The organism is gamma proteobacterium symbiont of Scutellera amethystina, assembly GCF_059730845.1.
Genome location: NZ_AP035936.1, coordinates 625,569 through 679,642, shown reverse-complemented (window position 1 = coordinate 679,642; position 54,074 = coordinate 625,569). Strand labels below are relative to the sequence as shown.

Sequence of the window (54,074 nt, the reverse complement as noted above, 5' to 3'; positions counted from 1 at the left end):
CGACAGTAAATATGGCGACGTGGTAAGTAAAGCCGCGGCGCTGGAGTATCTCGGGAAGTTCAGCGCCCGTTAAGGGCGCGTTTCACCTGCACGGAGTGCGCACAAACAGTCCGTTTCGGCTGCGGCTGAGACGCATAACAACATCTCCCCGACGACGGGGTTATTGCGCCCGGAGAACACCATGACTGACGTTTCAACCCGTCCTGCTGCGCTGGCAGCCGAAGACACCGCTTCGATTTATCGCAAAATCACCTGGAAGCTGATTCCGTTTCTCTGCCTGTGTTATCTCGCGGCCTATCTTGATCGCATCAATATCGGCCTGGCTAAACTACAGATGGCGAGCGATCTGGCGCTGAGCGAGACCGCGTTTGGTCTGGGTGCCGGGCTGTTTTTTGTCGGCTATATCCTGTTTGAAGTGCCGAGCAACCTGATCCTGCAGCGGGTCGGCGCAAAGATCTGGATCGCGCGCATTATGATTACCTGGGGCCTGCTCTCGACCGCCACGCTGCTGGTGCAAACGCCGACCCAGTTCTACATCATCCGCTTTTTCCTCGGCGCGGCCGAAGCCGGTTTTCTGCCTGGCGTGCTGTTCTATCTCACCAAATGGTTTCCCTCGTGGCGCCGCAGCCGCATCATTGCGCTGTTTATGATTGGCCTGCCGCTCTCCAGCCTGATTGGCGGACCGCTTTCCGGCTGGATCATGGGGCATTTTCATGAGGTTTACGGCATGCGCGGCTGGCAGTGGCTGTTTCTGCTGGAAGGTCTGCCCAGCGTGTTACTGGGTGTGCTGACGTTCTGGCTGCTGCCGAACAGCGTCGAGAGCGCCAGCTGGCTCAGCAGCAGTGAGAAGCAGGCGGTGCTGCGCGAACTGGCGCGCGACGAAGGTGACGCCAAAGGGCTGAAACACAGCCTGCGCGATGGTCTGCTGAATATTCGCGTGGTGATGCTCGGCGGCATCGACTTCTCGATTCTGCTCAGCGCTTACGCCATGGGTTTCTGGATGCCGACCTTTATTAAGAATGCCGGCACCACCGATATCACCACCATTGGCTATCTGACGGCGATCCCCAGTCTGGCGGCGTTGATTGGCATGCTGGCGATCGGTGCCAGCTCAGACCGCCTGCGTGAACGCCGCTGGCACATCATTGTTCCGTTTATTATTGGCGCGGCAGCGATGGGCACCAGCACCTTCTTTGCTCACAACGTGGCGATGACCGTGCTGCTGTTCTCGATTGCGCAGGCAATGATTATCGGGGCGGTGCCGGTGTTTTTCAGTCTGCCCGCTACGTTCCTGAAAGGCACGGCGGCCGCGGCGGGTTTTGCGCTGGCCTGTTCGATCGCCAATATCGCCGGACTGGTGAGTAATTCCGTGATGGGCGTGGCGCTGGACCTCACCGGCAGCAGCAACGGCGCGCTGTGGTTCTTCACCGTGTGTCTGCTGCTCAGTTCGCTGTTGGTGGTCGCGCTGCCAGCGAAGCTGGTGAATCGGTAGCGAATACCTTACCTATTTGAACGATCGCTGATGGATTGCCATTGATGGCGTAATGCCGAATAGTTCAGAAACTGCAATACGCACAAATTCGTAGCGGCGCGATTCATCGCGCAATAAATTGCGCCGCTACGATAAGTGCAATCATTTATGTACAAATTCAAAGATAACTGACAAGGATTACGCCATTCATGGCGACCGTCTCACAGCCGCAGGATGCAGCTCCACACCCCGCCAGACCGTCACGCCCACCCGCACCCAATCCTCCTCGCTTATCGGTTATCCATAAGGTAAAAATCTTGTGGGATAGCTCAAACTATCAGCTAAAGGTATTATAAAGGTGTCTATTCTGGTGCTAGATTGGTTCTACCAACACCGGGGAGTCTATTTCGATGAAAACTACAATTCCAAAGCTGTCGTTCATGATGTTCTTAGAGTGGTTTATCTGGGGGGCATGGTTCGTGCCGCTGTGGGCATTTCTCAGCAAAAACGGCTTTTCGCCGGTTGAGATCGCCTGGTGCTACGCCTGTACCTCCATCGCTGCCATCCTGTCACCGATTCTGGTCGGCTCGCTGGCTGACCGTTTCTTCCAGGCACAGAAAGTGTTATCGCTGCTGACAATCGCCGGCGCGATTCTGATGTTCTTTGCCGCACAGCAGACGCACTTCAGCAGCTTCTTTCCGCTGCTGCTGCTGTATGCGCTCACCTATATGCCGACCATTGCGCTGACCAACAGTATTGCGTTTTCCCACGTCGGTGACGTGGAGCGCGACTATCCGCGCATCCGCGTGATGGGCACTATCGGCTGGATCGCCTCCGGCATCGCCTGCGGTTTTCTGCCGCCGCTGCTCGGCTTTGGCGATATCTCCGCCAGCAACGTACCGTTGCTGATCACCGCGGCCAGTTCGCTGCTGCTTGGCCTGTTCGCCCTGACCCTGCCGGCCACCGAACCCAAAAGCACCGGCAAGTTCAGCCTGCGCGTGGCGCTCGGCCTCGACGCACTGCATCTGCTGAAAGATCGCAGCTTCCTCGTATTTTTTGTCTGTTCATTCCTGTTCAGTATGCCGCTGGCGTTCTACTACATCTTCGCTGAGGGATATCTGACCGAAGTCGGTCTGCCACACGCCACCGGCTGGATGACGCTCGGCCAGGTATCAGAAATTTTCTTCCTGCTGGCGCTGCCGTTCTTCATTAAACGCTTTGGCATCGGCAAAGTGCTGCTGCTCGGCCTGGTCACTGCCGCGCTGCGCTACGTGTTCTTTGTGTTCGGCGGCGATCAAAACCTGCTGACCTTCGGCCTGCTGTTTATGGGCATTCTGCTGCACGGCGTCAGCTACGACTTCTACTTCATCACCGCCTACATTTATGTGGATAAGAAAGCGCCGGTGGCGATGCGTAACGCTGCGCAGGGCCTGATCACCCTGGCCTGTCAGGGCATCGGCAGCCTGCTGGGTTACCGCCTCGGCGGCTATCTGATGCAGGAGATGTTCGCGTATGACCAGCCGCGCAACGGCCAGACCTTCAACTGGGCGGGGATGTGGATGTTTGGCAGCGTGATGATAGTCATCATCACCATCGCCTTTATCGTTCTGTTCCGCGACGGCAAAAAACGCAGTGATGAATTAACCGCTTTTGAACACTCAGCAACCGCTGACAGCCATAAATAAGAGATGTAACCATGACGATGACACACCAGGAAAAACGGATTTTGGGCGCATTTTACGGCCAGGCATTGGGCGATGCGATGGGCATGCCATCGGAACTGTGGCCGCGCAGCCGCGTGAAACAGCACTTCGGCTGGATCGATCGCTTCCTGCCCGGCCCGGCAGAAAACAATGCCGCCTGTTACTTTGGCCGGGCGGCTTTCACTGACGACACCTCAATGGCGCTGGCGCTGGCCGATGCCATTATCAGTCACGACGGCGAAATTAATGCGGAAACCATCGGCGCCAATATTCTGCGCTGGGCGGAAGCGTTTGATGCCTTTAACAAAAATGTGCTTGGGCCGACCTCCAAAATCGCGCTTAACGCGCTGAAAAACGGTACGCCGGTGGCGCAGCTGGAAAATAACGGCCTGACCAACGGCGCGGCGATGCGTGTCTCGCCGCTGGGCTGTCTGCTGCCGGCGCGTGACCTGCCGGCTTTTATTGATGCTGTCGCGCTGGCCTCCAGTCCGACACACAAATCCGACGTGGCGATTGCCGGTGCCACCGCGATCGCCTGGGCAATCTCCCGCGCGATTGACGGTAGCGACTGGGCAACAATTCGTGACGAACTGCCGGCGATTGCCCGCGCGGCGCAGGAGCGGCGCGTCACCACTTTCAGTGCGGCGATGGCGGCCCGCATCGAACTGGCGTTGCAGGTGGTGGCGCAGGGCAGGGGCACCGAGTCGACCATGCAGCAGATCTACGATCTGGTCGGTACCGGCACCAGCACCATTGAATCGGTACCGGCAGCGATCGCTATGGTCGAACTGGCAGCCACCGATCCCAACCGCTGCGCCATTCTGTGCGCCAATCTGGGCGGCGATACGGATACCATCGGCGCGATGGCGGTTGCCATTTGCGGCGCGCTGCACGGTATCGACGCGATCGATGCACAGCTAAAAGCGGAGCTGGATGCCGCTAACGCGCTGGATTTCACCCATTACAGCCGTGCGTTTGTCCGTTTCCGCCAGCAGCGCGAGGCCGCCTATGCTGACGCCTGACGATCTGTCACGGCTGGCGGGCCGGTTGCCAGTGTGCGTGGTGGGGGCGGCGGTAGTGGATGTGATTGCCGATGCCTGGACGTTACCGTATCGCGGCAGCGACATCGAACTGCATCAGCAGGGCGTGAACGTTGGCGGCTGCGCGCTTAACGTCGCCATTGCGCTGCATCGTCTCGGCATTCCATCCATCAACGCGCTGCCGCTGGGGAACGGTATCTGGGCCAGTATCGTGCGACAGAAGCTGGCGGAATACGGTGTGCAGAGCGTACTGGAAAATGCGCACGGTGATAATGGCTGGTGTCTGGCGCTGGTCGAGCCGGATGGCGAACGCACCTTTCTTTCCGTCAGTGGCGTGGAAAACCAGTGGGACGCCGCGCTGTTGCGCACATTGCCGCAGCCGGCGCAGCGCTGGATCTATCTCTCCGGTTATCAGCTCACCAGCAAAAGCGGCGAGGTGCTGATCGACTGGCTGGAGCAGCAGGCACAGCCGTATCAGCTGCTGGTGGATTTTGGCCCGCGGCTGGCGGACATCGGCGAGGCGCAGTTTGCGCGCATCATGGCGCTGCAGCCACTGATTACAGTGAACAGGCAGGAAGCGGAGCTGCTGTGGCATGAGCGTCTGCGCGCATCCGAACCTTTCGACGCTCATCAGCTGATGGCGCGCTGGCAGCAGCAGTTTGGCGGCGCGATGGTGTTAAGGCTGGACAGCGAAGGTGCCGGATACATCGACGCTGAGGTGCAGGGCTGGGTGCCCGCGCTGGCGACAACGGTGGTCGATACTATCGGCGCGGGCGACAGCCATGCTGGCGGGTTACTGGCGGGATTAGCGTCCGGCTGGTCACTGGCGGAGAGCGTTGCGCTGGGCAACGCAGTGGCGTCATATGTGGTTTCCCGGCGCGGCGGCGACTGTGCGCCCGATCGCGCCACCCTGCGCGCTTACTGGCAGCAACGCCTTACTCAGCAATAAACACGTACATATCGCTGCGGCAGTAGCTGATGCTGTACTCCAGTGGATTGCCCTGTGCGTCGAGAGCCAGCTGCTTAATTACCAGCACCGGCACATTGGCGGGCAGGGCAATTTGCTGCTGCAGGGCTTCGTCCGGCATACGCGCACTGACCCGGCTCTGGGATTTCACCGGCAGGATCTGCTGGCGATGAAAATAGTCATACAGCGAAATACCAATCTCATCGGCATCGGCAATGTAGCGCGCCGGCACCCATGACTCTTCAACCGAGACCGCCTGGCGGTCAACATAGCGAATACGTTTCAGCAGGTAGACATCGCTGCCCGTGCTCAGCCCCAGCTTTTCGGCGATCTCTGCGCTGCAGGCAATTTTGCTTTTATTGATCCATACGGTGTCCGGCGTTTTACCGCGCAACACCGCCTGCTGTGACAATCCTTTTGGTTCTTTGAGTGAATATTCAAACTGGCTGCAAATCTGCGTGCCGTAGCCGCGGGAACGGAACACGACGCCCTCTTTTTCCAGTTCGTCCATGGCTTTACGCACGGTGATGCGCGAAATGTTCAGCGACTGGCTGAACTCGCGCTCGCCCGGCAGGATCTCTTCGTGCACCAGCGTGCCATCGCGCACCGCCTCTTTAATCGCACTGGCAAAGCGTTTGTACAGCGGCGTGCGGCTCTCTGCCGCCAGTGTGGTGGTCAACCGCGCCAACAGCGCATTGTGGTCAGTCATAGCGGGCAGGGCACTCACTCGGGTCAGCGGCAGGAACCGCTATAATACTGAATTTTAATGCGGCGCGCAGCCAGCGTCGCGTGACGGTGCGGGTGCTATGCTGCCAGACGGCCCTGTTGGTTCGCTTGTTTATTTCCGGAGACATTATGTTAATCGCTCAGATTTCAGACATCCATGCCGCACCGGACAATGATCACCTGCTGCGCCTGGCGCGGTCGCTGGCGTGGCTCACCCATGTGCAACCGGATGCGCTAGTGTTAACGGGCGATCTTGTTGATGGCGAGTGGCGGCAGGGTTACTGGCAGATAGCTGAGCAACTGCGCCAGCAGCATTACCCTACATTTATATTGCCGGGCAACGCCGATGATCGACGACTCATGCAAACGACATGGCATGAAAATCACTGGGCGAAAAACACCCCGGCAGACGCGCAGCATTTTGTTCAGGATATGGGCGGTTTGCGTATGCTGGGGCTGGACTCCACGGTGAATAAACAGAATTTTGGCAGCGTCGGGGAGCATCTGGAATGGCTGGAAAGACAACTCAGCGATACGCCTGCATTGCCAGCGCTGCTTTTTCTGCATCATCCGGTTATCGCATCGGGCATACCGACGCTGGATGAATCAATGTGTCGCGGGCTTGATAAGCTTGAGTCGATCCTCAGACGCAACCGGGCCAGAATACTGGCTATTGCAGCCGGGCATGTGCACCGGCCCGCAGCAGGCATGTTTGCAGGGGTTCCGGCTTATATTTGTGGCTCAATTTGCCCGGCGAATCCGCTGTGGTTCGGCAGCCAGCGGGTTCCGCCGGTGAATGATCCACCGGCACTGATGGTGCACCGTTTCGCCAGCGGCGTTTTGACCAGTCATCATGTTTCTTTATCCTGCTCATAATGAGGCACATCGTCGCGTTCTGTTAGCCACGGCACGGTGTGCGAGCACCAGATATAGGAAACCGGCGTCTGAGCGGGATCGTCGTCCAGCGTGGCCACACGCAGAATCACGTGGCTCTGATGAGGTCTTTCAGCCATCAGATGAGATCCGCAGACTGAACAGAAATAACGCAACTTATCCGGGGAAGAATTAAATGCCGTCAGAAATTCTTCTCCCTGGGTCCACCTGAAATCCTCACGCCGCACGCGCGCTGTGGAGGTATAAGCGGCGGCGTGCGCTTTCCTGCAGGTATGACAGCAGCAATGCGTAATGCTGCCCGCCAGGCGATCGCATTCGTAGCGCACACGTTTACAGAGACAACTTCCGTTCATTTTTTCTCCTGATTCCTCTGCCGGATTATTGCATCAGCTTCAGATGGAGGAGGGGAAACGGTTTTCCCTCACCATCAACGGAAGACCGTCCCGTCACCTGAAAGCCCAGATGCTGATAAAACCCGAGCGCAGCGGTATTTTGTTCGTTAACATCCACTTTCTTCGCTGAAAGATGACGAATAGCGTAACGGACTAACCGTGCACCGATCCCTTTTTTGTGATGAGCGGGCGAGACGAAAAGCATCTCGATATTCTCATCCTGCACGCCGATGAATCCGACAATGTCATGGTTTTCATCGGTCATCTTTCTCAGAACAACGGCATCAAAATAATTTTCCAGAATAAGCTGTCTGAGCCGCAGGATATCCTGTTCATTCAGGAAATGATGCGTTGCCCGGACGGCAGCCTCCCAGACCTGAATCAGTAAGTGATACTCTTCCTTGCTTACTTCGCTAATTGTCACAACGCCTCCTTAACATGCCTACGCGATGGCTTAACGCAATGCCTGCGCTAATCGCTGGCCAGCCGCGCATAAAGATATTCATCGCCCCACATCCCTTTGAAAAAAATATTCTGCCGGTAGTGCGCTTCACGGCGAAAATTCAGCTTTTCCAGCAGGTTTATGGCGCGAATATTACGTGTGTCTACTACGGCTGTGAGCCGGTGTTTTGCAAACTGCGTGAAAAGCAGAGTAACGATGGCACTCATTGCTTCAAGCGCAAAACCCTGTTTCTGATATCCGGCATCAAATGTCATGCCGAGTTCAGCTTGTCTTCCTTCATCAAAAAAATGAATTCCGATGTCCCCTATCAGCCGGTTGTCTTCCTGGTGTGCTACGGCAAGCTGAAACCAGGTGTTATCGCTGTTGAACGGCAGCGCATCCTGCTGCGCATATAATTTCTCAGCGTCCTGCCGGGTAAATTCTTCCCAGCTTTGATAACGAGCAACGTCTGGCAGATTGCGATAGCGCGACAGATGCGGCAAATCAGCTACTGTCAGCTTGCGCAACACCAGGCGTTGAGTATAAATCGGCAACGTCAGCGCCATATGTTCTCCGCTGCCTGCGTGCAGGCGAGTTAAAGTAAACCGGGAGCGGTGCGTATCGCTTCAAGCCCGACGCGCTGCCCGAAAGACAGCTCCAGCGTATTGCCATCGGGATCGGCAAAAAATACGTAATATCCCACCGGTTCGCCAGCCTCTTCAGGGACTTTACGTAACACGCCTTCGGCGACGGCCATCGCTGTTTTACGATCGATCTCTTCGCGTGACGCACAGGCAATGCCTAAGTGTCCAAATTTACCCAGTGGCGTATCTGACACGTCATCCGCCTGCACCAGAACCAGTGCGAAAGGGCGGGTATGATCGCTCAGCCATGCCACCTTGCGGGCAGCCGGGACGTCAGGTTCACGGGTGTGTATCACCTTCATTCCTGCATAGCGGCGGTAGAAATCCATGCTCTTCTCCAGATCCCTCACCATAAACGCAACGTGGGTAAATCCAACATCGATATCCTTCATCTGCATCCTGTCTCCATTTATTGCCTCCCTGACACGACAAAAACTCAAGCCTGGTAAAGGTTAATCGCCATAAAGGGCCTGGTCGCTGCTCATTTTTCCATGTGGAGGCGTGGTGCGTGAAACGGTACTCTCTCTTAAAATTTCAATATAAATCAATAGTTTTAAGATAAAAACGACACGGCAACGCGTGCTATATGCCTATTAATAACGTTGACGGAGAGGAAATAAAAACGATTTAATTTCCGCCTGTTTTTTAGGAAAACTAAACAATGCGAAACAGCCTGCCTTCTCTTAACGCCCTGAAGGCGTTCGAATCCGTTGCCCGGCACCTCAGCATGACCCTTGCAGGCCAGGAGTTGCACGTCACGCCCGGCGCGATCAGCCTGCACATCAGGGAACTGGAACGGCAACTGGGCCTGCCACTGTTTCAGCGAAATGGACGCAAGCTGGCGCTGACGGCATCCGGTCAGGGCTATTACTACTCGATTGCTTCAGCTTTCAGCCTGATACGTGAAGCCACTGAAACGCTGGTGCAGGAGACACAAAAAAATACCATCACGCTGGCCTGCACCACCGGATTTGCGACCCACTGGTTACTGCCGCGACTGGCTGATTTTGAACGTGCCTGTCCGGATATCGACCTGCGCATCAGTGCCACTTCCCGCATTCAGTCTTTCGCCACGGATGGTATCGACCTGGCCGTACGGCATGGCAACGGTTTCTGTGAGGGTTGCGTGAGTGAGAAGTTGATCGACGACGACTACCTTGCAGTCTGCATTCCTGCTGTGGCGCAGCAGCTGGGGGAACCGCCGGCACTTGCCGCACTCGGTCGCGTCACGTTACTGCATGATATGCACCGGGAAGACTGGCAGCGCTGGCTCGCTGAAGCCGGTGTCGGGCATATTGATTCCGGTAAAGGGCCCTTGTATAGCGATGGCAGCGGGGCGTGGCTGGCGATGCTTGCCGGCATGGGCGTAGCGCTGATGCGCAGGCGATTTGTTCAGGCGAACCTTGCATCTGGTGAAGTGGTGGCACCGTTTCCAAATACGCTGAATACCGGACACGCGTACTGGCTTATTACGCCTCACGAAGCGCTGCTGCGTTCTGCCGTGGTAAAAGTAAGAGCCTGGCTCATGCAGCAGTCCACGGAATAGAACAGCGTCCGGCATTTCTTCATATCAACAAGACATAGTAAATTCCTGAGCAAGCCGATATAACAGGTTCAGGACATTTCACCTGCAGAGGATCTCATGGCGCTTTCACACGAATTAATGCTGATTTACACCACTTATTTTGTGGCAACGGCCAGCCCTGGTCCGAGTAATATGGCGATTATGGGAACGGCGATGAATAAAGGGCGCGGTGCCGCCTTAGCGCTTGCGGGCGGGGTAATTGGCGGCTCAATGCTGTGGGCGCTGCTGGCGGCCTGCGGGGTATTAACCGTGCTGGCGACGTTTGCCCAATTGCTGCTGGTGTTGAAAATCGGCGGCGGGTTATATCTGTTGTGGCTGTCATACAAAGCCGGTAAATCTGCGTTAACCCGCACTGCTGCCGATAAAACCGTTATCAGCGATCACCGTGTTGCGTATGGCGCGTTATTTCGTCAGGGAATTTTGATGCACGTCGGTAATCCGAAAGCCATTTTAACCTGGGTCGCGATCATGTCCGTCGCGCTCAAACCGGACGCCGCAGCCTCGACCTTACCGCTGATTATTCTCGGCTGTGCGGCGATTTGCATTGCGGTTTTCTGCGGCTATGCGCTGATATTTTCCACTGCAGCAATGAACGCGTTTTACCGTCGTATCCGCCGGGGATTAGATGCGCTATTAGCCTGCTGTTTCGCCATTGCCGGACTGAAACTGGTGTTGAGTCGTCAATAAAGCAAATTTTAACCTCAGGTTCGCCCTCAATAGCGACAGGCCGCTCAGTTAAGTAAACCACCATGAGCAGCCTCGTCGCCGCGGCGCGACGCATCGCGCCCTGCTTCAGGCCGTCACTCTGGTGTGATAACCGCGCCTAGAGTCTTGATCTCAAATGTGTTTAGATACCTGAACGTCAAAGCCTGTGAATCGTTGCCATGAATCTAAAGGAAACTATCGTCCGCGAGTTCAGTGAATTATCGCCAGAACTACAGCGGGCTGCCGAATTCTCACTGCAGAATGCCAATCAACTGGTGGTGCAATCCATGCGCACCTTTGCGCAGCAGGCCGGGGTGAAACCGGCAACGCTGCTGCGCCTGGCGAAACGGCTGGGCTATAACGGCTGGAGTGAACTCAAAGACGCATTCATCGATGACATCGGCCTGCGCAATGATACCTACGTCTCGAAAGCGGAAAAGCTGGTGGCTGCCGGCACGCAGCCGCAGCTGTATGATGCGATGTTTCAGGCCCATCAGACCAACCTGGCCTTTACGCAGAACGAAAACCGCCAGGCAATGGAACAGGCCGTGACCTTACTCGATGCGGCTGACAATGTTTACATCTGCGGCTTCCGCGCCAGCTTTCCGATCGCCTGGTCATTATTTTATGTGTATCGGCTGTTCAATCGTCAGGTATCACTGGTGGATGGTCTGGCGAGCAATATCGAAGTTTTCACACGTGAACTGACCGCCGCGGATTGCCTGTTACTTACCAGCTTTGCCCCTTATTCACGCGAATCACTTGATGTACTGCGCGCAGCGCAGCAGGCGGGTGCAAAGATCATCGCCATCACCGACTCACCGGTCTCGCCGCTGGCGCAGGCCGCTGATTGCTCGCTCCGGTTTTCACTGGACAGCCCATCGTTCTTCCCGTCTGTCGTCTCTGGCATGGGCCTGGCAGAGTGCCTGCTGGCGATGCTGGTGGCCCGTCATGGACGTGATGCGGTCAGTAAAATTGAAAACGCCGAACGCTATTTAATCGATTCCGGCGCTTACGTGCATGCCGGCAAATCCTGACAGATGATTCATTTGTATCTTTCATAAGAATATTGAATGAGATTGAATCATTATTGCGTTGACGTGATTCAAATGGATCCTGCAAGATACGTTTCAACAACGAAGCGTATTCAGGAGCAGGACCAGCATGAGCCGTATCATTCACCGCAGTCTGCGTAGCGTGCCCGCCGTGGCCACGGGCGCACACGGGGCCTACATTTTTGATGCACAGGGAAAACAGTATCTTGATGCCTGCGGTGGCGCCGCCGTTTCCTGCCTGGGCCACGCCCATCCTGACGTCCTCGCAGCCATGCACCGTCAAATCGATCAACTGGCTTATGCGCATACCAGTTTCTTCACCAGCGATACCGTTGAACAGCTCGCCGAACAGTTAACGCGCACCGCACCGGGCGATCTTAACTATGCCTATTTCGTGTCGGGCGGTTCGGAGGCGGTGGAAACCGCGCTGAAACTGGCCCGGCAATACTTTGTTGAGATCGGACAGCCTGCGCGCACCCGTTTCATCGCCCGCAAACAGAGCTACCACGGCAATACGCTGGGCGCGCTGGCGGTGGGTGGCAACGAATGGCGCCGGCGTCAGTTCGCACCCCTGTTAATCGACGTGATTCGCGTTTCCGCCTGCAATGAGTATCGCGATCGCCATGCCGATGAAACCCAGCAGCAGTATACCCAGCGGCTATTGAGCGAGCTGGAGCAGGCGATTATCGATGCGGGCCCGGAAACGATTATTGGCTTCTGCGCGGAGACGGTAGTCGGTGCTACCAGCGGTGCCACGCCGCCGACGCCGGGCTATCTGCAGGGTGTACGTCGCCTGTGCGACAAATACGGCATTTTGTTTATCGCCGATGAGGTGATGTGCGGAATGGGGCGTACCGGCACACTGCACGCGTTCGAACAGGATGGCGTGGTACCTGATTTAGTTACCATCGCCAAAGGACTGGGTGGCGGTTATCAACCCATCGGCGCGGTGCTGGCCAGTGAGAAGATCGTGTCTGCGCTGCAGGCTGGCAGCGGTCTGTTCCAGCATGGACACACTTATATCTGTCACGCGACAGCCGCGGCGGCGGCGTTAGCAGTTCAGCAGGTGATTGAGCGCGACCATCTGCTGGAGGCGGTTCAGCAGCAGGGCGCTTATCTGCACAAGGCGCTACGCGACGTGCTGGGGGAGTTACCGCACGTCGGTGATACGCGCGGCCGCGGCCTGTTTGCCGGTGTGGAGCTGGTGCGTGATAAAGCCACAAAAACCCCGTTCGATCCGGCGATGAAACTTCACGCAGCCATCAAGGCCAACTGTATGGCGCGCGGTTTGCTGGTCTATCCGATGGGCGGCACGCTGGACGGGCACTATGGCGACCATATTTTAATTGCCCCACCGTTTATCGTCACCCCGCAACAACTGGATTTTGTCGTGGATACGCTGAACACCGTGATACGTGAAGAGACCGGCAAATTATGATTAACCGATTACCGCCGCTGGCGGAGCAGGACTGGGATGAGCAGCAACGTCCGCTCGCGGAAGAGATTATCAACGGGCCGCGCGGCGCGCTGCTGCCTCCGTTTGAGCCGCTGCTGCGCAGCCCCGAGTTAATGGCACATGCACAGCGTATGGGGGAATATCTGCGCTATCGCAGTGCGCTGGGCCAGCGGTTATCGGAACTGGCGATTTTAATTACGGCAAGGCACTGGTCACAGCCGGTAGAGTGGGCAATCCATGCGCCGATAGCGCGCGAAAAGGGGATTTCTGCTGCAGCGGTGCAGGCCATCAATGAAAAACGTCAGCCCGCGGATTTGCAGCCTGATGAGTGGGTGATTTATCAGTTTTGCCAGCAGTTACATCAGCAACAGAAAATCAGTGATGCCACCTGGCAGCAAGCCATCGAATTATGGGGCGAGAAGGGCGTGGTGGATTTGATAGGCATTAACGGCTATTACAGTTTTCTCTCGATGATCATGAACGGCGCGCAGACGCCGGTACCCTTTACGCAGGATCACTTGCTTCCTGCATAAGTTGTCGCATTACTCCGGGCGTACCTGATGCGCCCATTATATTAACCACCTTCTTTGACCATGTCCGCCGGGTTATTTCACTGGATGACGATCATTGCACGCTATCTTACTGACGCTGAGGGTTATTATGTCTGCATTTTTAAATAAATTAAAGGTTACACTGGCATTGGTTGCCTGTTCCGCCAGTTTTATCGCTGCGGCGCAGGATAAATTAACCGTCGGGGTTGATACGGCTTTTGTTCCTTTTGAATTTAAGCAAGGTGATAAATACGTCGGCTTTGACATTGATTTATGGGATGCCATCGCGAAGAAAATGCATGTCAGCTATGAATTACACCCAATGGACTTTGGTGGCCTGATTCCGGGGCTGCAATCACGGAATCTGGATGTCGCGATGGCAGGCATTACCATTACCGATGCGCGTAAGCAGGTGGTGGATTTCAGCAACGGTTATTATGACGCCGACTTATTAATGGCTGTCAAAAGCGATGATAACAGCATTAAGAAATTCAGCGATTTAACCGGCAAGAAAGTGGGTCTGAAACAGGGCACGGCCGCAGCCAGCTTTATGAAAAGTAAATACAAGGCAAATTATGTTGAGTTTCCTAATATCGACAACGCCTATCTGGATTTGCAGGCTGGCAACCTTGATGCGGTGGTCCACGACTCGCCCAATGTGCTGTACTACGTGAAAACGGCGGGCGATGGCAAAGTCAAAGCCAGCGGTGAAAACGACACGATTCTGCCGCAGCAGTATGGCTTTGCCATGCAGAAAAACAGCAGCCTGACGCCTAAGATCAACGCCGCGCTGCAGGCCCTGCGCGCGGATGGCACCTACAGCAAAATCTACGTGAAATGGTTTGCTAAGCAGCCGAAATAATCCTGCCAGGCCGGAGCCCTCCGGCCTTGTTTAGCGTTTACAGGTTAAATTATGAATTTTGACAGTAAATATATTTGGGAATCTCTGCCGCTACTGCTGCAGGGTCTGCAGCTGACCTTGATTATTTCGCTGTCAGGTCTGCTGGGCGGTTTTATTATTGGCTTACTGGCGGGAACCTGCCGTGCTCTGGGCGGAAAAATCGCCAAAACGCTGTCACTTATTTTTGTCGAGCTTATTCGCGGTACGCCCATCATGGTGCAGGTAATGTTCATCTATTTTGCACTGCCGATGGTGTTGCCGATAAGAATTGATCCCGTCACCGCCGCGATCGTGACCATTGTGATTAACTCCGGTGCCTACATTGCTGAAATTACCCGGGGCGCGATCCTCTCAATCAATAAAGGCTTTAAAGAAGCGAGTCTGGCGATGGGCTTATCGCAGCGCAGTACGCTGTGGTATGTCATTATGCCTTTAGCGTTACGGCGCATGATTCCGGCTTTAGGTAACCAGTGGATTATCAGTATTAAAGATACCTCACTGTTTATTGTGATTGGCGTGGCAGAACTGACGCGTCAGGGGCAGGAGATCATTGCGGGTAATTTCCGGGCGCTGGAAGTGTGGACGGCGGTGGCCATGATTTATCTGCTGGTGACGTTATGCCTGAGCTTTTTACTGAAGCAGCTGGAAAAAAGGATCCATATTTTATGAGCATGGTTGAATTTAACGCAGTGTCGAAAAATTTCGGTGCCACGCAGGTCCTGCACAATATCAATTTAAAAATTGAGTCCGGCGAGGTGGTGGTGATTATCGGCCCTTCAGGTTCAGGCAAATCAACGCTGCTACGCTGCATCAACAAACTGGAAGAGATCTCATCCGGGACGCTGCTGGTCGCCGGAATGCACATCACCGATCCGCATGCGAATGAATGTGATATCCGCCGCGAAGCCGGCATGGTGTTTCAGCAGTTCCACCTGTTCCCGCATCTGACAGCGCTGGAAAACGTGATGTTCGGCCCGATTCGCGTGCGTCATCAAACGAAAGCCGCGGCGCGCGAGCAGGCGCTGGCGCTGCTGGAGCGCGTTGGCTTGCGCGATCGCGCCAGCCACTATCCGTCTGAACTTTCCGGGGGCCAGCAGCAGCGCGTGGCGATTGCCCGGGCACTGGCCGTCAGGCCGAAAATGATGCTGTTCGATGAGCCAACCTCCGCGCTGGATCCGGAGTTACGTCATGAAGTGCTGAAAGTGATGCGCGCGCTGGCTGAAGAGGGCATGACCATGGTGATTGTGACGCATGAGATTGGCTTTGCCCGCGATGTGGCTTCGCGGCTGATCTTTATTGATGGCGGTACCATTGCCGAAGATGGGCCACCTGATATGCTGCTGACTGCCAGCCGTAATCCGCGTCTGAAAGAATTTCTGCAACATGTATCCTGAAATGAAGTGAAATAACGCTATGAAAAAACTCGACTTCCGTGGTTCGGCTTTTGTTATTGGTCAGCAACTCGGTGACTTTGGCCGTGATGCCTGGCATAACAAACTCAGGCATACCCGTCTCTGGCAAACGGTCACCGCCATGAAAGATACGCAGCAAATCCGCAGTATGCGCGCGCGGGTTCAGCGCCAGTTCCCGCTGATCTGGCAGGAGCTGGAAGGACTGGCTGAAGGATTACAGGCACCGATTGACGAGGTGTTTGCGTGGAACTGCCGGGGCGATCTGGTGCGTTCAACTTCGGATGGTTGCACCACGGTGGCGGGGAAAAGTGCCAGCGGGGAGTTGATCATTGCGCACAACGAAGATGGTTTTCCCCAGCTGCGTGACGACTGTGCGCTGGTCACCGTGACCCCCGATGACGGGCTCGCGTTCACCAGCTTCGCCTATCCGGCATCACTTTGCGGTCACACTTTTGCCGTTAATGAGAAGGGCATCGTTAACACCGTTAATAACATTCGCGCACAGCATCGTCCGGATGGCATGCCGCGCCAGATCATCGCCCGCGCGTCGCTGAATGCGACCACGCTGGATGAAGCGATCGCCATACTTAGCGCCACGCCGCGCGCCGGTGCGTTTCACCATACGCTGGGGCAGCAGGGCGATAGCCGCCTGATCAGTATTGAAGCGACAGGCTCAGGCTGTTCAGTGATCCCACTGACTGCGCCTTTCGGGCACGCTAACCATCTTATTCACCCGCAGCTTGCCGCCGTCGAACAGGTGGTTACCGCCAGTTCCGGCTCGCGCCAGCAGCGTCTGGAGACATGGCTGACGACGCAAACGGCGGTAGATGGCGCGGCGGCTAAGGCGGTTTTATCGGATCAACAGGATGCAGCGTTGCCGATTTACCGCCTGTCGCCGCGGGATCCGGATGAGGAAAATACCCTCGCCACGGCTATTTTTACCCTGAGTGATGACGCGGTGACGTGGCAGATCTTCACGCGCGACCGCCAACGCGCCGCTTTGCAATCTGCTGGTCGTCAATGAGGTATTCTTTTTAATCTCCACAGTTCATCTCTGAAGCCGGACAGTGATTGCTGGCAGCGCGCTAACCCGCGCTGCCAGCAATACTGACAATGTTACTCGTGGATACGCGCTTCTTCGGACATCAGACATCCGTCGCTGAAACTCCAGTCATCGACGGTGTTAAACTGAATAATCACCATCACATCCTGCGGATCGATATCCAGCGATTGCGAGAGTTGCTGACACAATTTGCGACACAGCTTGTGCTTCTGTTCGCGGCTGCGCGGCTTGCCCGCAGTAATCATGAACTGAACAAAATTCTCTGAACGCCCGCGACTTTTATAGTGGCGATCAAACACCCTTAGCCGTGCCGGCAGTTCTTCAAATACCTGAAAGCGGTCGCCGGGTGGAACGGCAAATTCGTCCTCCAGACTTTGTTGCAGGATGTCGGAAATCTGCGTTAATTGCGCGTCGCTGTAACCCTGACGCAGTATGATGCGGGTAAAAGGCATGAGGGTTACGCCTCTTCCAGACAGCTTAGCGCTGACACCGCCGCCGGCCAGCCGGCATAAAAGGCCAGATGGGTGAACACTTCGACGATCTCTTCTCGTGCCAGGCCATTTTGTTGCGCGAATTCGATATGCCACGGCAGCTGTTGCACTCGCCCCAGCGCCGTCAGTGCGGCCAGCGTAATCAGGCTGCGTTCGCGCGGCGTAAGCGCGTCTCGTTGCCAGATGTCATCGAAAAGAACCTGCTGACTGAGTTCCGCCAGCTTTGGCGCGATGCGCGCCAGCGTTTTACTATCGAGTGTTTTTGCCATGATGTTTCTCCGTATTGACTCAGCCGCGATTGTGGCGAAACATAACCATCCTGAAAATCAAATAAAACACCGTCATTCATCCCATAAATCAGGACGATTATGCAAAAGTTAGCTCAGACGCTGGATCTGGATGCGCTGCGCAGTTTTGTCACCGGCATGGAGTGTGGCAGTTTTGCGCAGGCCGCCGTGCGGCTCTGTCGATCCACTTCGGCGGTCAGCGCCCAGCTGAAAAAGCTGGAGCAGCAATGTGGCAGCAAGCTGGTGGTGAAAAGCGGGCGTCATCTGGCGTTAACCCGTGAGGGGGAAGTGATGATGGGTTATGCCCGCCGTCTGCTGGCATTGAACGACGAAGCACTGTGCACCTTCAGCGGTGCAGGGCTGCAGGGGGAAGTGCGCCTGGGCATGCAGGAAGATTTTGGTGACACCCTGATGCCCGGTATTCTGGGCGAATTTACACGTCACCATCCCGGGCTGCAGATCGTCGCCCGCGTGGCGCGTAATCAGGAGCTGCTTGCAGCGCTGGACAGCGATGCTCTTGATATGGCGCTGCTGTGGCAGGCACAACCGCTGCAGCGTAAAGGCGTGTTGATCGGCCAGTTCCCGCTGGAGTGGATCGCCCACCCCGACTGCGACGTCAGCGCGATGATAAGCCAGGGCGAACCGCTGCCGCTGGTGATGTTTGATAATCCATGCCTGATGCGCTCGCGCGCCATCGACAGTCTGGACCGGGCGGGCATTGCATGGCGAATCGTGTTTGTCAGCCATAGCCTGAGCGGCATCTGGGCGGCGGTGCGGGCCGGTCTGGGGATCACCGTGCGCACGCGGGTCGGCATGCCCGCTAACCTGGTGAGCGCCGGCAATGTTTTGCCGCCACTGGGCGCGCTGGGCGTTACGCTGGAACAAAAAAGTGGCAGCCAGACTGAACCGAATGCGCAAAACCTGCTGGCCAGACTGATGGAAAATGCGCTGCGCAGCATAGAGCCGTTACCGGGTCTGAGGCCCGCCTGAATTGCTGCGCTAATCCCTGCGACAGTTACTTCGCAATCAGCAGCGCATCGGCGATTTCCAGCATGGCGCGCAGGCGATCCATGTGCCGCAGATCCTGATGATAGCCTACCCAGATATCGCGCGAAGGCGGCGGCTGCGGGGTGGGAATCCGCTGCAGTCCATCGGTGGCATCGCCCAGCGGCTGGGGTAACACCGCCACGCCCATGCCGCGCCGGCACATCTGCGCCTGCACCGCCCGGCTGGTGCTGGTAAAAGCCCGCCGTGACTGTGGAAATTGATCGAGCAGCCAGACGACGTCCGGAAAATGCGCTTGCGCGGTATTCATCAGGATCAGCCCCACTGAGGCGGGGTCGTGTTGCAATGCGCGGGCATTTTCAGGCGTGCCGTATAACGCATAGGGCATGCTCATCAGGCGCCGCTGGACGATATCCGGCTCGGTAAAAGGCACAATGCGAAAAGCCACGTCGGCGTCGCGCCGCGACAGATTGAGCAAACGGTAGCTGGCGATGATTTCCGGCACGATAGCGGGATGGCGCTGTGTCAGCTCGCTCAGTACCGGCGCCAGCACGGCGGTGGCAAACCACTCGGCACAGGAGATGCGTAAAATACCTTCCAGCCGCGGGTGATTGCCCGCAAGCCGTCTCTCCATCGCCAGCGCAGCATTTTCCATGCTTTCCGCCAGGCCCAGCACGGCGTCACCGGCATCAGTTAACACCAGGCCATCCGGCGTGCGGCGAAACAGCGCCTGATGGGCCTGCGCTTCCAGCACCTTAATGCGACGACCCACGGTCGGATGGCTGACGCCGAGCCGGCGCGCGGCCTCGCCATAGGATCCGCTGCGCATCACTGCCAGAAAGATCCGTACATCGCTCCATTCCATTGCGCTCGCCCCGTTCAAAAATGAACGTCGAATATACAAAAATGGCAGTTCTCAAACAACTTTGTAGCTATCACCATAACGGCATCATCCAGACTGAACTGATTGAGGATTGCAGAACATGAAGAAGCTTCAGGACAAAGTCGCCCTCGTAACCGGCGCATCTAAAGGCATTGGCGCGGCAATTGCCCGCCAGCTGGCCGCCGACGGCGCAAAGATCGTCGTCAACTATGCCGCCGATAAAAACGGGGCGGATAAGGTGGTCGCCGCTATTGAGGCCGCCGGTGGCACGGCGGTGGCGCTGGCAGCGGATGTCACCGATCAGCCGCAGGTTGAGGCACTCATTCAATCTACCCTCGCGCAGTTTGGCCGGCTGGACATCGTGGTGAACAATGCCGGTGTGTATCAGTTTGCGAAGATTGAAGAGAGCAGCGAAGCGCTGTATCGCAAGCAGTTTGACATCAATGTGCTCGGCCCGCTGCTGGTGACAGGCGCCGCGGTGCCACATCTGGGCAAGGGCAGCAGCATTATCAATATCAGCTCATTTGTGACGCGGGTATTTCTGGCGGAGAGCGCTATCTACAGCGGCAGCAAAGGCGCGATTGATGCCATTACCGGCGTGCTGGCGCGCGAACTCGGTCCGCGCGGCATCCGCGTCAACGCGGTCAATCCGGGGTTAATCGAAACCGAAGGCACGCACAGCACCGGCGCGATGGGATCGGAGTTTCAGCGCTGGAACGAAAGCCAGACGCCGCTTGGCCGTATTGGCCAGGTGCAGGATATTGCGCCGATTGTGGCTTATCTCGCTTCCGACGATGCCGGATGGGTGACGGGCGAGGTGATGATGGCGTCAGGCGGCATGCGTTAACGGGAGAAAAGGATGCATCAGATGATGGTGGTGTGCGTCGGCGATGAAACCCATCGCTTTGACCGCGACTATTATACCCACACGCACCTGCCGCTGGCGCTGGCGTGCTGGCAGGATTATGGGCTCATTTCGGCGGAAGCGTTCTATCCCGCTTCAGACCGCAGCGGCTGGCTCTCCATCGGTGTTTACACGTTTGCCTGTCAGCAGGATGTAAACCGGGCGCTGGAGTCCGAACAAACCAAAAGGGTGATGGCAGATGTGGTGCATTTTACCGACGCCACCACGGTGATTCGCAGCCATTTCATTCCCTTCTGAACGGCAGCGACGCCGCCGCGCGGTTATGCCCTCCATTCACCGGTTTGATAGCCTGCTTAATGAACGTATTGTGCATTAAGCAGACATCCCGGCAGCAAAAACGGGACGCGCTGGTGCCAAATCAGGACAAACCAATCCCTGAATCTGGTACGTGGCGCTGCCTTTTGCTATTTCATGTGTGAGCTATCACCGCAGCAGCACACAGGACGCAAACATGAATTTTTACAGCAGCAGAGAATTTACGGGTTCCAAAGCCTGGGAGTCTCAGCATATTGCCAGCTTTGATAACACCAGCGTTAAACTGCACTGGACCGATCAACCCTACAAATGGCATATCAATGACGGACAAGAGGTGTTTGCCGTTATGGATGGTTGCGTTGACATGTTCTACAAACAAGCGGGTGAAGTGAGAACCCAACGATTAACCACCGGCGATATTTTTTATGCCAGCGAAGGCACTGAACACGTGGCACATCCGCAGGGTGTAGCCCGGGTGCTGGTGATTGAACAAGCGGGATCGGTTTGATGCGACGCCTAAACCCCGGTTATTTCACGATCGACGAAGCCTGATCAGCGCGATTACCGGCTATGACGCGCCGGCGATGACAGTCGGCGGGATCGAGCCGTTCTCCCCGGGCAGAATAAACGGCCAGTTCAGGTAACGGTTCGCCGTTGGCGTTATCCAGCAATACCGAGTGTGTCTCGCCTTTTTCAAATAAATAACGCTCTCCCCACTGGCGCATCGCCACGACGATTGGGAAGACGGCTCGTCCCCGTTCGGTCAGCACATATTCCTTGTAGGCGCTGCCATCTGACGCCGGACAACTCTCAAGCACACCGACTTCGACCAGCAGTTTCAGCCGTGACGCCAGGATATTTTTTGCCAGTCCAAGGTTTTTCTGGAAATCACTGAAGCGGCGCACATCATCAAACGCTTCACGGATGATCATCAGACACCAGCGTTCGCCAATCACCTCCACGGTCCGGGCGACCGGGCATTCGCTGGTTCTGAGCGCTTCCTGTTTGGCCATCTTCTCTCTCACTCTGCTGATTTACTGACGGCAGCTTAGCCTTCAGTAAAACAAGTTGCAAAAAAAAACCTCCGCTGCTACTTATAGAATAAATCGGTTTCAAAAAAAAACCACATAAGGATGCAACATGACTTGCACCAGTGATACCCCTGCAACCTCTGAGGCGCCTCTTTCGCCAGCGACGACCTCAGTGCTGTCGCCTCACATCATTTTTCTGTTCTCACTGACCTGCGCGCTGGCTGTCGGCAATGTCTATTCTGCGCAGCCATTGCTGGAATCCATCTCCGCAACGCTGCTGGTTTCGCCCGGCACCATCGGCCTGGTCATCACGGCAACGCAGGCGGGTTATGCCATGGGATTGTTCTTGCTGGTGCCGCTCGGCGATCGCTTTGATCGCAAAAAGCTGGTGGTCACGCACCTGCTGCTGTCGGTGCTGGCCCTGATCGCGGCGGCGTTAGCAGAGAGTTTGCTGGCGCTGCTGGTGGCGATGCTGCTGGTGGGGCTGATGGCGGTGGTGACGCAAACCGTGGTGGCGTGGGCCGCTATCCTGTCGGCACCGGCTCAGCGTGGCAAGGTGGTAGGCAGCGTCACCAGTGGCATCGTGATGGGCATACTGCTGGCGCGCCTGGTCTCGGGCATCATCGCCGATATCGCCGGCTGGCGGGCGGTGTATATGACCTCAGCCGCGTTGATGCTGCTGATTACCGTGCTGCTGATGAAAGTGATACCTGCTGCCGGTCCGCAGACCACAGCCACTTCCGTGGCCGGACTGCTGTGGTCTGTCCCGCGTCTTTTCGTCACCGAGCCCTTGTTGCGTCAGCGCGGCGCGCTGGCTCTGCTGATTTTTGCCGCGTTCAGCATGTTGTGGAGTTCCATGGTTTTGCCGCTCACGGCCATGTCGCTTTCCCATACGCAAACAGGGCTGTTTGGTCTGGCTGGGATAGCCGGAGCGCTGGCGGCTTCCAGAAGTGGCGCCTGGGCTGACAGGGGAACCGGGCAGCGCGCCAGCGGATGCGCACTGGTTTTACTAACGCTCTCGTGGCTTCCCATCGCCTTCGCGCAGACTTCTTTATTATTGCTGGTTATTGGCGTGATCATGCTGGATTTCGCGGTGCAGACGGTGCATGTCATCAACCAGAGCATGCTGATTGCCGGCAAACCCGCTATCACCAGCCGGCTTATCGGTGCCTATATGTGTTTTTATGCGGCAGGCAGCGCGCTGGGCGCTATTACTGCCACCCAACTCTATGCGCACTGGGGATGGTATGCCGTGTGCGGCGGCGGGGCACTGGTCAGTGCCTGCGCACTTATTCTCTGGTATGGAACACGTCAATCATGAAATTATCACACCTGCTGCTGGCCATCGGTATTACCGCCATCTGGGGCATTAATTTTTCGGTGATTAAATTAGGGTTGCACGCCATCGATCCATTTATTCTGGCAGGGCTGCGTTTTACGCTGTGTGCCATCCCGGCGCTCTTCTTTATTAAAAAACCTGACGTCCCGTGGCGCTACCTTATTGGCTACGGACTGGTGTTCGGCATTGGCTTGTGGGGCCTGGTCAATCTGGGGATAAAAACCGGGCTGTCGGCGGGGATCGCCTCGCTGGTGCTGCAGTTCAGTGCCTTTTTCACTCTGCTGCTCGGCAGTTATGTGTTTAAAGAACAGCTCAGCCGCTATCAGATCGCTGGCTTTGTGCTGGCGTGCAGCGGATTGATGAGCATTGTGTTTATTACCGACGGCTCGGTGACGTTTGCCGGGTTGCTGCTGGTGCTGGCAGGCGCCATAGCCTGGAGTATTGCCAATATCATCATGAAAAAAGCCGGCACGAAGCAGGTATTCGCGTTTCTGGTCTGGTCGAGCGCCTTTTCGCCGCTTCCGCTTTTCCTGCTGGACGGATTAATTAATGGCAGCACGGGCTATAGCGCATTAATCAGCCATATGGATACCCGTGCGATATTATCCATTCTGTTTCAGGTCTACCCCAATACGTTATTAGGCTACTGGATCTGGAATTCATTGCTCAAACAGTATCCTGTCTCCACCGTCGCGCCATTATCGCTGCTGGTGCCGGTATTCGGCATTCTCGGTTCGATGATGATATTTGGTGAAGTTATTTCTCCGATGAAAATCCTGGCGCTGGTACTGATTATTACCGGGCTGGCGGTTGGGTTGTATGGACAACGCATCAAACGTTATTTCATCCGCAGTCGGATTCGCTGTGATCAGCAGCCCGCTGATGAGCCGTGATCCGACAAGAGCGGGCATCCCACCCGCTCTCTCTGTCAGTGAAAATCCGCTTACTGCACCACGAAACGCGCGACTGAGCCTTCCAGTGTCGACGCCTGATCGCGCAGTGCGCTGGCGGCGGCCGATGATTCCTGCACCAGCGCGGCGTTCTGCTGCGTCACGCTGTCCATCTGAACGATAGCGACGCCGACCTGCGAAATGCCGCGATTCTGCTCATCGGATGCCTGCGCGATTTCGGCGAGGATGCTGGTTACGTTGCCAACGGAATGTACAATTTCATCCATGGTTTTACCGGCCTGACCTACCAGCTGTGAACCACTGCTGATACGCGCCACCGATTCGCCAATCAGGGTTTCGATCTCTTTGGCCGCCTGAGCGCTGCGCTGCGCCAGACTGCGCACCTCACTGGCGACCACGGCAAAGCCGCGTCCCTGCTCACCGGCGCGCGCTGCTTCTACTGCTGCGTTTAACGCCAGGATATTGGTCTGGAAAGCAATGCTGTTAATGACGGTGGTGATTTCAGCGATTTTGCCGGAGCTGGCGCTGATCTGGTCCATGGTTTCAACCACGCCTTTGACCAGCGAGCCGCCCTGATTGGCCTTCTCCGAAGTGGCGCGCGCCAGTTCGCTGGAGTGATGAATGTTTTCAACGTTCTGCTTCACGGTAGCGGTTAACTGCTCCATGCTGGCTGCCGTCTGCTCCAGCGCGGCCGCCTGCTCCTCGGTGCGGGCGGAAAGATCGTTATTGCCTGCAGCAATTTCTGCGGAAGCGTGGCTGACCTGCATCACGCCGCTGCGAATGTTACCAATGATGCCGCGCAGATCGTTGCTCATCTCACCGACCGCCTGCATCAGCTCGCCCAGTTCGTCCTTACGCGAAGTGTGCAGTTGTACGCTCAAGTCTCCCTGCGCAATCTGCCGCGCGACGTTCAGTGTTACCGCTAAAGGACGGGTAATCTGCCGGGTGATAAACACCGCAATCAGAATGCTGATTACCACAGCCGCCGCCAGGATCAGCGACATCCACAGGATTGCCCGGGCGATATCCTGGTGCGTGGCGGCCAGCTGCTGGGTAAATAATTGATTACTGGTATTAGTCAGATGCAGGCCCGCGATGGCAAGCTGGCGGGTCGCTTCCACTTCTTCTTCCGCGGAGGCGTTGTAGTCCTGCACGCTGTCGCGTCTGGCCGCCAGCGTTACGGCAATTTTATCCAGCGCGTTGCTGTCATCAGCGCTCAGGCGTGGTCGAGCCTGGTCAATGAGTTGAATCGTTTCAGCTATAAAGCCTGACAAAGCCAGACGGTTTTCTTCACTGTTGTCCAGTGCCATCAGCTTTACACGAATACTGATACCATTCAGATATTTAGCGATTTCATTGAGCGCGGTTGCCGTATCCTGCTGTGTGCTGACGTAGTTTCTGGCCAGCGCGGCAACCGCCGTGGTTTCGTCACTGAAGCGCAGCGCCTGCAGAATGCTCTGGCGCTTATGCACTTCGTTCACCGTTTCTGCACGATGCTGACGATAAAGGTTCATCGCAGCCGGCAGAGAGGCAATCAGCGCGGTCTGCGCGCTATCCCATCGCCAGGTTTTCAGCTGGTTGATACTGCCCTCAATCGCCTGCAGTCGCGATTCGTTGTCGGCAATGAATTTTTCATCGTGGGTTTTTACGTATTGCAGGCGGGCATCTTTAGCCTGCGCAAACTGATCGTTGATGCCTTTCAACTGGCTGAGTTTTTCCGCACGTTCCGCGATGTCGTGCAGGTTTTTGATGCCACAGGAAGCTACAGCAATGCTGAGGGTAAGCAGCACACCAAACCCGAGCATGAGTTTTCTGCTGACTCTGATATCTTCCAAAAAAACACGTATTTTTTTCATTAAGGTGAATCTCCCTGGTTGTTGTTGTCCACGCTTTTGCCTGATGGCAATGGCGTTATCGGCAGGGAGATGATTAATTTCAATTAAAATAATTAAAAAACATATAATCACCTAAATTTATTAGATGAGCTATGCTTGGGGAAGGGCTGCAACGGTAGGGCAGGCGTGGAGCTCGGGTTTTCTGTTTTAGACTGGTACTGATTTTGGCGGATAGCGGTGCGGGGGAAAGTATTGACGCAACCTGCCGGTTTGTCAAAGCGCCGGGATTTCAGGCGAAGGGCCCGATAGCCCTCAGGCCAGGCGTTGCGCCTGAGGACATTCCGCTACGCCTGAAATTCTCAGGACTCCGCTGGCTGGTTCGTCAGCCACTGAGCGGCGCTGGTGGTGGCAATGTGTTCGCGGTAATTAAACGTTTCCTGTTTAGGCCATGCCACACCGTCCGGACGGGCAAAGGCCAGCCGGTAGGCCGCGCCAGTGTCATGGGGATGACGCTCTGCATCTTCCCGTAGCCTTTCCCGGCTAAGTAATACTCGCCTGACCGCGCTTTGCCAGTGAGATTGCATCAGGTCAGCCAGCTCTGCGTAAGTCAGCGTATCGCCAGCGATATAAACAATGTCGTTCTGAAAAGCGGGCTGATGAAAGAAGATATCGGCTGTCAGCTGCCCGATGTCGTCTGGCGTGGTGAGTGTCAGGGCATAGTTCCAGTCACCGAGGGCATAAACCGTTTTATTCCCGGCATCGATCACGCCAAAATCGGGTTCAAACAGATAGCTGGTAAAAATACCGGTCGAAACAATTACCCAGTCAGTGTTGCTTTGGGCGCGCAGCAGGTGGCGCACTTCAAGCTGCTCATCCCATACCGGTTGCCCACTCTCTTTGCCGATAACGTCATAATCCACGCCAAACTGCCAGGGAAAATAGCGGGCGACACCCGCCTTCAGCACGGCCTGAGTAATTCTGAGCTGCGTTCCCGGCCCGCCGACAAAACCACTGCAATTAATGATGGCATCATAAGTGCGAAATAATGCTGAGAGTTCGCTCAGGCTATTTTTCTGCAGGTCGCCTTCCGCCACAGTGATATTTAGCTTTTGCAGCGCATCCAGCCGGGTTTTAAGTGGGCCGGACGTGGCATGCGCAGCCTCGCTTCTGAGTAATACACTTATTTTAATCAGAGGATGTTGCTGCACTTTTTTAGCCATGGCGTTTAACACCGCCATGCCTAATTCTCCTGCGCCGAGGATAAGAATATTTTCGACATATTGATCAACGGGTAGCATGCTTGTCTCCTTAGGTTATATCCGTCATCCTGACAGCGGACAAACCCTGATTCAATCAGGTACACCCGTGATACCGGAGGAGAGATGGAACCCAATCGCGAAGCCCTGCTGCAGTTTTCCAGACAATTTTGTGAGGCGTTGAGTCACGATGATGAAACATTAAAGCGTGAAATTCTTTCACACGCCGGCAATCGCTGGTCGCTGGGTATATTGCATATTCTGGTCACCCATGGACCGTTGCGCCATGCAGAAATGGGTCGTTTACTACAGGGTGTCACGCAACGAATGCTGACGCGCACACTGCGTACGCTTGAGCGTGACGGTCTTATTTCCCGTTGTGATTATCAGGAAAAAGTACCGCGTGTCGTTTATACGGCCACGGACGCGGGCGAAGAAATGATGATGAAAATGATGCCGCTCTGGGCGTGGATTATTTCGTCGGCCGACTATTTTAAGCAAAGCAGAATTACGTTTGATACTCCTCATCAGTAATGGCATTAAATTGCGCGATGACGACCTTGCTGAGGATGCGTGATTATTTCCCTGCTGCCAATAGTGCAATTTTTTTGCACTATTAATCCTGTCCCGGTTTTGGCAGGTTGTCTCGTGAGAATTCACGCATTGAGAGCAGCACGGGCATCAGATTATGGCCTGCATGCGTGAGTGCGTATTCAACACGCGGGGGCTGTTCACCAAAATCAGTGCGGGTTATCAGCCCATCACGTTCAAGCTTGCGCAAATGTTGAGTCAGTACTTTATGCGATATCTCCGGCATACTCTTCATGAATTGCGAGTGACGCATCACAGGCTCCGCAAATAATCTGAATAAAATCTGCAGTGTCCATCTGCCGGAAATAATAGTTAAACATTGCGTGACATAAGCGACCGAACCTTCTGGTCCGAGACAACGTGTTTTCTCATCATCGCCTACAGGCACTTTCAGGTGCGTAATTGATTCATTCATCAGTTTATTTTCCAATAGATTTTTCACGTATTCTGGAGAACAGTAATGGATCTGAAACTCGACGGCAAAAGTGCTCTGATAACGGGTAGCACCAAAGGTATTGGAGAAGCGGTAGCCAGAGGGCTTGCCGCTGAAGGCACCCGCGTTATTATACATGGCCGGGATCCGGCTAAAGCTGAAAATATCGCCAGCGATATCATAAAGCAAGGTGGACAAGCGTACGCAGTAACGGGAGATTTAACCCGTGAGGCAGATATTCAACTGCTTTATCAGCAAGTCTGTTCGCTTGTACAATCCATTGATATTGTTGTTAATAATGCGGGTGGCTCCGGCCCCACAGAGGACTGGACGTCTTCTTTGCCAGAAACCTGGGCGGCTGGGTATGATAAAAATGTCCTTTCAGCCTTACGTGTCATTAATCTTTTTCTTCCTGGGATGCGTGAACAAAAATGGGGCAGAATCATTAATATTTCGAGCCTGGCAGCGTTGATGCCTCCCGCCAGGCGTCCGGATTATGCTGCTGCTAAAGCAGGGATTATTGCCATGACCTCATCGCTGGCAAAAGCGGTCGCACACGATGGTGTAACCGTAAATACTCTCTCACCGGGTACTATTCATAGTGCAAGCCTCGAAAAAGCATTTCGTCAAACGGCCAAAGATGCAGGGTTTTCAGCTGACGCGCCCTGGGAAGATATTGAACAGGCCGTATTGCCCCTGTATGCCAATGTGCCCATGGCGCGCGTTGGGACGCTCAAAGAAATAGCGGACGCCATCACCTTTCTGGCCAGCCCGTTGTCGGGTTACATAACGGGTTCAAATTTAAGGCTTGATGGCGGTATGTGGCCCGGACTTTAAAGCCAGCCGCACAACATCCTGAATAAAATCTCTGTTTCAGCTAGTACTTCATTCGATGACATCATCACAGCCGATTTAATTATCAGAACTGGGCGGGCTGCTGTTGCAGCCCTGCTTATACCCTAACGTCATCCTCTTCATGATGCGCGCAGTTCCGGTCGGTATGCCCAATCCTGTTTATTGACAGTCCACGCCTGGTCATGCATATTGTTATGTTATAACGTAACAATGAAAGTACCATGATGAAAAACTCGCTCTCCCTGCTTATTGCGGCGCTGCTGTCGCTTCCTGTATTCAATGCTAATGCCAGTAACTATCCGCTCACCGTTGATAACTGCGGTGTCAAAGAGACCTTCGCTCATCCGCCTGCGCGCGTCGTCACCGTTGGCCAGCATGAAACGGAACTGCTGCTGGCGCTCGGTCTGGCAGATAAAATTGCCGCAACCTCGGTGTGGTTTGGCGCGCTGCCCGCCGATTTGCAAGGGCAGGGCAGCCAGCTTAAACGGCTGGCCGATAACGCCCCAGGCTTTGAAGCGGTGGTGGCGCAGCGCCCGGAGCTGGTGCTGGCGCAGTACAGCTGGCACGTCGGGCCGCAGGGTGAAGTCGCCACGCGTGAACAGTTTGAACAGCTCGGCATCCGAACCTGGATTTCGCCTGCCGACTGCATCGGCAAAGCCGTCACCACCACGTCCAATAGCGACGGTGCACGCACAACACCGTATGGGATCGAGGTGATCTTTGCGGAAATCAGCGCGCTGGCGCGCATTTTTGATGTGCCGGCGCGTGGCGAAGCGCTCAAACAGCAACTGGCCGCTCGTATAGCACAGGTTCAGCAACAGCTGCACAAATCGCCGTCAGCGCCTCTGAAGGTGGTTTACTGGTTTTCCAGCCCGCGCCTAAAAGGCGATCCCTGGGTCGCCGGCAATAAAGGGGCGCCGGGCTGGATCAGCCAGACGCTCGGTCTGACTAACATTATCGATTCAGACGAAGAGTGGCCGGCGGTCACGTGGGAGCACATTGTCTCCGCGCAGCCGGACATCATCGTTATTGCCAGCATGGCGCGGCGGCTCTATCCCGCCGATGACGTCGCGGTTAAAAAACATTTTCTGCAAAGTGATCCGGTGACGCGTGAAATGCCTGCGGTGAAGAACGGCCACATTGTGGTGGTACCGGCCATGTCACTGAATCCCTCGTTGCGCAACGTAGAGGCCGTGGAGCTGATCGGTCAGCAGATCGCTACTTTCGCACCTGCCCGATGAGCGCTCATGCTGTCTGTTACTGGCGCACCGGCCTGCTGATTGCTGCGGGCGCGCTCAGTCTGCCGGTGATGATGACGCTGGCCGCGGCGACCGGCGATGTCGCGATCAGCTTTACCCTGACCGCGCAGGCCATCACTAATGGTCTTGGCATCACCCATTACGACCTGCCGGCGCTGGAAGCCGGCATCGTCTGGCAATACCGCATGAGCCGCGCGCTGATGGCGGCGAGCAGCGGCGGCGGGCTGGCACTGTGTGGGCTGGTGTTGCAGTCGTTGCTGCGCAATTCGCTGGCCGACCCTTATCTGCTGGGGATTTCCGCCGGTGCATCAACCGGCGCGGTGTGCGTGATGCTGCTTGGCATCGGCGGCGGGGCCATCACCACCGGTGCCGGCGCGTTTGGCGGTGCCTGTCTTGCATTTATGCTGATTGTTCTGCTCTCCGGCGGCATGCGGGAAAACACCGCGCGCATCATTCTGGCCGGTATTGCCGGGACGCAATTATTTAATGCGCTGACCGCTTACATTGTCAGCACGGCGGCCAATGCTGAGCAGTCGCGCGGCGTGATGTTCTGGCTGCTCGGCAGCCTGAGCGGTGTGCGCTGGGCAGATGCATTACTGTGTTTTGCCGTAACCCTCGCCGGTCTGCTGACTGTGCTCTACCATGCGCGCGCGCTGGATACCTTCTCGTTTGGCGCGGAAGTTTCCGCGACGCTGGGCACGCAGGTTTCAGCGGTGCGCATCGTATTACTGCTGACCACTGCGTTAGTGACGGCGGTAATCGTCAGCGCGATTGGCGCGGTCGGTTTTGTCGGGCTGGTGATCCCGCATATCACCCGCATGATTGCCGGGCCGCGTCATCTGGTGACGATCCCGCTCGCATTCCTGGGCGGCTGCCATTTCATGGTGATTGCCGACCTGGTATCGCGCACGTTAATCACCCATCAGGTGCTGCCGATAGGCGTAGTGACGGCGCTAGTCGGCGCTCCGGTGTTCGCCCTGATTCTGTATCGCAACCGGGAGAAATCATGAAGTATGTCGCGGTGGATAAACTGAGCGTGACGCTACAGGCGCGCAGCGTGTTATCTGACATCAGTTTTGCGGCGCAGCGGGGACAAACGGTCGGGTTGCTCGGCCCTAATGGCTCGGGCAAATCGACGCTCATCCGTGCGCTGGCGGGCGTTCAGCCTTGTGCTTATTACGGGCTGGAGATGGGCGGCACGCGGCTGAACCAACTCAGCCGGCGGCAGCGTGCCCGTACGCTGGCCTTCGTGCCGCAGCATGCCGAAATGGAAGCTGAGATGTGCGTTAGCGACATCGTGCGTCTGGGGCGGGCGCCGCATCGCAACGCGTTCAGCCCGTGGCGGACGGCAGATGAAACGGCAGTGCAGCACGCGCTGTCGCTGATGAAACTGGATGCGCTGGCCGGGCGGTCGTGGCAGCGGCTGTCCGGTGGCGAACGCCAGCGCTGCCAGATCGCGCGTGCGCTCGCGCAGCTGCCGGATATCCTGTTGCTGGATGAGCCGATTAACCATCTGGATATTCAGTTTCAGCTTGAGCTGATGCGGCTGATTGCCGCACTGCCGGTCACGGTGATTGTGGCCCTGCACGATCTGAATCTGGCGGCAAAATTTTGCCAGCATCTGGTGGTGCTGCAGCACGGGCAAGTGGTGGCGAGCGGTGAGCCCGCCGCCGTGCTGACGCCTGCCCTGATTCAGCGGACGTGGCAGGTCGAGGCCATCGTCAACCGCAGCGAGCGCGGCTCCATGAATATTCAGTACGCCTGAACCGGGCTGATCTTAACGCTCGTCGAACGGCACGCCGCCTTTAGATTTATGATGCTTCGGCGTTTCGATAATCGACACGGTGACCACATCAGCATCGATCTCAAACGAATCCACCACCGCCTGGGTGATGGCTTTGAGTAACTTTTTCTTCTGCTCAACGCTACGGCCTTCCGCAGCATAAACGACAATCTCTGGCATAACGGCGTTTCCTCACGGGTTAGAGTTCTTCTCAAGCATACCTCAGCCAGGCTGCCGCGCGCAGCGTTAACCTGTCGCGACGGTTAAAAGGCAACAAGCGGCTGACGAATTCCCTGCAAACGCCGTGTGTTAAAGTGTGAATTGTTATGTTATAACGTAATTGATTCGATGATAGTGTAACGGTTTATTCGGAAAATTTAATGAAATCAATGCAAAATTTGCTGATCGCTGCGGCGCTCGGCCTGGCTTCCTGCGCCGTTGTGGCGGCGAGCACACCCGAAAAACCGGTGCGGATTGCCGCACCGTTTGAAATTAAAGGCAGCGATCCGGCGCTCTCCGGCGACATTCTGTTGCGCATGGATGTGGTTGAAACGCTGGTAGAAGTGAACGAACGCGGTGAGCCGGTGGCGGCGCTGGCGCAGCGCTGGCAGGTCTCTGACGATGGGCTGCGCTGGCAGTTCCAGCTGCGCGACGGCGTGCATTTTCACGATGGCTCGCTGCTGGATGCGGTTGCCGTGGTGAAATCACTCAACACCGCACGCGGCAAAGCGGGCTTACTGGACAAAACGCCAATCGCCGACATCAGCGGGGCAGGGCAGCTTGTCACCATCACGCTGCGTGAACCCTTCACGCCGCTGCTGTCAGTCCTGGCGGAAAGCCGCTCGCAAATCCTCGCACTGGCCAGCTGGGATGCGCAGGGCAACATCACGCGCATTATTGGCAGCGGGCCGTTTACGCTCACTTCCTTCCAGCCGCCGCAGTCGCTGACGGTGGCGCGCTTCGCGGATTACTGGGGCGAGAAACCGGCGATTGCCGCCGCCAGCTATCTGGCGACCGGCCGCGCGGAAACCCGTGCGCTGCTGGCAGAAAGCGGTGATGCAGATTACGTGTTTAACCTTGATGCCGCCAGCCGGCAGCGGCTGGCACGCAAAGCGTCGCTGCACATCCCGGCGATTCCGGTGCCGCGCACGTTGATGCTGAAGCTTAATCTGGCCGATCCGCTGCTGGCGGAACTGCCGGTGCGTGAGGCGATCAGCATGGCGATCGATCGCAACGCGCTGGCGCAGGCGGTGCTGCGTTATCCGGGCGCAGCCAGCCAGCTGTTTCCCCCTAACATGGCAGAGTGGCACAACCCGGCACTCACGCCGCTGCACTATCAGCCGCAGCAGGCTGCTCAGTTATTACAGTCGGCCGGCTGGCAACGCGGCGCGGATGGCGTACTGACACGCAACGGCCAGCGCTTCAGCCTGACGCTGCTGACCTATCCCGATCGCCCTGAGCTGCCGCTGATGGCGATGGTGATTCAGCAGCAGCTGCGTCAGGTCGGCATAGACGTGCGAATCAACGCGACCAACGCCAGCGAGATCCCGGCGCAGCACCACAACAACCGTCTGCAGCTGGCGCTGTTTGCGCGTAATTTTGCCCTGACGCCCGATCCGACCGGAACGCTGCTGCAGGATTATGGCACCCACGGCGGTGACTGGGGGGCGATGAACTGGCATGCGGCAGGCTTCGACGCGGCGCTCCACACGCTGACGCAATCCACCGATGGCGCAGCCCGCGCCGGGGCGCGCAGCGTCATCACCCGCGCGCTGCAACAGGAACTGCCGGTGATTCCGCTGGCCTGGTATCAGCAGTCGGCGGCGGTTAACAGCCAGCTGCAGGGCGTCAAACTCGATCCGTTTGAACGCCACTTCGGCCTGCGCCAGATGCACTGGGGGAGCCATGATTAAACAACTCAGCTGGCGCATGGCGCAGGCGCTGTTCGTGGTGCTGGCGGTAGGATTACTGACCTGGCTGCTGGTGCAGGCGCTGCCGGGCGACATGGCGTGGCGTATCGCCTCGGGGCGCTATGGTTACGATCGCGTCGATGCCGACGCGGTGGCGCGGGTACAGCAGGAGCTGAACGGCGCGCTTAACGGCGGCAGTGCGTTGATGCACTGGCTCTTCGATCTGCTGCAGTTTAACTTTGGCCGCTCGCTGGTTTCCGGTGAGCCGGTGATGGATGAGCTGCGCTGGCAGCTGGGCCAGACGCTGGCGCTGGCGGGCGTTTCGCTGCTGCTGGCGTTGCTGCTGACGCTGCCGCTCGGCATCTGGGCCGGTTGCCACGCCAACGGCCGGCTTGACCGTGCGCTGTTCTGGCTGACCGCCTTGCTGAAATCGGTGCCGCATTTTGCACTCGGCATGTTGCTGATCCTGCTGTTCGCGCTGCAACTCGACTGGCTGCCGAGCGCCGGTCACGGCGAGCTGCGCCATTTCCTGTTGCCGGCACTGACGCTGGCACTGTCGCTGACGGCCGTCGGCGTGCGCGTGGTGCGCGAAGCCACCTGGCAGGTGGTGTCGTCCGGTTACTATCGCTGGGGAGCGCAAAAAGGACTGGCACCCGCGCGCCTGCTGCTGCGTCACGGCCTGCGTAATCTGAGCGCGCCGGTGCTGACGTGGTTTGGCATGCAGTTTGTCTGGCTGGTGGAAGGCGTGGTGGTGGTGGAAACCCTGTTTGCATGGCCGGGAATCGGTCACGCTCTGGTGCACGCCATTTTTGCGCGTGACGTACCGGTGATTCAGGCCAGCGCCATGACGCTCGGCCTGCTGTTTGTCCTGCTGAACATGCTGGTGGATGCCGGTTGTCATCTGCTCGATCCCCGGGGGGCGCGCGCATGAAGATGACGCTTTCACGCTGGGTGGGTCTGGTACTGCTGGCGGTGCTGCTGGCTTACGCGTTTGTGCTGCCGCTGATTCAGCACGGCGATCCGCTACAGCAGGATTTGCTGCAGATGCTGCAGACGCCCAACCGCAGCCATTTGCTCGGTTTCGACCATCTCGGTCGCGATATGTTAACGCGCCTCAGCGCCGCGCTGCGCCTGTCACTCGGGCTGGCAGCCCTGTGCGTGATCAGTGCGCTGATAGCGGGCGTGTTCACCGGTGTGCTCAGTGCACTGTACGGTGGCTGGCCTGAGCGATTGCTGAGCATCGTTGGCGATATGTGCCTCGCGCTGCCGGGATTGCTGCTGGTACTGCTACTGGCCGCCATTGCGCCAGACGCGCCCCAGATGCTGTGGCTGGGCATTTCGCTGGTGCTGTGGGTGGAATTTTTCCGCGTCACGCGTGCCACGCTGCGGCCAATTGTGCAGGCGCCCGGTATGCAGGCCAGCAAACTGCTCGGGTTCACTGCCTGGTATCGTTTTCGTCATCATCTGTGGCCTGCGCTGGCACCGGTGCTGCTGACGCTAACCTTGTTCTCTTTCAGCAGCGCCATCATGGCGGTGTCGGCGCTCGGGTTTATCAGCGTTGGCGTGCGTCCGCCCACGCCGGAGCTGGGCCTGATGATGACCGAACTGCTGCCGTTTGCGTGGGAAGCGCCGTGGCTGCTGATGCAGCCGGTAGCCGCACTGTTTTTACTGTTGATCAGCCTCAATCTGCTGATGAAAAAGGAGCGATGATGAAGGGATTACAGATCACCGGGCTGAGCGTTGCCACAGCGACTGAAACACTGGTTGAGCCGGTGGATGTGCGGCTACAACCTGGTCGGCCGCTGACGCTGCTCGGCGAAACCGGATCGGGGAAAAGTCTGCTGGCGCAGGCGATCATGGGGATATTGCCGCCATCGCTGCAGGCCAGCGGTGAGTTGATGATCAACGGCAGACGCTTTCAGCTGCCGCAGGATACGGCGCAGCTGCGTCGGTTGTGGGGCAATACGCTGGCTTCACTGCCGCAGGAGCCGTGGTTGTCGCTCGATCCGACCATGGCGATTCAGCAACAGGTGGCGGAAGGGCATCGCTTCGTGCGCGGTTTGCCGCCCGCCGCCAGCGCTGCAGCGGCGCAGCAGGATCTGCAGCAGCTTGGCCTGGCCGCGGCGGCACGGCGTTATCCGTGGCAGCTTTCCGGCGGCATGGCACAGCGCGCCGCGTTTGCGGCAGCCCGTGCCGGTGGCGCGCAGGTTCTGATTGCCGATGAGCCGACCAAAGGGCTGGATGTGGCGCGCCGCGACGGAGTCAGCCAGCTGTTACAGCGCGAAGTGGCCGATGGCGGCATGCTGTTGACCATCACCCATGACATCACCCTGGCACGCCAGCTGGGCGGCGACGTGCTGGTAATACATAAAGGCAGCGTGATTGAACAGGGCCCGGCGCAGCAGGTGTTGCAGTCACCGCAGCAGCCTTACACGCGCGCGCTGCTGGCTGCCGATCCGGCCGTCTGGCCCGCCCGACAACAAACGGTGATCGGTGCCAGGCCGGTGATCAGCGCCCAGGACATTGTGCTGGCGCGCGGGGGCAAAAGGCTGGGTGTGCCACGCGATTTCACGCTGCACGCCGGTGAAATCGTTGGCCTGCACGGTGCCAGCGGCAGCGGCAAAAGCAGCTTCGGCGACGTGCTGTTAGGGTTGCTCGCGCCGCAGCAGGGCCGCGTAACGCACCACGCTGATGCGGATGCGCTGAAATATCAGAAAATCTATCAGGATCCTTCCGCGCTGTTTCCGCCGCAGCGCACGCTGGGGCAAAGCATCAACGATTTGCTGCGGCGTCACGCTCTCCCGCCGGCACAGCGCGATGCGCTCATGGCGCGGCTGGCCTTGCATCCCGCGTTGCTGACGCGGCGACCAGAGGCGCTCTCCGGCGGCGAACTGCAGCGCTTCGCGCTGCTGCGGGTGATGCTGCTGCGGCCGGTATTTCTGTTTGCCGATGAGCCGACGTCACGCCTCGATCCGCTGGTGCAGCAGCAAACATGGCAGTTGATCGCGGAACTGGCGCGTGAGCAGCAGTGCGCGGTGCTGCTGGTGAGTCATGATCGCGATCTGCTGGAGAAAGGCACGCATCGGGTGATCGCCATGGAAGCGGCTTAGCGATCGGGCGGCTGGCTGTCACCGGGCCCGAGACTCCGTTGCATTACCACGGTGTCCAGCCAGCGGCCATGTTTGTAACCCACCGATTTCATCACGCCGGTGTGCTCAAAACCGAGCGCCCGGTGTACTCCCAGCGAGCCCTGGTTGGCGCTGTCACCGATAATCGCGATAATCTGGCGAAAGCCAGCGGCTTCGGCCAGCGCCACCGCTTTTTGCAGCAGCGCTTTACCGATACCGCGTCCGGTTTGCTGCGGGTCGAGATAGATAGAGTCTTCCAGCGTGAAGCGGTAGGCGTAACGCGGACGATACGGCGCCAGATAGCAGTAACCCAGCACCTGATCCTGCTCCTCAGCCACCAGCCAGTAACCGCCGCGCTCATGCACGTCATTAATGCGCCGCAGCATTTCACTCTCCGCCGGCGGTTCCGTTTCGAAGGTTGCGGTGCCGTGCAGCACGTGCCAGGCGTAAATCTTCTGTATCGCCGCCGCGTGATGCGGCTGCGCGGGAATAATGTCCATATGTTCCTGCTGTTCTGCCAATGATGCTGACAGCATGCCACCGCGCCGCAGCGCAATCATCCGCATTAGTCATAGGAAATTGTGATATTCAGGCGCAGCGAAATTTCTTTAATTCTGCTCTGACAACTGTACTGCCATGGTGTCGGCTTCGAGCGCCTCAAAGATGTGCGGTTCATCGGCGGGATAACAAATATAATCGCCCGGGAACAGTTCGACCGGCGCTTCCATCAGGCCAACCCGCGCGCGGCCGCGTGCCAGGATGATGTGTTCGACTGAACCCGGTGGATGCGGTTTTGAGGCGCGCGGTGCGCCGGGCTGGCTGGTGATCAGATACAGATCGCGGCGGCCGCCCGGCGGACAGCTGGCCAGTAGCGCGGCCTGAAAGTCCGCTAACTCTGCTGACACCACCATGCCTTCGCCACGCCGAATCACCTGCATCTTTTTCACTTCCGGCTCCATCAGCCGTGCAAACGGAATATTCAGCGCCACACACAGTGACCATAATGTCTCAATGCTGGGGTTACCGTTGCCTGCCTCCAGTTGCGACAGCGTTGACTTGGCGATGCCAGCGCGGCGCGCCACTTCCGTCAGCGAAAGTCCGGCGCGCTGGCGTTCGCGCACCAGTCCGGCGGCAATGATAGCAATGGGCGGGGTCACAATTACTCCTGTTCTTTATATCGAACGTTTTGTTCATCTTGTAAAACACGTACGGTGCGTTCATTATAACGGCTTTCTTGTTCGTTATGAGATCAAATTGTGATGCGTCTGGGTGCCGTACCGCTTGATCGCGGCGTATTGAAAGCGATCTTCCTTGTTTGTCTGGCCGACGGCATCGTTGGCCTCTCCTATGGTTCTCTTGCCGCTGCCGACGGTTTTCCGCTCTGGGTGCCGATTGCGCTCTCGACGCTGGTGCTGGCGGGTGCGTCCGAGTTTTTGTTTATTGGCATCGTGGCAGGCGGCGGCAGTCCGTTAACCGCTGCCGCAGCCGGTTTACTGGTCAACGCGCGTCATCTGCCGTTTGGCATTGCGGTGAAAGACCTGGTCGGGCAGGGCGGACGCAGCCTGCTGGGCTGCCATATCATGAATGACGAGAGCGTGGTGTTCGGTATTTCACAGCCGAAGCTGGCGCAGCGTCGGGCGGCTTACTGGGTTTGCGGACTGGGTATTTTTGCCATCTGGCCGCTCACGGTGATTGCCGGTGCGGTGATTGGGCGCTTTATTCCTGATGTGTCGGCGATTGGCCTGGACGCGGTGTTTCCGGCCATCCTGATCGCGCTGATTTTCCCGGCGCTGCGCCAGCGTCGCACGCGCATTCCGGCCACCCTCGGGGCACTGCTGTCCGTGCTGGCGACGCCTTTTGTGCCTGCCGGTATGCCGGTGCTGTTTTCTTTACTCGGTTTGCTGAGCTGGCGGGAGCGCAAAGATGCAAAATAGTTTAGTGATTGCCGGCATCGCGCTGCTGGCTGCAGGGACGTATGCGATTCGCTTTGCCGGTTACCGGCTGGGCAGCCGGATGCACATGTCGGAACGTATGCGCAACATGCTGTCCGACGCGGCAACGGTGCTGCTGCTGGCTGTCGCTGTCACCACCGCGCTGTTTGAGGGCACCGATTTCGCCGGCGTCGCGCGACTGACCGGCGTGTTGTTCGCGGTATTTCTCGCCTGGCGTCGCGCGCCATTGATACTGGTAATCATCGGTGCGGCGGTGATGACGGCGCTGCTGCGCTATTTTGGCGTGCCGTAAGCGGCGGCGAGACGACCGGCGCAAAGATGACGGCGTACTGGCACCTGCTTTGCAGCTATGATTAGGGATAGTGAGTACAACAAGGACAACGCGAAAATGGTGATTAATTGCGTGGTGTATCGCCACGGCAAACGCGAAGAGCATGTCGAAGTCGATCAAATCAGCGAAGTGCTGAAAGAGGAAAAATCGTTCGTCTGGCTTGGCCTGTATCAACCCGATCCGGCGTTCATGCAAACGCTGCAGGAGGAGTTTAGCCTGCATGAGCTGGCGATTGAGGATGCGCTGGTGGCGCATCAGCGGCCTAAGATTGAGCAGTACGGCGAATCGGTATTTATCGTGGTGAAAACCGCACACATGGAAGATCGCCAGCGCATCAGCTTTGGCGAAACCCACTTTTTCCTCGGCAAAAATTTTCTGATTACCGTGCGTCACGGTTCGGTTGAGGGCTATAAAGCGATCCGCGCTAAAGCCGAAAAAAATCATGCCATGCTGTGCCAGGGACCCGGCTATGCGCTCTACTGCATCCTCGATTTTATCGTCGATAACTACAGCAAAATCACCGAATCTCTGAGTGAACGTATTGCTGACCTGGAAGACGGCATGTTCACCACCCGCTTTGACAGCGTCACGCTGGAAAATGTTTACCATTTGCGGCGTCAGCTGCTGTCGTTGCGCAATGCGGCAATGCCGGTGACGGAAATCTGCCCGCAGCTGGTGCGCTTCCATGAAGATATCATCCCGAAAAATCTGCGCGCCTATCTGCGCGACGTGCAGGATCACGCGCACCACGTAATGATTGATGCCGAAGACATGCGCGAAACGCTGGCCAGCGCCATGCAGGTGAATCTGGCACTGGTCTCGGTACAGCAGAGTGAGGTGAATAAAAAACTGGCCGGCTGGGGGGCAATCCTGATTGTGCCGACCATCATCTTCAGTATGTACGGCATGAACTTCTCAGACATGCCCGAGCTGCACAGCCACTTTGGCTATCCGGCGGCGCTGGCGGTCACGCTGGTGATCTGTTTCGTTATGTGGTGGCGGCTGAAAAAAGCGGGCTGGCTGTAAGCGTGATGGCCTGCGCGCGCTGTCACCAGACGCGCAGTCCAGGGCGATTTCAGCCTGAAATCGCCACGCTCCATTAGCCTCAATGCGCGCTGGCAGTAGGGCGCACCGTGATCTCATTGACATCAACTTCGCCAGGCTGATTAATGGCCCAGCTCACCGCCTGCGCAATGGCTTCGGGTTTTAACGCAATCTGACGATAGCTCTGCATGGCCACGCGTGCGGTCTCGTCAGTGATGGTGTCCGCCAGTTCCGATTCCACCACGCCGGGATTAATGACCGTCACCCGCAGCTGGCGCGATTCCTGACGCAGGCCATCCGAAATGGCGCGAACGGCGAATTTTGTGGCGCAATACACCGCTGCCGTCGGCGATACCGCCAGCGCACCAATTGAGGCGATATTGATGATATGGCCGCTTTGCTGCGATTCCATGACTGGCAGCACGGCAGCGATGCCGTACAGTACGCCACGCACGTTGACGTCGAGCATACGATCCCATTCATCCACTTTCAGCGAACTGAGCGGCGACAGCGGCATAACGCCGGCATTGTTGATCATTACATCAACCCGACCATATTTATCGCGGGCAAAATCGGCCAGCTGCTGCGTATCGGCTCGCTGCGTTACGTCGGTGGCCAGATAATCCAGTTGCGCGCCGCTGGCACGCAGTTCATCACACAGTATCGCCAGCCGATCGGTACGGCGCGCGCCGAGCACCAGTTTATGCCCCTGACTGGCCAGCAGACGCGCTATCGCTTCGCCGATGCCGCTGCTGGCGCCGGTCAGAATAATCACTTTCGCATTGGAATGAGCCATGATGGTTTCCTCGTGTTGGTTGACGAGGCTATTGTGGAAAACGCCGGCTAAAGCGAACAGACCGGATTGTGGCGTATCATTGCCTGATTCTCTCGTCACTGTTGTGAGCAGGGAAGAAACCTGGCTATGCTTTGCCTGAACCTCTCACCGGAAACCCGTTATGTCGCAAACCGTACAACAGCAGACCTGCGCGCTGCTGCGCCAGCTGGCACCGCAGGAAGGTTATACTGCTTCACTGCTCGACAGCGTGCGCTTTATGCGTGCCGACCGGCAGTGGGCGCGCACGCCGGTTCTTTATGAGCCGAGCATCATCATTATCTGTCAGGGCTCGAAGCGGGCGTTTCTGGCCGACAAAATGTATCGCTACGACGCACAGCACTATCTGGTGTTGTCGGTGCCGCTGCCGTTCTCCGCTGAGACTGAAGCGACCTCGGCTGAACCGTTGCTGGGACTGGCTATCCGTCTGGATGCGGCCACGCTGGCGCGACTGGTGACGCAGGTCGCAGCGGCAGACATTCCGCTGGCGGAGACACCAGCCAGCATTATTTCGACGCCGGTAAATGAGACGCTGGCGGACAGCACGCTGCGACTGTTACAGGCGCTGAGCGATCCGCTGGAAGCGCAGGTTTTAGGCCCGGCCCGGGTAGAAGAGATTTGCTTTCGTGTGCTGCTGGGTGAGCAGGGCGGTGCGGTGCGCGCAGCGCTGACCTATCAGGGGCATTTTGGCCGCATCGCGCGGGCGCTGCAGCGCATTCATGCTGACTGGCAGCAGCCGCTGGATGTGCCGCATCTGGCCAGCGAAGCGGGCATGAGCGTTCCGCGCTTCCATCTGCATTTCAAAAGCGTGACACAGACCTCGCCGATTCAGTATCTAAAGTCGCTGCGGCTGCATCAGGCGCGTTTGATGATGATTCGCGATAATCTCACTGCCGCCGGTGCCGCCGCACGCGTCGGTTACGAAAGTGATTCACAGTTTAACCGGGAGTTTAAGCGGATGTTTGGTCGCACCCCGGCTGACGAGGCGCGGGTGATGAAACGCGCATTTGCGCTGCTGCCGCCGGAACAGTTATCCGCGCGGCTGCAGGCACATTAGGTCAGTACGCGATAACGATTGCCACCACCACGCCAATCCAGAACAGCAGGCTGGCAGCCAGTGCCAGCTGGCACAGTAACCGGCGGGAAAAACTCAGCAGCGCACTGAGGCGCGGCGATAACATTAATACCATAATCATCCCTCACAACAGCCAGCAACTGATCAGCGCAGCCCCATCACGGCAACCACCAGCAGAATCCAGAAAAATGCACAACCTGTCAGCAGAAAACGCCAGACAAGATGGCGTTCGGGAGTCAGCAGCGTGTGCAGACGCATACGAAGAAGCAGTGGCATAGCGACCTCAAATCAGAAAGTTTTATAGGGAATATCCGGCAGCTGAGAACAGAAAATTCTGTCAGCGAATAAGAACATTCTGACGTGTTATAAGGCCGCGAAACGACAAGACCAGTCTTGAAAACAGGCTGAGAAATTCCTTAGCAGGCAGGCAATAGCCACAGCGGATATCAGATGCCGCTGTGACCATCAGGCACAGCAAAGCCGGTTACACGCTGCGCGTGACGCCGCCGTCCACGCGAATATTTTGCCCGGTGATATAAGCCGCGCCGGGCGAAGCAAGAAACGCAATGGTAGCCGCCACTTCTGCAGCCGTGCCATAGCGCTGCATGGGCACGCTGTCGCGCCGTTCATCCGTTTTCGGCAGGCTATCAATCCAGCCTGGCAGGACGTTATTGATACGAATATTCTCAGCTGCGTAGGTGTCGGCAAAGATTTTACTGAAAGAAGCCAGACCGGCACGGAACACGGCCGAGGTCGGGAACATGTCGGTGGGTTCAAACGTCCATGCCGATGAGATATTAATGATACTGCCGCCACCCTGCTGCTGCATGATCGGCGTGACCAGGCGTACAGCGCGCACCACGTTGAGGAAGTAGGTTTCCATTCCCTGCTGCCACGCATCATCGCTTAATTCAAGGATCGGCGCGCGCGGACCGTGACCGGCACTGTTAACCAGCACGTCGATACGTCCCCAGCGCGCCAGTGTGGCATCAATCAGGTGCTGCAAATCGTCTACTGACTGATTCGAACCGGTAATGCCGAGCCCGCCCAGACGATTTGCCAGTGCCTCGCCTTTGCCGGAGGAGGAAAGAATCGCAACCCTGAAACCCTCGCTGGCCAGCTTCTCCGCTGCCGCTGCGCCCATACCGCTGCCACCTGCGACAATTACCGCAACTTTTTCTACTGTCATGTGAGTCACCTCATAAATTAAAAATCCTGTCATGCCAGTATAATTGCCTGGAGATGCAGCAGAGAGTCAGCTCAGCTGGCAATTGACGATAGGAAAACTACAGGATGAATCAGGGCTTTCAGGCATTACCGTCGCTGAATGCGCTACGGGTATTTGAAGCCGTGACGCGGCACCTTAATTTTCGCCTCACCGCTGAAGAGCTTGGTGTGACGCAGGGTGCGGTTGCGCAGCATATTCGCGGTCTCGAGGCCAGCCTGGGCCTGAAACTGTTCGATCGGTTGCCGCGTTCGCTGGCGCTGACCGCTGCCGGTGCAGGCTATGCGGTGCACATTCGTCAGGCGTTCGAGCTGATTGATGAGGCGACGCGCACGCTGCGCCCGGAGCCGGATCGCCTGACGCTGAGCGTAACACCGACCTTTGCCAGCCGCTGGATGCTGCCGCGTTTACCGGCATTTACCGCGGCCTGGCCGGATATCGACCTGCGCGTGCTGGCCTCTGAACGGCTGGTGCAGTTTCACCATGAAGGCGTCGATCTGGCGGTGCGCTATGGCCGGCCGCCGTTTGGTAGCGGGCTGGAGGCCATGCTGCTGTTTAGCCAGACGGTGCTGGCGGTGGTCAGCCCGGCGCTGCTGGCACAACACGGTGATGCAGCGCAGCCAGAAAATTGCCTGCGCTATCCGCTGCTGCACGATGGCCATCACCTGTGGCCGGCATTCCTGACGTTTATGTTTCCCGGCCAGTCGCTGCAGCATCAGCATCATCTGCGCTTTAACCAGACCGCGCTGGCGCTGGAAGCGGCGCTGAGTGGTCAGGGTATCGCACTGACCAGCCCACATTTTGTGCAGAACGATCTGGCCAGCGGTCGGCTGGTTCCCGCCTGGCAGCGTGAGATGCCCGTTGATGCCGGCTGGTATCTGGTGGCTCCGCGTCGTCCGCGTGAGCAGGCAACGGTGAGTGCGGTTCGTGCGTGGCTACTCAGTCAGGCGGAGCAGAGCAAAGATTGATGGCTGAGTAACGCGATGCTTTTATGTTCAATAACAAAATCAGTAAAACTGATGATCGTCTGCGAATTATGAATGTTATAACTGACTGAGCATGCATTTTATAAGGTTTATCCTGCACAGGCAGGGTTTTAGAAAAATATCACGAAAATTCAGCTATTAAGGGAAGGAATTGTACGTTGCAATCTGCTGAGGGCTGTGAATAAATAAAACGCTGAATTTCATAAAAATGCCATAACGGCCAGGCGACAGCCTGCATAACCGTATTACCACCATGACCGATCATAAAATTCTTTTAGCCAGGGATATCAGCGCCAGAAGTGAAAGCATGCAGGCGCACCTCATCGCCATCCGGCGCGATATTCACGCACATCCGGAACTTGGTTTCGACACCATCCGCACCGCAGCCATCGTGGAACAGGAGTTACTGCGCCTCGGGCTGACGCCGCAAACCGGCGTGGGCCGCACCGGCGTGATGGTGGACATTACCGGCGCGCAGCCGGGCAGGACCGTGCTGCTGCGTGCCGATATGGATGCGCTGCCGATTCATGAGCAAACCGGCCTGCCGTTTAGCAGCATCTGGCCGGGTAAAATGCACGCCTGCGGCCACGATATCCACACGGCTACGCTGCTCGGCGTTGCAGCGATCCTCACGGACCTGCGCAGCCAGCTGCACGGCACGGTGCGGCTGATTTTTCAGCCGGCGGAAGAGACGCCAGAGAGCGGCGCGCAAGCCATGATTGCTGCCGGCGCAGCGGACGGCATTGATGTGGCGATCACGCTGCACAATAAGCCAGAGCTGGCCGCAGGAGAAATCGCCCTGACGCGCGGTGCCAGCACCGCTTCCAGCGATGAATTCGACGTAGTGATTCATGGCAAATCCACCCACGCCGCCCGGCCGCACATGGGTACCGATCCGATCATTGCCGCCGCCAGCCTGGTAACGCAGTTGCAGACCATTGTGTCGCGCGAGCTCGATCCGGCGAACTCTGCTGTGCTGACGATTGGCCATATCCACGGCGGCAACACTCATAACATCATCTCCGACAGTTGCCTGATTCAGGGCACCATCCGCGCTAAATCACCGCAGGCGCGCGCTCACATGGAAGACGCTTTCCGCCGCATCTGTGCCGGAGTGGCGCTGTCGCTCAATACGCGGATTGAGGTCAATTATCAGCGAGGTGTACCGCCGCTGATGAATGATGATGCGCTGATTGATGCACTGAAGCCGATCCTCTCGCACCAGTTCGGCAAGCCGGTGGTGGCAAAACCTAGCAGCAGCTTTGGCGCGGAAGATTTCTCGCTGTTTACCGAGCGTGTGCCGGGCTGTCAGATCCATATCGGCTCTGGCGCGCCGGGGCGCGACGACCATCTGCACAACTCCGACTATCAGCCGGACGAACGCAGCATTCACGCTGGCACACAGGCTCTGGCCCGTATAGCGATCGACTTACTCTCCTGATAATAATGAGGTTTTATGATGATGCGTAAAGGGCTGTTCTCCGCCTCCGCGGGCATGTTGCTGCTGGCTGCTGCCGCTGTGGTTCAGGCCAAAGATTTCGGCACGTTAAAATTCGCTACCGAAGCGGCCTATCCGCCGTTTAACCAGTCCACGCCGAGCGGCAAAATTGTCGGCTACGAGCCCGATATGGTGGCCGAACTGGCGAAACGCGCGGGGTTCAAATATGAAATCGTCGCGCAAAAGTGGTCCGGACTGATCCCCGGCCTCGCTGATGGCAAATATGATGCGGTGGTCGATGCCGTCACCGTGACGCCAAAACGTGAAGAAGTGGTGGATTTTACCCATCAGTACACCGTGAGCGTTTCGGGCTTCGTCACGCTGAAGGGCAGCGCAGTGGATACCCTGCCGGGCAACGGTGAAGTAGTACAGGCGACCGATGAAGCCGGTATGAACAAAGCCATCGACGCGCTGAAGGCGAAGTTCAAAGGCAAAACCATTGCGGTGCAGGTCGCTACCATTCAGGCCGATTTCCTCAACAAATACCTCGGTGATGTCGCGACTATCCGTACCTATCAGGCCGGCCCGGAAACCTTCGCCGATCTGCTTAACGGCCGGGTTGATGCGGTCATGGCATCGCGCACCAACCTCAATGCATATGTGAAAAAACACGCGGATACGGTAAACAGCACCGGTTACGGCTTTGTGGGTGGTGTACTGGGCCAGGGCTCGGCGATTGCCATTCGTAAAAACAATCCGGAGCTGAAAGCCGCGCTGGATCAGGCGCTGGTGTCGATGATCAAAGACGGCACGCTGAAGCAACTGTCAGAGAAATGGTTCGGCGAGAACGTCGCGCCTGCGGAATAATGCTGAGCGCTTATGACTATTGACTGGCAACTGTTAGGTTTTGGTGACGAGGGCTGGGGCGGCGTGCTGCTGGACGCCGCCACCGTCACGGTAACGGTCTCGCTGTGTGCGTGGCTGCTGGGCGCGATGCTCGGCAGCCTGCTGTGCTGGATGCAGATTGGTGGCGGCCGCTGGCAGCAGCGTGTTGCCAGCGGCTACATCACGCTGTTTCGCGGCGTGCCGGAGCTGCTGGTGATCTACCTGTTCTACTTTGGCGGCCGACAGGTGGTCGGATTTATCGGTGAAGCTATCGGCCTGCAGGGACCGTTTGACGTTAACGGCTTCGTTGCGGGCGCGATCGCCATCGGGCTGATTTCCGGCGCTTATCAGAGCAGCGTATTTCGCGGCGCGTTTTACGCGATTCCCGCCGGCACGCTGGAAGCCGCTACGGTCACCGGTATGGGCCGTTTTATGCTGTTCCGCCGCATGATTGTGCCGCAGGCGCTGCGCACCGCGCTGCCGGGCATGGGTAATCAGTGGCAATCGGTGATTAAGGAGTCGGCGCTGGTGTCGGTGACCGGGCTGGTGGAAACCATGAACCAGATTTCCACCGCGTCGAATTCCACCCAGATGCCGTTTTTCTTCTACAGCGTAGGCGCGGTGACTTACCTGATTATCACCACCTGTTCAGATTTCTTCTTCCGCTATGTGGAAAAAGTGGCCATGCGCGGGCAACAACGCGCGCGGTTGTAAGGAGCCACGATGGATTTCACCTTTTTACAGCATACGCTGGCGGCACTGCTGCGCGGGCTGCCGCTGACGCTCAATCTGGCGGTCTTGTCTCTGCTGGGCGGCGGGGTACTGGCGCTGCTGCTGAATCTGCTGCGGCAGCATCGCCTCGGCAGTTACGTCACGCGTTTTTACGTCTGGCTGTTTCGCGGTACGCCGCTGCTGATTCAGATCTTCATGATTTACTACGGCCTCGGCAGTCTGCCGGCGGTGCGCGAAAGCGTGCTGTGGCCGCTGCTGCGTGAGCCCTACTGGTGCGGGTTAATTGCGCTGATTCTCAACGACGCGGCTTACACCGCCGAGATCCTGCGCGGCGGACTGAATGCGGTTAGCGTGCAGTCACTGGAAGCGGCGAAAGTGTGCGGCATGTCGCGCTTCACTACGCTGCGGCGCATCACGCTGCCGCTTGCGGTGCGTCAGGCGCTGCCGGCCTACAGCAATGAGATCATCTCAATGATCAAATCCACCTCGCTGGTGAGCACCATCAGCCTGATGGAGATGACCGGCATCGCCGATTCCATCGTGTCAGAAACCTTCCGCGCGCTGGAGGTGTTTATCAGCGCGGCGATTATCTATCTGCTGCTGACCGTGCTGGTGAGCAAAGCGGTGGCGCTGCTGGAGCGCCGTTTGTCCCCTTATCACGCTGGAGCACGTTAATGAATAAACCCACTATTGCCCTGAGCCATCTCAGAAAAAGTTATAGCGGGCATGAAGTGCTGCATGACATCAGCCTGACGGCGCAGGATGGCGACGTTATTTCGCTGATCGGCGCCAGCGGCTCCGGTAAAAGTACGCTGCTGCGCTGCATCCCGTTTCTTGAAGTGCCACAGGCCGGTGAGATTGCCGTGGGCGATGAAGTGGTCACCCTCGATAACGCGGACGAAAAGCTGAGCCGTGAACAGCGCCGCCGCATCAAGCTGATGCGGATGCAGCTCGGCTTTGTGTTTCAGGGGTTCAATTTGTGGCCGCACAAAACCGTGCTGCAGAACATCATTGAGGCGCCGATCCATGTGCAGAAGCGCAGTCATCAGGAGGCCGTTGCCGAGGCCGAGGCGCTGCTGCAAAAAGTCGGGTTATACGAAAAGCGCAACGCATGGCCGTCGCAGCTCTCCGGTGGTCAGCAGCAGCGCGTGGCGATTGCCCGGGCGCTGGCGCAGCAGCCGAAAGCGATACTGTTTGATGAACCCACTTCCGCGCTCGACCCGGAGCTGGTGGGCGAAGTGCTGCGCGTCATCCGCAGCCTGGCGGAAGAGGGGCGCACCATGATTATCGTCACCCATGAAATGGGGTTTGCGCGCGATGTATCAAACAAAGCGGTGTTTCTGCATCAGGGCAAAATTGAAGAGTCCGGATCGCCGCAGCAGGTGTTCAGTGAACCGATCTCGGCGCGCTGTCGCGCTTTTGTCAGCAGCCACCTGCAGCGCAACAGCTAACCAGATTTGTGCCAATGGTGTTCTAAGCCAAATTATGGAAAAATCGCCCTCCCTCAACGGAGGGCTTTTTTATCGGCGCAGGGAAGGTGCACGCTGTCGCGCACTTCACGTCCATCGATAACCAGCTACCGTCAGGTCTGGCTGCTGTTGCGTCACCGCGCGACAGAGAGGGCCGAAATTTTCCTCATTTTTCTACAGGCGGAGTACGTAATGGGCGCGAAGGTGTGGTTAGTGGATGATGATGTATCCGTGCGTGAGTCGCTGGGATTTCTGCTGCGAACCGTGGACTACGAGGTCGCCGACTTTGCCGACCTGGCATCGTTCGAAACCGCCGCCGCCGGTCAGCAAGCCGTATGCGGCTGTCTGCTGCTTGATGTGCGGCAGCCAGAGAGTAGCGGCCTGAGCTGGCTGGCCCGGCAGGGTGCACGCCATCCGCTGCTGCCGGTGATCATCATGACCGGGCACGACACGCTGGAGGCCTGCCGGCGCTTGTTTGCTCAGGGCGCCTTTGCCTTTTTCACCCGGCCGCTGGAGATTGAACCGTTACTGGAGACGGTCCGGCTGGCGATGCGTGAGAGTGAGCAGCGCGCCAGCCTCTAATGATGCCGCGCCGTGTTGCCGCAGAGCGCGCGCCGGGAAGCCAGCGCGCACAGCAGCGGCACCGGCAGGGTAAACAGCAGTAACAGCCACAACAGCACATACACCGCATCCACGCCGTCGTTTTGCAGATTGTTATACAGCTGCGCCGGCATTCCGTGGGGAAACCAGGCGAAAATCATCACAATGCCGAATTCGCCCATCGCCCGCACCCACGCCAGTGCCGTAGCCGACGCCAGGCCCGGTGCGGCCAGGGGCAGCGCCAGCCGCCAGAAGCGCGGCCATGGCGCGGCACCCAGCGTTCGGCCCGCTTCAAGGATCTCCGGCGGCACCGCGATAAACGCCGAGCGTGCGCTGGTGACAAAGTAAGGCAGCGCGCCATACCACTGCGCCAGAATAAAGGCGGCGGGATTGTTCACCAGCGTCCAGCCCAGCTTGCTCAGCAGCTGGCCGGGCAAACTGTACGGACCGTACGCGCTGACCAGCAGGATTCCCATCGCCAGCGGCGGCGTCAGCAGCGGGATCATCACCAGCGTTTCCACCAGCCAGCGTATTTTCCCCCGCGCCTGCGACAGCCACCAGGCCAGCGGTAAGCCGGTCAGAAAAATCAGCACCAGCGCGATCGCTCCCAGACTGAGCGAAGTGGTAATCGCCGCGCCGTCACCCCAAGCCAGCCGCAGATGTTGCCAGTGTGTGACGCCCGTCAGGGTGATAAACGGCACGGCCAGCAGCACCAGGGCGGGTAGCGATAGCCACAGCGCGCCAGCATGGCGGATTTTCATAGGGTATAAAGCCCATCGCCCTTCGGTGCGGCGTAGCCTTGCTGTTTAAACAGCGCCTGCCCTGACGGACTCAGCATGAAATCTACAAAGGCTTTGCCAGCGGCCGTACCGTGCGGCGCATTCCTGAGCACCGCCGCGTAATAGACCAGCGGCTGGGTGTGCAGCACTTTATCTTTACCCTGGCTGTCTTTGACGCTAAAGCTGACCGTGTTGTACCACTTAGTCGCCATCGCCGGATTGCTGAGGTTGATTTCATCGGGCAACGCGATGTAAGGCAGATGGGCAGAGATCACTTCGCTTTCATAGCCTGCAGCCGCATCCACCTGACCGCTCTCGAGCCGCGTCAGCAAGCCACCTTCCAGATGGGTTTGTGCGGGATTCTGGTAACCGCCGAGAATGTGGTCAGCGATGCCGGGCTGCCGGTAATACTTCTGCGCCAGTAGCAGGGTGAAAATGATGTTCTGGCCTTTAGGATCGTTTACCGGATCGGTCCGGCCAAATTTCAGTCCCGGCGCTGCCAGCAGCTGAAGCCAGCGGCCATCATTGCCTTTGGCTGCGGCAAACTGCGGCGCAAACGGCCCCTTCGGGTTATAGGCGATCACCATGCTGGTGCTGGCTACCGGTACTGCGTTGTCGATCAGTCCGGCGTCTTTCAGGATCTGCATCGGACCGGGAGTAATAGACACGAACACGTCAGCAGTGATTTTTTTGCTCGCCAGCAGGCGCGCCATGCCGTAAGCCCCCTGGCCCTGACCTTCATACTTACCGTCATGCTGTTGTGCAAATGCCGGGCCCAGTGCCTGATCCATCACTTTTCCCATCGAGCCGGCATACGTCACGCGGATATCCATAGCGGCCTGCGCCGGTAAACTCAATCCGCCGGCGGCAGTCATTAACAGTAGGGTAAGCGTCTTCACGCGGAGATTCCTTATCGCTATATAAATGAGTAAATAGCGATTATCGGAATTCTCCGTTTTAGCGCAAGGTAAAATCTGTTGCGAAATCCTGCGGTCGCGCGCCAGTGCCGGGTTTTAGTGCCATTGCAACGCGCGCTGAGAGAAAAAATTCATTTACCGATCCGTGAGCTACCGCAAACACAGGCGGCCAGCCGTCTGCTGGTTAAATAAGCGGCTATAGTTATCCCAGTTGGATTATTTTGCATGCCGCTGGGCGTGCACCTTTTCCTCATTTGCCTGGAGCCCGTTACTACGTCACGAGGTTTAACGTGTTTGCCGATCTTTCCTGGAAAATTATTCATCAGGTCATCAACCAAACAATCGCTGAGATGGTGGATGAACAGCAAACGCTGGACGTGCTGAGCCTGCGCAGGCGCTTAAGGGAAATGGCGGAGAACGAAACTAACGAGGAGATGGTGCTGTGTTACTGGCAGGCCAGCAAAGTGCTGACGCGTTTGCCGCCCACCGTCACTGCCAGCCAGCTGATAGAAGAGGCGCGCCATGCGTTCCGCAGTCCGCCCAGTCACGATTCGCTTTAACGCGAAATGCTTTTCTTTCCCCGTTGCGCTTAATAGCCTCTAATTGGCTGAAATTTAATCATAATCATGCAATACACTCTGCTAGACTTCCTGGGTTAACAACGCTGAAAACAGAGGACAGTAATGAAAATCAAAAGTTATGCCGCACACAACGCTGGTGATGCGCTGGTACCGTACGAGTACGAAACCGGTCCGCTGGCGGCGGAAGAAGTGCTGGTTGAGGTCGATTACTGCGGTGTGTGCCATTCTGATTTGTCGATGATTGATAACGAGTGGGGCATTTCCTCTTATCCGGTCATTGCCGGTCACGAAGTGATTGGTCGCATCAGCGCACTCGGCGATGCGGCGCAGGACAAAGGATTGAAGGTCGGCCAGCGCGTGGGTATCGGCTGGACCGCGAAAAGCTGCCAGCACTGTGATGCCTGCATCAACGGCGAGCAGGTCAACTGTGAGAACGGTTCAGTGCCCACCATCATGAACAAAGGCGGTTTCGCCAGCCATCTGCGCGCCGACTGGCAGTGGGTGATTCCGCTGCCGGAATCCATGGACATCTCCTCTGCCGGTCCGCTGCTGTGCGGCGGGATTACCGTGTTTAAACCGCTGCTGATGCACCATGTAACGGCAACCAGCCGCGTCGGCGTCATCGGTATTGGCGGCCTCGGCCATATGGCGATCAAGCTGCTGCGCGCCATGGGTGCAGAAGTCACGGCGTTCAGTTCGAATGCCAGCAAAACCGAATCCATCAAAGCCATGGGTGCCGATCGCGTGGTCAACAGCCGCGATCCGCAGGCGCTGAACGCGCTGGCCGGGCAATTTGATTTGATTATCAGCACCGTAGCCGTCGATCTGGACTGGCAGCCGTACTTCCAGGCGCTGGCTCCGCACGGTAAGTTCCACACCGTGGGCGCGGTGATGAAGCCATTTGAAGTGCCGGCGTTCAGTCTGATTCTGGGCGATCGCGCGGTAACGGGTTCTTCTACCGGTTCACCGGGCCAGCTGCGTAAGCTGATGCGTCTGGCGTCACGCGCCGATGTGGCACCGCAGGTGGAAGAGTTCCCGATGTCAAAAATCAATGAAGCGCTGGATCACGTACGCGCCGGTAAAGCTAATTACCGCGTGGTGCTGAAGGCCGATTTCTGAGGCGGATAACACGCTGACATTTGTCAGACAAAACGGCGGATGGGGGATCATCCGCCGTTTTTTACGCCTTATCCCTGCGAATCATCCTTTTCGCCGAGGAAGAAATACCACAGCGGAATCGACATCAGCGCGGTGAACACCGTGGTGTAAAGCGCGATCATAAAGCCCTGCGTCAGATACATGGTCAGCGTCCAGTGGCTGAACGGGATGCCGTATTGATCGATCACGCCGCCGATAATCGCATTGCTCATCACCGTACCGACAATCAGCGCCAGAATAAACAGCCCACGCAGGTAGTAACGCATCTCCTTGCGTTTCACCGTGAAGCGCGCCCGCACGATACCGAGCGGCGACTGCTGCGCAGCGAGAATTTCCGCTTCGCTCATCGGCGCACGTTGTTGTCTGCGCCAGCGCAGTACGTCCACCAGCACGAAGGCCAGCAGGCTGACGCCCATCACCGGCAGGGCATAACCGAGCGCCAGCGCCAGCATCAGGCAGACCCCTTTGGCATAGTGCGGCAGCGCCAGCCAGCTTGCGCTCAGGGTTTGCGCCGGGCTGGCCTGATCGAGAGCCGGGCGGCGCAGCCACCACATGCGATAACCCAGCACAATCATGCTGCACAAACCCAGGCCAAACAGCGCCAGCAACAGCTGATTAGGCCAGCCAAACAGCACGCCCATGTGTGCATCGACGCCCCAGCGCGTCAGTTTTGCCACCAGCGGGAAGCGATCAAACCAGACGTGATCGACAATCGCGAAGCTGTGCGGATTCACGGACACCGCATCCACCTGGGTGGGCCAGCTGCGATCAATCTCGCTGACAGTCCAGGCTTTGCCCTCGCTCTTCGGCTGGCGCAGCTCCACTTTAGCCGCGCGGATGCCATCCTGACGCGCCGCCGCCAGCACGCGATCCCAGTCAGCGTCGG

The 54,074-nt window shown here is 57.4% G+C and carries 65 protein-coding genes (2 of these 65 cut by a window edge); 43 read left to right on the top strand and 22 right to left on the bottom strand.

What is annotated here, in order from left to right:
* The 5 genes from AC6I79_RS23290 to AC6I79_RS23270 all read left to right on the top strand — a co-directional run.
* Positions 1–73 carry the 3' portion of an isochorismatase family protein gene (locus AC6I79_RS23290; protein ID WP_159377578.1) on the top strand. It extends 566 nt beyond the left edge of the window, so the window shows 73 of its 639 coding nt (coding positions 567–639); its start codon lies beyond the left edge, outside the window; its stop codon occupies positions 71–73.
* A gap of 108 nt (positions 74–181) precedes the next feature.
* Positions 182–1,492, top strand: coding sequence for an MFS transporter (locus AC6I79_RS23285; RefSeq protein WP_498027816.1), 1,311 nt, complete (start codon positions 182–184; stop codon positions 1,490–1,492).
* Between the two features lie 389 nt (positions 1,493–1,881).
* Entirely contained in the window at positions 1,882–3,156 is a 1,275-nt protein-coding gene (locus AC6I79_RS23280; protein ID WP_104093466.1) for a nucleoside permease, read from the top strand.
* Positions 3,157–3,173: 17 nt separating this feature from the next.
* Positions 3,174–4,196 (top strand): ADP-ribosylglycohydrolase family protein, encoded by a 1,023-nt coding sequence (locus AC6I79_RS23275; RefSeq protein ID WP_193752263.1) that lies wholly within the window; start codon positions 3,174–3,176, stop codon positions 4,194–4,196.
* A complete protein-coding gene (locus AC6I79_RS23270) occupies positions 4,183–5,163 on the top strand; it encodes a PfkB family carbohydrate kinase (protein ID WP_498027815.1) in 981 nt (326 codons plus the stop codon). Before AC6I79_RS23275 ends, AC6I79_RS23270 begins: the two co-directional genes overlap by 14 nt.
* On the opposite strand, the gene AC6I79_RS23265 is transcribed toward AC6I79_RS23270, so the two are convergent.
* Positions 5,150–5,890, bottom strand: coding sequence for a GntR family transcriptional regulator (locus AC6I79_RS23265; RefSeq protein ID WP_010617874.1), 741 nt, complete (start codon positions 5,888–5,890; stop codon positions 5,150–5,152). The two genes, AC6I79_RS23270 and AC6I79_RS23265, sit on opposite strands and share 14 nt — an antisense overlap.
* A 146-nt stretch (positions 5,891–6,036) precedes the next feature.
* Here AC6I79_RS23265 and AC6I79_RS23260 point away from each other — a divergent pair, with 146 nt between their 5' ends.
* A complete protein-coding gene (locus tag AC6I79_RS23260) occupies positions 6,037–6,783 on the top strand; it encodes a metallophosphoesterase (RefSeq protein ID WP_498027814.1) in 747 nt (248 codons plus the stop codon).
* Here AC6I79_RS23260 and AC6I79_RS23255 read toward each other — a convergent pair.
* The 4 genes from AC6I79_RS23255 to AC6I79_RS23240 are packed head-to-tail and all read right to left on the bottom strand — an operon-like array spanning position 6,759 to position 8,671.
* Positions 6,759–7,154 carry a GFA family protein gene (locus AC6I79_RS23255; protein ID WP_264251895.1) on the bottom strand — a complete coding sequence of 132 codons (396 nt, stop codon included), beginning with the start codon at positions 7,152–7,154 and terminating at the stop codon, positions 6,759–6,761. The two genes, AC6I79_RS23260 and AC6I79_RS23255, sit on opposite strands and share 25 nt — an antisense overlap.
* A gap of 25 nt (positions 7,155–7,179) precedes the next feature.
* Positions 7,180–7,617 (bottom strand): acetyltransferase, encoded by a 438-nt coding sequence (locus AC6I79_RS23250; RefSeq protein WP_264444281.1) that lies wholly within the window; start codon positions 7,615–7,617, stop codon positions 7,180–7,182.
* Between the two features lie 47 nt (positions 7,618–7,664).
* The gene (locus AC6I79_RS23245; RefSeq protein WP_264444749.1) at positions 7,665–8,195 is read right to left on the bottom strand and encodes a GNAT family N-acetyltransferase; all 531 of its coding nucleotides are present in this window, start codon (positions 8,193–8,195) and stop codon (positions 7,665–7,667) included.
* 35 nt (positions 8,196–8,230) lie between these two features.
* Entirely contained in the window at positions 8,231–8,671 is a 441-nt protein-coding gene (locus tag AC6I79_RS23240; RefSeq protein WP_498027813.1) for a VOC family protein, read from the bottom strand.
* A 269-nt stretch (positions 8,672–8,940) separates the two neighbouring features.
* Here AC6I79_RS23240 and gcvA point away from each other — a divergent pair, with 269 nt between their 5' ends.
* From gcvA to AC6I79_RS23195, 9 genes are all read left to right on the top strand, one after another.
* On the top strand, positions 8,941–9,825 hold the full coding sequence (gcvA, locus tag AC6I79_RS23235) for a transcriptional regulator GcvA (RefSeq protein WP_058770406.1): 885 nt from the start codon (positions 8,941–8,943) through the stop codon (positions 9,823–9,825).
* A 96-nt stretch (positions 9,826–9,921) separates the two neighbouring features.
* Entirely contained in the window at positions 9,922–10,551 is a 630-nt protein-coding gene (locus AC6I79_RS23230) for a LysE family translocator (RefSeq protein ID WP_159377581.1), read from the top strand.
* 197 nt (positions 10,552–10,748) lie between these two features.
* Entirely contained in the window at positions 10,749–11,606 is an 858-nt protein-coding gene (locus AC6I79_RS23225; protein ID WP_104093462.1) for a MurR/RpiR family transcriptional regulator, read from the top strand.
* Between the two features lie 127 nt (positions 11,607–11,733).
* A complete protein-coding gene (locus tag AC6I79_RS23220; protein ID WP_159377582.1) occupies positions 11,734–13,062 on the top strand; it encodes an aspartate aminotransferase family protein in 1,329 nt (442 codons plus the stop codon).
* A complete protein-coding gene (locus AC6I79_RS23215; protein WP_193751844.1) occupies positions 13,059–13,613 on the top strand; it encodes a carboxymuconolactone decarboxylase family protein in 555 nt (184 codons plus the stop codon). The genes AC6I79_RS23220 and AC6I79_RS23215 overlap by 4 nt, the downstream gene beginning before the upstream one ends.
* 127 nt (positions 13,614–13,740) lie before the next feature.
* Entirely contained in the window at positions 13,741–14,493 is a 753-nt protein-coding gene (glnH, locus tag AC6I79_RS23210) for a glutamine ABC transporter substrate-binding protein GlnH (RefSeq protein WP_021508827.1), read from the top strand.
* Between the two features lie 51 nt (positions 14,494–14,544).
* Entirely contained in the window at positions 14,545–15,201 is a 657-nt protein-coding gene (gene glnP, locus AC6I79_RS23205) for a glutamine ABC transporter permease GlnP (protein WP_021508828.1), read from the top strand.
* A 2-nt stretch (positions 15,202–15,203) separates the two neighbouring features.
* Positions 15,204–15,926 (top strand): glutamine ABC transporter ATP-binding protein GlnQ, encoded by a 723-nt coding sequence (gene glnQ / locus AC6I79_RS23200; protein WP_159377780.1) that lies wholly within the window; start codon positions 15,204–15,206, stop codon positions 15,924–15,926.
* Positions 15,927–15,945: 19 nt separating this feature from the next.
* On the top strand, positions 15,946–16,968 hold the full coding sequence (locus tag AC6I79_RS23195; protein ID WP_159377583.1) for a C45 family autoproteolytic acyltransferase/hydrolase: 1,023 nt from the start codon (positions 15,946–15,948) through the stop codon (positions 16,966–16,968).
* Positions 16,969–17,060: 92 nt separating this feature from the next.
* Here AC6I79_RS23195 and AC6I79_RS23190 read toward each other — a convergent pair whose 3' ends face one another.
* Together AC6I79_RS23190 and AC6I79_RS23185 are read right to left on the bottom strand one after the other, a co-directional pair.
* Positions 17,061–17,459, bottom strand: a complete 399-nt coding sequence (locus AC6I79_RS23190; RefSeq protein ID WP_159377584.1) for a tautomerase family protein — start codon at positions 17,457–17,459, stop codon at positions 17,061–17,063.
* Between the two features lie 5 nt (positions 17,460–17,464).
* Complete coding sequence (locus tag AC6I79_RS23185; RefSeq protein WP_021508832.1) at positions 17,465–17,767, bottom strand: carboxymuconolactone decarboxylase family protein; 303 nt, start codon at positions 17,765–17,767, stop codon at positions 17,465–17,467.
* Between the two features lie 87 nt (positions 17,768–17,854).
* Here AC6I79_RS23185 and AC6I79_RS23180 point away from each other — a divergent pair, with 87 nt between their 5' ends.
* Complete coding sequence (locus AC6I79_RS23180) at positions 17,855–18,775, top strand: LysR substrate-binding domain-containing protein (RefSeq protein ID WP_369974304.1); 921 nt, start codon at positions 17,855–17,857, stop codon at positions 18,773–18,775.
* Positions 18,776–18,800: 25 nt separating this feature from the next.
* Here the strand turns inward: AC6I79_RS23180 and AC6I79_RS23175 are convergent, their stop codons facing one another.
* Positions 18,801–19,655 (bottom strand): LysR family transcriptional regulator, encoded by an 855-nt coding sequence (locus AC6I79_RS23175; RefSeq protein WP_211724510.1) that lies wholly within the window; start codon positions 19,653–19,655, stop codon positions 18,801–18,803.
* 118 nt (positions 19,656–19,773) lie between these two features.
* Between AC6I79_RS23175 and AC6I79_RS23170 the strand changes: the two genes are divergently transcribed.
* The 3 genes from AC6I79_RS23170 (at position 19,774) to AC6I79_RS23160 (ending at position 21,361) form a co-directional block, all read left to right on the top strand.
* Positions 19,774–20,520, top strand: a complete 747-nt coding sequence (locus AC6I79_RS23170) for an SDR family NAD(P)-dependent oxidoreductase (protein WP_136547467.1) — start codon at positions 19,774–19,776, stop codon at positions 20,518–20,520.
* Between the two features lie 12 nt (positions 20,521–20,532).
* Complete coding sequence (locus AC6I79_RS23165) at positions 20,533–20,835, top strand: EthD family reductase (RefSeq protein WP_021508836.1); 303 nt, start codon at positions 20,533–20,535, stop codon at positions 20,833–20,835.
* Between the two features lie 214 nt (positions 20,836–21,049).
* Positions 21,050–21,361, top strand: a complete 312-nt coding sequence (locus AC6I79_RS23160; RefSeq protein ID WP_058758957.1) for a hypothetical protein — start codon at positions 21,050–21,052, stop codon at positions 21,359–21,361.
* 19 nt (positions 21,362–21,380) lie between these two features.
* On the opposite strand, the gene AC6I79_RS23155 is transcribed toward AC6I79_RS23160, so the two are convergent.
* On the bottom strand, positions 21,381–21,866 hold the full coding sequence (locus AC6I79_RS23155; protein WP_058781018.1) for a winged helix-turn-helix transcriptional regulator: 486 nt from the start codon (positions 21,864–21,866) through the stop codon (positions 21,381–21,383).
* Between the two features lie 127 nt (positions 21,867–21,993).
* Here AC6I79_RS23155 and AC6I79_RS23150 point away from each other — a divergent pair, with 127 nt between their 5' ends.
* Positions 21,994–23,205, top strand: coding sequence for an MFS transporter (locus AC6I79_RS23150; protein ID WP_159377587.1), 1,212 nt, complete (start codon positions 21,994–21,996; stop codon positions 23,203–23,205).
* A complete protein-coding gene (locus AC6I79_RS23145) occupies positions 23,202–24,116 on the top strand; it encodes an EamA family transporter (protein ID WP_058770392.1) in 915 nt (304 codons plus the stop codon). The genes AC6I79_RS23150 and AC6I79_RS23145 overlap by 4 nt, the downstream gene beginning before the upstream one ends.
* 50 nt (positions 24,117–24,166) lie before the next feature.
* Here AC6I79_RS23145 and AC6I79_RS23140 read toward each other — a convergent pair whose 3' ends face one another.
* Both AC6I79_RS23140 and AC6I79_RS23135 read right to left on the bottom strand, forming a co-directional pair.
* Complete coding sequence (locus AC6I79_RS23140) at positions 24,167–25,990, bottom strand: methyl-accepting chemotaxis protein (RefSeq protein WP_159377588.1); 1,824 nt, start codon at positions 25,988–25,990, stop codon at positions 24,167–24,169.
* Positions 25,991–26,328: 338 nt separating this feature from the next.
* Positions 26,329–27,267: an aromatic alcohol reductase gene (locus AC6I79_RS23135; protein WP_132463359.1), complete on the bottom strand. Its 939-nt coding sequence runs from the start codon at positions 27,265–27,267 to the stop codon at positions 26,329–26,331.
* Positions 27,268–27,351: 84 nt separating this feature from the next.
* Between AC6I79_RS23135 and AC6I79_RS23130 the strand changes: the two genes are divergently transcribed.
* Positions 27,352–27,759 (top strand): winged helix-turn-helix transcriptional regulator, encoded by a 408-nt coding sequence (locus AC6I79_RS23130; protein WP_159377589.1) that lies wholly within the window; start codon positions 27,352–27,354, stop codon positions 27,757–27,759.
* A gap of 82 nt (positions 27,760–27,841) precedes the next feature.
* Here the strand turns inward: AC6I79_RS23130 and AC6I79_RS23125 are convergent, their stop codons facing one another.
* Positions 27,842–28,231, bottom strand: coding sequence for a winged helix-turn-helix transcriptional regulator (locus AC6I79_RS23125; protein WP_159377781.1), 390 nt, complete (start codon positions 28,229–28,231; stop codon positions 27,842–27,844).
* A 45-nt stretch (positions 28,232–28,276) separates the two neighbouring features.
* Between AC6I79_RS23125 and AC6I79_RS23120 the strand changes: the two genes are divergently transcribed.
* The 4 genes from AC6I79_RS23120 to AC6I79_RS23105 all read left to right on the top strand — a co-directional run bounded on the left by AC6I79_RS23120 (position 28,277) and on the right by AC6I79_RS23105 (position 32,128).
* On the top strand, positions 28,277–29,086 hold the full coding sequence (locus AC6I79_RS23120) for an SDR family NAD(P)-dependent oxidoreductase (protein ID WP_159377590.1): 810 nt from the start codon (positions 28,277–28,279) through the stop codon (positions 29,084–29,086).
* A 239-nt stretch (positions 29,087–29,325) separates the two neighbouring features.
* Positions 29,326–30,345: an ABC transporter substrate-binding protein gene (locus AC6I79_RS23115; protein ID WP_159377591.1), complete on the top strand. Its 1,020-nt coding sequence runs from the start codon at positions 29,326–29,328 to the stop codon at positions 30,343–30,345.
* Positions 30,342–31,373, top strand: coding sequence for a FecCD family ABC transporter permease (locus AC6I79_RS23110; RefSeq protein ID WP_058770369.1), 1,032 nt, complete (start codon positions 30,342–30,344; stop codon positions 31,371–31,373). Before AC6I79_RS23115 ends, AC6I79_RS23110 begins: the two co-directional genes overlap by 4 nt.
* Positions 31,370–32,128 carry an ABC transporter ATP-binding protein gene (locus tag AC6I79_RS23105; RefSeq protein ID WP_498027812.1) on the top strand — a complete coding sequence of 253 codons (759 nt, stop codon included), beginning with the start codon at positions 31,370–31,372 and terminating at the stop codon, positions 32,126–32,128. Before AC6I79_RS23110 ends, AC6I79_RS23105 begins: the two co-directional genes overlap by 4 nt.
* 12 nt (positions 32,129–32,140) lie before the next feature.
* Here the strand turns inward: AC6I79_RS23105 and AC6I79_RS23100 are convergent, their stop codons facing one another.
* Positions 32,141–32,326: a tautomerase family protein gene (locus tag AC6I79_RS23100; RefSeq protein ID WP_021508848.1), complete on the bottom strand. Its 186-nt coding sequence runs from the start codon at positions 32,324–32,326 to the stop codon at positions 32,141–32,143.
* 200 nt (positions 32,327–32,526) lie between these two features.
* Between AC6I79_RS23100 and AC6I79_RS23095 the strand changes: the two genes are divergently transcribed.
* Genes AC6I79_RS23095 through AC6I79_RS23080 form a run of 4 tightly spaced genes read left to right on the top strand, consistent with a single transcriptional unit; the run spans position 32,527 to position 37,166 of the window.
* Positions 32,527–34,059 (top strand): ABC transporter substrate-binding protein, encoded by a 1,533-nt coding sequence (locus AC6I79_RS23095; RefSeq protein WP_159377593.1) that lies wholly within the window; start codon positions 32,527–32,529, stop codon positions 34,057–34,059.
* Positions 34,052–34,987, top strand: coding sequence for an ABC transporter permease (locus AC6I79_RS23090; RefSeq protein ID WP_159377594.1), 936 nt, complete (start codon positions 34,052–34,054; stop codon positions 34,985–34,987). Before AC6I79_RS23095 ends, AC6I79_RS23090 begins: the two co-directional genes overlap by 8 nt.
* Before the next feature lie 2 nt (positions 34,988–34,989).
* Positions 34,990–35,766: an ABC transporter permease gene (locus tag AC6I79_RS23085; protein ID WP_104093443.1), complete on the top strand. Its 777-nt coding sequence runs from the start codon at positions 34,990–34,992 to the stop codon at positions 35,764–35,766.
* The gene (locus tag AC6I79_RS23080; protein ID WP_481658304.1) at positions 35,766–37,166 is read left to right on the top strand and encodes an ABC transporter ATP-binding protein; all 1,401 of its coding nucleotides are present in this window, start codon (positions 35,766–35,768) and stop codon (positions 37,164–37,166) included. The genes AC6I79_RS23085 and AC6I79_RS23080 overlap by 1 nt, the downstream gene beginning before the upstream one ends.
* Here AC6I79_RS23080 and AC6I79_RS23075 read toward each other — a convergent pair.
* Together AC6I79_RS23075 and AC6I79_RS23070 are read right to left on the bottom strand one after the other, a co-directional pair.
* A complete protein-coding gene (locus AC6I79_RS23075; RefSeq protein WP_058776198.1) occupies positions 37,163–37,684 on the bottom strand; it encodes a GNAT family N-acetyltransferase in 522 nt (173 codons plus the stop codon). The two genes, AC6I79_RS23080 and AC6I79_RS23075, sit on opposite strands and share 4 nt — an antisense overlap.
* A gap of 108 nt (positions 37,685–37,792) precedes the next feature.
* Complete coding sequence (locus AC6I79_RS23070; RefSeq protein ID WP_058758972.1) at positions 37,793–38,341, bottom strand: helix-turn-helix domain-containing protein; 549 nt, start codon at positions 38,339–38,341, stop codon at positions 37,793–37,795.
* Between the two features lie 102 nt (positions 38,342–38,443).
* Between AC6I79_RS23070 and AC6I79_RS23065 the strand changes: the two genes are divergently transcribed.
* The 3 genes from AC6I79_RS23065 (at position 38,444) to corA (ending at position 40,493) form a co-directional block, all read left to right on the top strand.
* Positions 38,444–39,118: an AzlC family ABC transporter permease gene (locus tag AC6I79_RS23065; RefSeq protein WP_058758973.1), complete on the top strand. Its 675-nt coding sequence runs from the start codon at positions 38,444–38,446 to the stop codon at positions 39,116–39,118.
* The gene (locus tag AC6I79_RS23060; RefSeq protein WP_058781029.1) at positions 39,108–39,428 is read left to right on the top strand and encodes an AzlD domain-containing protein; all 321 of its coding nucleotides are present in this window, start codon (positions 39,108–39,110) and stop codon (positions 39,426–39,428) included. Before AC6I79_RS23065 ends, AC6I79_RS23060 begins: the two co-directional genes overlap by 11 nt.
* 96 nt (positions 39,429–39,524) lie before the next feature.
* Positions 39,525–40,493 carry a magnesium/cobalt transporter CorA gene (corA, locus tag AC6I79_RS23055; RefSeq protein ID WP_021508858.1) on the top strand — a complete coding sequence of 323 codons (969 nt, stop codon included), beginning with the start codon at positions 39,525–39,527 and terminating at the stop codon, positions 40,491–40,493.
* 79 nt (positions 40,494–40,572) lie between these two features.
* Here the strand turns inward: corA and AC6I79_RS23050 are convergent, their stop codons facing one another.
* Positions 40,573–41,307, bottom strand: coding sequence for an SDR family oxidoreductase (locus AC6I79_RS23050; RefSeq protein WP_058758975.1), 735 nt, complete (start codon positions 41,305–41,307; stop codon positions 40,573–40,575).
* A 160-nt stretch (positions 41,308–41,467) separates the two neighbouring features.
* Here AC6I79_RS23050 and AC6I79_RS23045 point away from each other — a divergent pair, with 160 nt between their 5' ends.
* Entirely contained in the window at positions 41,468–42,400 is a 933-nt protein-coding gene (locus AC6I79_RS23045) for an AraC family transcriptional regulator (RefSeq protein ID WP_021508860.1), read from the top strand.
* 1 nt (position 42,401) lies between these two features.
* Here AC6I79_RS23045 and AC6I79_RS23040 read toward each other — a convergent pair whose 3' ends face one another.
* The 3 genes from AC6I79_RS23040 to AC6I79_RS23030 form a co-directional block, all read right to left on the bottom strand.
* The gene (locus AC6I79_RS23040; RefSeq protein WP_255412114.1) at positions 42,402–42,533 is read right to left on the bottom strand and encodes a hypothetical protein; all 132 of its coding nucleotides are present in this window, start codon (positions 42,531–42,533) and stop codon (positions 42,402–42,404) included.
* Between the two features lie 29 nt (positions 42,534–42,562).
* On the bottom strand, positions 42,563–42,694 hold the full coding sequence (locus AC6I79_RS23035; RefSeq protein WP_254919537.1) for a hypothetical protein: 132 nt from the start codon (positions 42,692–42,694) through the stop codon (positions 42,563–42,565).
* 208 nt (positions 42,695–42,902) lie between these two features.
* The gene (locus AC6I79_RS23030) at positions 42,903–43,607 is read right to left on the bottom strand and encodes an SDR family oxidoreductase (protein WP_166710557.1); all 705 of its coding nucleotides are present in this window, start codon (positions 43,605–43,607) and stop codon (positions 42,903–42,905) included.
* A 104-nt stretch (positions 43,608–43,711) separates the two neighbouring features.
* Here AC6I79_RS23030 and AC6I79_RS23025 point away from each other — a divergent pair, with 104 nt between their 5' ends.
* From AC6I79_RS23025 to AC6I79_RS22995, 7 genes are all read left to right on the top strand, one after another.
* Complete coding sequence (locus AC6I79_RS23025; protein ID WP_211726800.1) at positions 43,712–44,611, top strand: LysR substrate-binding domain-containing protein; 900 nt, start codon at positions 43,712–43,714, stop codon at positions 44,609–44,611.
* Positions 44,612–44,882: 271 nt separating this feature from the next.
* Positions 44,883–46,070 (top strand): M20 metallopeptidase family protein, encoded by a 1,188-nt coding sequence (locus tag AC6I79_RS23020; RefSeq protein ID WP_498027811.1) that lies wholly within the window; start codon positions 44,883–44,885, stop codon positions 46,068–46,070.
* A gap of 15 nt (positions 46,071–46,085) precedes the next feature.
* Positions 46,086–46,934, top strand: a complete 849-nt coding sequence (locus tag AC6I79_RS23015; protein ID WP_021508866.1) for a transporter substrate-binding domain-containing protein — start codon at positions 46,086–46,088, stop codon at positions 46,932–46,934.
* A gap of 12 nt (positions 46,935–46,946) precedes the next feature.
* Positions 46,947–47,666 (top strand): ABC transporter permease, encoded by a 720-nt coding sequence (locus AC6I79_RS23010; RefSeq protein WP_159377599.1) that lies wholly within the window; start codon positions 46,947–46,949, stop codon positions 47,664–47,666.
* A 9-nt stretch (positions 47,667–47,675) separates the two neighbouring features.
* A complete protein-coding gene (locus tag AC6I79_RS23005) occupies positions 47,676–48,359 on the top strand; it encodes an ABC transporter permease (RefSeq protein WP_159377600.1) in 684 nt (227 codons plus the stop codon).
* The gene (locus AC6I79_RS23000; protein ID WP_058758981.1) at positions 48,359–49,135 is read left to right on the top strand and encodes an ABC transporter ATP-binding protein; all 777 of its coding nucleotides are present in this window, start codon (positions 48,359–48,361) and stop codon (positions 49,133–49,135) included. Before AC6I79_RS23005 ends, AC6I79_RS23000 begins: the two co-directional genes overlap by 1 nt.
* A 210-nt stretch (positions 49,136–49,345) precedes the next feature.
* On the top strand, positions 49,346–49,735 hold the full coding sequence (locus AC6I79_RS22995) for a response regulator transcription factor (RefSeq protein ID WP_021508870.1): 390 nt from the start codon (positions 49,346–49,348) through the stop codon (positions 49,733–49,735).
* Here the strand turns inward: AC6I79_RS22995 and AC6I79_RS22990 are convergent.
* Positions 49,732–50,514 (bottom strand): molybdate ABC transporter permease subunit, encoded by a 783-nt coding sequence (locus AC6I79_RS22990; RefSeq protein ID WP_059009321.1) that lies wholly within the window; start codon positions 50,512–50,514, stop codon positions 49,732–49,734. The genes AC6I79_RS22995 and AC6I79_RS22990 overlap by 4 nt on opposite strands.
* Positions 50,511–51,407, bottom strand: a complete 897-nt coding sequence (locus tag AC6I79_RS22985; protein WP_104187596.1) for an extracellular solute-binding protein — start codon at positions 51,405–51,407, stop codon at positions 50,511–50,513. Before AC6I79_RS22985 ends, AC6I79_RS22990 begins: the two co-directional genes overlap by 4 nt.
* Positions 51,408–51,739: 332 nt before the next feature.
* Between AC6I79_RS22985 and AC6I79_RS22980 the strand changes: the two genes are divergently transcribed.
* Together AC6I79_RS22980 and ahr are read left to right on the top strand one after the other, a co-directional pair.
* Complete coding sequence (locus tag AC6I79_RS22980; protein WP_010616678.1) at positions 51,740–52,009, top strand: hypothetical protein; 270 nt, start codon at positions 51,740–51,742, stop codon at positions 52,007–52,009.
* 123 nt (positions 52,010–52,132) lie between these two features.
* On the top strand, positions 52,133–53,149 hold the full coding sequence (gene ahr, locus AC6I79_RS22975; protein ID WP_104187595.1) for an NADPH-dependent aldehyde reductase Ahr: 1,017 nt from the start codon (positions 52,133–52,135) through the stop codon (positions 53,147–53,149).
* A 68-nt stretch (positions 53,150–53,217) separates the two neighbouring features.
* On the opposite strand, the gene AC6I79_RS22970 is transcribed toward ahr, so the two are convergent.
* On the bottom strand, positions 53,218–54,074 hold the end of the coding sequence (locus tag AC6I79_RS22970) for a DUF2534 family protein (protein WP_159377602.1). Its footprint extends 883 nt past the window's final position; only the last 857 of its 1,740 coding nucleotides appear in the window; the start codon falls outside the window, past its right edge; it ends in the stop codon at positions 53,218–53,220.

Coding starts and splice junctions, on each gene's coding strand:
- corA (WP_021508858.1), top strand. CDS start 39,525: ATGGTGATTAATTGCGTGGTGTATCGCCACGGCAAACGCGAAGAGCAT.
- AC6I79_RS23040 (WP_255412114.1), bottom strand. CDS start 42,533: ATGGTATTAATGTTATCGCCGCGCCTCAGTGCGCTGCTGAGTTTTTCC.
- AC6I79_RS23270 (WP_498027815.1), top strand. CDS start 4,183: ATGCTGACGCCTGACGATCTGTCACGGCTGGCGGGCCGGTTGCCAGTG.
- AC6I79_RS23060 (WP_058781029.1), top strand. CDS start 39,108: ATGCAAAATAGTTTAGTGATTGCCGGCATCGCGCTGCTGGCTGCAGGG.
- AC6I79_RS23255 (WP_264251895.1), bottom strand. CDS start 7,154: ATGAACGGAAGTTGTCTCTGTAAACGTGTGCGCTACGAATGCGATCGC.
- AC6I79_RS23045 (WP_021508860.1), top strand. CDS start 41,468: ATGTCGCAAACCGTACAACAGCAGACCTGCGCGCTGCTGCGCCAGCTG.
- AC6I79_RS23230 (WP_159377581.1), top strand. CDS start 9,922: ATGGCGCTTTCACACGAATTAATGCTGATTTACACCACTTATTTTGTG.
- AC6I79_RS23125 (WP_159377781.1), bottom strand. CDS start 28,231: ATGAATGAATCAATTACGCACCTGAAAGTGCCTGTAGGCGATGATGAG.
- AC6I79_RS23160 (WP_058758957.1), top strand. CDS start 21,050: ATGAATTTTTACAGCAGCAGAGAATTTACGGGTTCCAAAGCCTGGGAG.
- AC6I79_RS23020 (WP_498027811.1), top strand. CDS start 44,883: ATGACCGATCATAAAATTCTTTTAGCCAGGGATATCAGCGCCAGAAGT.
- AC6I79_RS23100 (WP_021508848.1), bottom strand. CDS start 32,326: ATGCCAGAGATTGTCGTTTATGCTGCGGAAGGCCGTAGCGTTGAGCAG.
- AC6I79_RS23165 (WP_021508836.1), top strand. CDS start 20,533: ATGCATCAGATGATGGTGGTGTGCGTCGGCGATGAAACCCATCGCTTT.
- AC6I79_RS23000 (WP_058758981.1), top strand. CDS start 48,359: ATGAATAAACCCACTATTGCCCTGAGCCATCTCAGAAAAAGTTATAGC.
- AC6I79_RS23280 (WP_104093466.1), top strand. CDS start 1,882: ATGAAAACTACAATTCCAAAGCTGTCGTTCATGATGTTCTTAGAGTGG.
- AC6I79_RS22990 (WP_059009321.1), bottom strand. CDS start 50,514: ATGAAAATCCGCCATGCTGGCGCGCTGTGGCTATCGCTACCCGCCCTG.
- AC6I79_RS23135 (WP_132463359.1), bottom strand. CDS start 27,267: ATGCTACCCGTTGATCAATATGTCGAAAATATTCTTATCCTCGGCGCA.
- AC6I79_RS23075 (WP_058776198.1), bottom strand. CDS start 37,684: ATGGACATTATTCCCGCGCAGCCGCATCACGCGGCGGCGATACAGAAG.
- glnP (WP_021508828.1), top strand. CDS start 14,545: ATGAATTTTGACAGTAAATATATTTGGGAATCTCTGCCGCTACTGCTG.
- AC6I79_RS23170 (WP_136547467.1), top strand. CDS start 19,774: ATGAAGAAGCTTCAGGACAAAGTCGCCCTCGTAACCGGCGCATCTAAA.
- AC6I79_RS23010 (WP_159377599.1), top strand. CDS start 46,947: ATGACTATTGACTGGCAACTGTTAGGTTTTGGTGACGAGGGCTGGGGC.
- AC6I79_RS23120 (WP_159377590.1), top strand. CDS start 28,277: ATGGATCTGAAACTCGACGGCAAAAGTGCTCTGATAACGGGTAGCACC.
- AC6I79_RS23265 (WP_010617874.1), bottom strand. CDS start 5,890: ATGACTGACCACAATGCGCTGTTGGCGCGGTTGACCACCACACTGGCG.
- AC6I79_RS23080 (WP_481658304.1), top strand. CDS start 35,766: ATGAAGGGATTACAGATCACCGGGCTGAGCGTTGCCACAGCGACTGAA.
- ahr (WP_104187595.1), top strand. CDS start 52,133: ATGAAAATCAAAAGTTATGCCGCACACAACGCTGGTGATGCGCTGGTA.
- AC6I79_RS23155 (WP_058781018.1), bottom strand. CDS start 21,866: ATGGCCAAACAGGAAGCGCTCAGAACCAGCGAATGCCCGGTCGCCCGG.
- glnQ (WP_159377780.1), top strand. CDS start 15,204: ATGGTTGAATTTAACGCAGTGTCGAAAAATTTCGGTGCCACGCAGGTC.
- AC6I79_RS23150 (WP_159377587.1), top strand. CDS start 21,994: ATGACTTGCACCAGTGATACCCCTGCAACCTCTGAGGCGCCTCTTTCG.
- AC6I79_RS23240 (WP_498027813.1), bottom strand. CDS start 8,671: ATGAAGGATATCGATGTTGGATTTACCCACGTTGCGTTTATGGTGAGG.
- AC6I79_RS23190 (WP_159377584.1), bottom strand. CDS start 17,459: ATGCCTTTTACCCGCATCATACTGCGTCAGGGTTACAGCGACGCGCAA.
- AC6I79_RS23140 (WP_159377588.1), bottom strand. CDS start 25,990: ATGAAAAAAATACGTGTTTTTTTGGAAGATATCAGAGTCAGCAGAAAA.
- AC6I79_RS23175 (WP_211724510.1), bottom strand. CDS start 19,655: ATGGAATGGAGCGATGTACGGATCTTTCTGGCAGTGATGCGCAGCGGA.
- AC6I79_RS23035 (WP_254919537.1), bottom strand. CDS start 42,694: ATGCCACTGCTTCTTCGTATGCGTCTGCACACGCTGCTGACTCCCGAA.
- AC6I79_RS23275 (WP_193752263.1), top strand. CDS start 3,174: ATGACACACCAGGAAAAACGGATTTTGGGCGCATTTTACGGCCAGGCA.
- AC6I79_RS22995 (WP_021508870.1), top strand. CDS start 49,346: ATGGGCGCGAAGGTGTGGTTAGTGGATGATGATGTATCCGTGCGTGAG.
- AC6I79_RS23285 (WP_498027816.1), top strand. CDS start 182: ATGACTGACGTTTCAACCCGTCCTGCTGCGCTGGCAGCCGAAGACACC.
- AC6I79_RS23195 (WP_159377583.1), top strand. CDS start 15,946: ATGAAAAAACTCGACTTCCGTGGTTCGGCTTTTGTTATTGGTCAGCAA.
- AC6I79_RS23095 (WP_159377593.1), top strand. CDS start 32,527: ATGAAATCAATGCAAAATTTGCTGATCGCTGCGGCGCTCGGCCTGGCT.
- glnH (WP_021508827.1), top strand. CDS start 13,741: ATGTCTGCATTTTTAAATAAATTAAAGGTTACACTGGCATTGGTTGCC.
- AC6I79_RS23225 (WP_104093462.1), top strand. CDS start 10,749: ATGAATCTAAAGGAAACTATCGTCCGCGAGTTCAGTGAATTATCGCCA.
- AC6I79_RS23130 (WP_159377589.1), top strand. CDS start 27,352: ATGGAACCCAATCGCGAAGCCCTGCTGCAGTTTTCCAGACAATTTTGT.
- AC6I79_RS23005 (WP_159377600.1), top strand. CDS start 47,676: ATGGATTTCACCTTTTTACAGCATACGCTGGCGGCACTGCTGCGCGGG.
- AC6I79_RS23185 (WP_021508832.1), bottom strand. CDS start 17,767: ATGGCAAAAACACTCGATAGTAAAACGCTGGCGCGCATCGCGCCAAAG.
- AC6I79_RS23110 (WP_058770369.1), top strand. CDS start 30,342: ATGAGCGCTCATGCTGTCTGTTACTGGCGCACCGGCCTGCTGATTGCT.
- gcvA (WP_058770406.1), top strand. CDS start 8,941: ATGCGAAACAGCCTGCCTTCTCTTAACGCCCTGAAGGCGTTCGAATCC.
- AC6I79_RS23115 (WP_159377591.1), top strand. CDS start 29,326: ATGATGAAAAACTCGCTCTCCCTGCTTATTGCGGCGCTGCTGTCGCTT.
- AC6I79_RS23085 (WP_104093443.1), top strand. CDS start 34,990: ATGACGCTTTCACGCTGGGTGGGTCTGGTACTGCTGGCGGTGCTGCTG.
- AC6I79_RS23220 (WP_159377582.1), top strand. CDS start 11,734: ATGAGCCGTATCATTCACCGCAGTCTGCGTAGCGTGCCCGCCGTGGCC.
- AC6I79_RS23090 (WP_159377594.1), top strand. CDS start 34,052: ATGATTAAACAACTCAGCTGGCGCATGGCGCAGGCGCTGTTCGTGGTG.
- AC6I79_RS23145 (WP_058770392.1), top strand. CDS start 23,202: ATGAAATTATCACACCTGCTGCTGGCCATCGGTATTACCGCCATCTGG.
- AC6I79_RS23025 (WP_211726800.1), top strand. CDS start 43,712: ATGAATCAGGGCTTTCAGGCATTACCGTCGCTGAATGCGCTACGGGTA.
- AC6I79_RS23260 (WP_498027814.1), top strand. CDS start 6,037: ATGTTAATCGCTCAGATTTCAGACATCCATGCCGCACCGGACAATGAT.
- AC6I79_RS22985 (WP_104187596.1), bottom strand. CDS start 51,407: ATGACTGCCGCCGGCGGATTGAGTTTACCGGCGCAGGCCGCTATGGAT.
- AC6I79_RS23065 (WP_058758973.1), top strand. CDS start 38,444: ATGCGTCTGGGTGCCGTACCGCTTGATCGCGGCGTATTGAAAGCGATC.
- AC6I79_RS23105 (WP_498027812.1), top strand. CDS start 31,370: ATGAAGTATGTCGCGGTGGATAAACTGAGCGTGACGCTACAGGCGCGC.
- AC6I79_RS23015 (WP_021508866.1), top strand. CDS start 46,086: ATGATGATGCGTAAAGGGCTGTTCTCCGCCTCCGCGGGCATGTTGCTG.
- AC6I79_RS23215 (WP_193751844.1), top strand. CDS start 13,059: ATGATTAACCGATTACCGCCGCTGGCGGAGCAGGACTGGGATGAGCAG.
- AC6I79_RS23050 (WP_058758975.1), bottom strand. CDS start 41,307: ATGGCTCATTCCAATGCGAAAGTGATTATTCTGACCGGCGCCAGCAGC.
- AC6I79_RS23030 (WP_166710557.1), bottom strand. CDS start 43,607: ATGACAGTAGAAAAAGTTGCGGTAATTGTCGCAGGTGGCAGCGGTATG.